This window comes from Pararhizobium antarcticum (assembly GCF_001885585.1).
Lineage (GTDB): Bacteria > Pseudomonadota > Alphaproteobacteria > Rhizobiales > Rhizobiaceae > Pararhizobium > Pararhizobium antarcticum.
Genome location: NZ_LSRP01000001.1, coordinates 171,969 through 229,639, shown reverse-complemented (window position 1 = coordinate 229,639; position 57,671 = coordinate 171,969). Strand labels below are relative to the sequence as shown.

General features: G+C 61.4%; 52 protein-coding genes (2 of these 52 cut by a window edge). 33 read left to right on the top strand and 19 right to left on the bottom strand.

The window, feature by feature from the left end; all coding sequences use genetic code 11:
* A protein-coding gene (locus AX760_RS00990) for a Gfo/Idh/MocA family protein (RefSeq protein WP_071830957.1) crosses the window boundary here: on the bottom strand, positions 1 to 909 show its 5' portion. It extends 192 nt beyond the left edge of the window; 909 of the gene's 1,101 nt are visible here — the first part of the coding sequence; it begins with the start codon at positions 907 to 909; its stop codon lies off the left edge, out of view.
* Between the two features lie 419 nt (positions 910 to 1,328).
* Here AX760_RS00990 and AX760_RS00985 point away from each other — a divergent pair, with 419 nt between their 5' ends.
* Positions 1,329 to 3,044, top strand: coding sequence for a GH32 C-terminal domain-containing protein (locus AX760_RS00985; protein ID WP_087149125.1), 1,716 nt, complete (start codon positions 1,329 to 1,331; stop codon positions 3,042 to 3,044).
* Between the two features lie 8 nt (positions 3,045 to 3,052).
* Here AX760_RS00985 and AX760_RS00980 read toward each other — a convergent pair whose 3' ends face one another.
* Both AX760_RS00980 and AX760_RS00975 read right to left on the bottom strand, forming a co-directional pair.
* Entirely contained in the window at positions 3,053 to 3,811 is a 759-nt protein-coding gene (locus AX760_RS00980; protein ID WP_245294905.1) for an HAD-IIB family hydrolase, read from the bottom strand.
* On the bottom strand, positions 3,808 to 5,145 hold the full coding sequence (locus tag AX760_RS00975) for a glycosyltransferase family 4 protein (RefSeq protein WP_071830954.1): 1,338 nt from the start codon (positions 5,143 to 5,145) through the stop codon (positions 3,808 to 3,810). The genes AX760_RS00980 and AX760_RS00975 overlap by 4 nt, the downstream gene beginning before the upstream one ends.
* 309 nt (positions 5,146 to 5,454) lie before the next feature.
* Here AX760_RS00975 and AX760_RS00970 point away from each other — a divergent pair, with 309 nt between their 5' ends.
* The 16 genes from AX760_RS00970 (at position 5,455) to AX760_RS00895 (ending at position 24,569) form a co-directional block, all read left to right on the top strand.
* A complete protein-coding gene (locus AX760_RS00970; RefSeq protein ID WP_071830953.1) occupies positions 5,455 to 6,273 on the top strand; it encodes an N-formylglutamate amidohydrolase in 819 nt (272 codons plus the stop codon).
* 50 nt (positions 6,274 to 6,323) lie between these two features.
* Positions 6,324 to 8,186: a flavohemoglobin expression-modulating QEGLA motif protein gene (locus AX760_RS00965; RefSeq protein ID WP_342587477.1), complete on the top strand. Its 1,863-nt coding sequence runs from the start codon at positions 6,324 to 6,326 to the stop codon at positions 8,184 to 8,186.
* A gap of 9 nt (positions 8,187 to 8,195) precedes the next feature.
* Positions 8,196 to 9,242, top strand: a complete 1,047-nt coding sequence (locus AX760_RS00960) for a glutathione synthetase (RefSeq protein ID WP_071830951.1) — start codon at positions 8,196 to 8,198, stop codon at positions 9,240 to 9,242.
* Between the two features lie 277 nt (positions 9,243 to 9,519).
* Positions 9,520 to 10,029, top strand: coding sequence for an RNA polymerase sigma factor (locus AX760_RS00955; RefSeq protein WP_071830950.1), 510 nt, complete (start codon positions 9,520 to 9,522; stop codon positions 10,027 to 10,029).
* A 116-nt stretch (positions 10,030 to 10,145) separates the two neighbouring features.
* The gene (locus AX760_RS00950) at positions 10,146 to 11,129 is read left to right on the top strand and encodes a FecR family protein (RefSeq protein ID WP_175551987.1); all 984 of its coding nucleotides are present in this window, start codon (positions 10,146 to 10,148) and stop codon (positions 11,127 to 11,129) included.
* A gap of 118 nt (positions 11,130 to 11,247) precedes the next feature.
* A complete protein-coding gene (locus tag AX760_RS00945) occupies positions 11,248 to 13,548 on the top strand; it encodes a TonB-dependent receptor (protein ID WP_071830948.1) in 2,301 nt (766 codons plus the stop codon).
* Between the two features lie 25 nt (positions 13,549 to 13,573).
* Positions 13,574 to 13,864 carry a DUF2218 domain-containing protein gene (locus AX760_RS00940; protein ID WP_071830947.1) on the top strand — a complete coding sequence of 97 codons (291 nt, stop codon included), beginning with the start codon at positions 13,574 to 13,576 and terminating at the stop codon, positions 13,862 to 13,864.
* Between the two features lie 110 nt (positions 13,865 to 13,974).
* Positions 13,975 to 15,777 carry an IucA/IucC family protein gene (locus AX760_RS00935; protein ID WP_071831038.1) on the top strand — a complete coding sequence of 601 codons (1,803 nt, stop codon included), beginning with the start codon at positions 13,975 to 13,977 and terminating at the stop codon, positions 15,775 to 15,777.
* On the top strand, positions 15,761 to 17,533 hold the full coding sequence (locus AX760_RS00930; protein ID WP_071830946.1) for an IucA/IucC family protein: 1,773 nt from the start codon (positions 15,761 to 15,763) through the stop codon (positions 17,531 to 17,533). The genes AX760_RS00935 and AX760_RS00930 overlap by 17 nt, the downstream gene beginning before the upstream one ends.
* Positions 17,530 to 18,810, top strand: coding sequence for an AMP-binding protein (locus AX760_RS00925; protein WP_071830945.1), 1,281 nt, complete (start codon positions 17,530 to 17,532; stop codon positions 18,808 to 18,810). The genes AX760_RS00930 and AX760_RS00925 overlap by 4 nt, the downstream gene beginning before the upstream one ends.
* Positions 18,807 to 20,120 (top strand): DUF6005 family protein, encoded by a 1,314-nt coding sequence (locus AX760_RS00920; protein ID WP_071830944.1) that lies wholly within the window; start codon positions 18,807 to 18,809, stop codon positions 20,118 to 20,120. Before AX760_RS00925 ends, AX760_RS00920 begins: the two co-directional genes overlap by 4 nt.
* Positions 20,060 to 20,962, top strand: coding sequence for a sugar phosphate isomerase/epimerase family protein (locus AX760_RS00915; protein WP_245294904.1), 903 nt, complete (start codon positions 20,060 to 20,062; stop codon positions 20,960 to 20,962). The genes AX760_RS00920 and AX760_RS00915 overlap by 61 nt, the downstream gene beginning before the upstream one ends.
* Before the next feature lie 14 nt (positions 20,963 to 20,976).
* Entirely contained in the window at positions 20,977 to 21,903 is a 927-nt protein-coding gene (locus tag AX760_RS00910) for a siderophore ABC transporter substrate-binding protein (RefSeq protein WP_071830942.1), read from the top strand.
* On the top strand, positions 21,900 to 22,880 hold the full coding sequence (locus tag AX760_RS00905; protein ID WP_071830941.1) for an ABC transporter permease: 981 nt from the start codon (positions 21,900 to 21,902) through the stop codon (positions 22,878 to 22,880). Before AX760_RS00910 ends, AX760_RS00905 begins: the two co-directional genes overlap by 4 nt.
* Positions 22,873 to 23,814, top strand: a complete 942-nt coding sequence (locus tag AX760_RS00900; protein ID WP_071830940.1) for an iron chelate uptake ABC transporter family permease subunit — start codon at positions 22,873 to 22,875, stop codon at positions 23,812 to 23,814. Before AX760_RS00905 ends, AX760_RS00900 begins: the two co-directional genes overlap by 8 nt.
* Positions 23,811 to 24,569 carry an iron ABC transporter ATP-binding protein gene (locus tag AX760_RS00895; protein ID WP_071830939.1) on the top strand — a complete coding sequence of 253 codons (759 nt, stop codon included), beginning with the start codon at positions 23,811 to 23,813 and terminating at the stop codon, positions 24,567 to 24,569. Before AX760_RS00900 ends, AX760_RS00895 begins: the two co-directional genes overlap by 4 nt.
* Before the next feature lie 94 nt (positions 24,570 to 24,663).
* Here AX760_RS00895 and AX760_RS00890 read toward each other — a convergent pair whose 3' ends face one another.
* Positions 24,664 to 27,864 (bottom strand): efflux RND transporter permease subunit, encoded by a 3,201-nt coding sequence (locus AX760_RS00890; RefSeq protein ID WP_071830938.1) that lies wholly within the window; start codon positions 27,862 to 27,864, stop codon positions 24,664 to 24,666.
* 39 nt (positions 27,865 to 27,903) lie between these two features.
* Positions 27,904 to 29,136 carry an efflux RND transporter periplasmic adaptor subunit gene (locus AX760_RS00885; protein ID WP_071830937.1) on the bottom strand — a complete coding sequence of 411 codons (1,233 nt, stop codon included), beginning with the start codon at positions 29,134 to 29,136 and terminating at the stop codon, positions 27,904 to 27,906.
* A 172-nt stretch (positions 29,137 to 29,308) separates the two neighbouring features.
* On the opposite strand from AX760_RS00885, the gene AX760_RS00880 reads away from it, so the two are divergent.
* On the top strand, positions 29,309 to 29,890 hold the full coding sequence (locus AX760_RS00880) for a TetR/AcrR family transcriptional regulator (protein WP_071830936.1): 582 nt from the start codon (positions 29,309 to 29,311) through the stop codon (positions 29,888 to 29,890).
* A 48-nt stretch (positions 29,891 to 29,938) separates the two neighbouring features.
* Here the strand turns inward: AX760_RS00880 and AX760_RS00875 are convergent, their stop codons facing one another.
* The 6 genes from AX760_RS00875 to hutI all read right to left on the bottom strand — a co-directional run bounded on the left by AX760_RS00875 (position 29,939) and on the right by hutI (position 36,361).
* Positions 29,939 to 30,532 carry a HutD/Ves family protein gene (locus AX760_RS00875; RefSeq protein WP_245294903.1) on the bottom strand — a complete coding sequence of 198 codons (594 nt, stop codon included), beginning with the start codon at positions 30,530 to 30,532 and terminating at the stop codon, positions 29,939 to 29,941.
* Between the two features lie 4 nt (positions 30,533 to 30,536).
* On the bottom strand, positions 30,537 to 32,210 hold the full coding sequence (gene hutU, locus AX760_RS00870) for a urocanate hydratase (protein ID WP_071830935.1): 1,674 nt from the start codon (positions 32,208 to 32,210) through the stop codon (positions 30,537 to 30,539).
* Positions 32,207 to 33,031, bottom strand: coding sequence for an N-formylglutamate deformylase (gene hutG, locus AX760_RS00865; protein ID WP_071830934.1), 825 nt, complete (start codon positions 33,029 to 33,031; stop codon positions 32,207 to 32,209). Before hutG ends, hutU begins: the two co-directional genes overlap by 4 nt.
* A gap of 231 nt (positions 33,032 to 33,262) precedes the next feature.
* Positions 33,263 to 33,427: a hypothetical protein gene (locus tag AX760_RS26970; RefSeq protein ID WP_175551983.1), complete on the bottom strand. Its 165-nt coding sequence runs from the start codon at positions 33,425 to 33,427 to the stop codon at positions 33,263 to 33,265.
* A 98-nt stretch (positions 33,428 to 33,525) separates the two neighbouring features.
* On the bottom strand, positions 33,526 to 35,061 hold the full coding sequence (gene hutH / locus AX760_RS00855; protein ID WP_071830932.1) for a histidine ammonia-lyase: 1,536 nt from the start codon (positions 35,059 to 35,061) through the stop codon (positions 33,526 to 33,528).
* Positions 35,062 to 35,110: 49 nt separating this feature from the next.
* Positions 35,111 to 36,361 carry an imidazolonepropionase gene (gene hutI / locus AX760_RS00850; RefSeq protein WP_071830931.1) on the bottom strand — a complete coding sequence of 417 codons (1,251 nt, stop codon included), beginning with the start codon at positions 36,359 to 36,361 and terminating at the stop codon, positions 35,111 to 35,113.
* A 101-nt stretch (positions 36,362 to 36,462) separates the two neighbouring features.
* Between hutI and AX760_RS00845 the strand changes: the two genes are divergently transcribed.
* Both AX760_RS00845 and hutC read left to right on the top strand, forming a co-directional pair.
* Positions 36,463 to 37,806 (top strand): formimidoylglutamate deiminase, encoded by a 1,344-nt coding sequence (locus AX760_RS00845; RefSeq protein ID WP_071830930.1) that lies wholly within the window; start codon positions 36,463 to 36,465, stop codon positions 37,804 to 37,806.
* Positions 37,807 to 37,903: 97 nt separating this feature from the next.
* Positions 37,904 to 38,668: a histidine utilization transcriptional repressor HutC gene (gene hutC / locus AX760_RS00840; RefSeq protein WP_071830929.1), complete on the top strand. Its 765-nt coding sequence runs from the start codon at positions 37,904 to 37,906 to the stop codon at positions 38,666 to 38,668.
* A gap of 65 nt (positions 38,669 to 38,733) precedes the next feature.
* Here the strand turns inward: hutC and AX760_RS26965 are convergent, their stop codons facing one another.
* The 6 genes from AX760_RS26965 to AX760_RS00815 all read right to left on the bottom strand — a co-directional run bounded on the left by AX760_RS26965 (position 38,734) and on the right by AX760_RS00815 (position 44,520).
* Entirely contained in the window at positions 38,734 to 38,874 is a 141-nt protein-coding gene (locus AX760_RS26965; RefSeq protein WP_175551986.1) for a hypothetical protein, read from the bottom strand.
* Positions 38,875 to 38,921: 47 nt separating this feature from the next.
* Complete coding sequence (locus AX760_RS00835; protein ID WP_342587476.1) at positions 38,922 to 39,083, bottom strand: hypothetical protein; 162 nt, start codon at positions 39,081 to 39,083, stop codon at positions 38,922 to 38,924.
* Positions 39,084 to 39,468: 385 nt separating this feature from the next.
* Complete coding sequence (locus AX760_RS00830; protein WP_071830927.1) at positions 39,469 to 40,041, bottom strand: sarcosine oxidase subunit gamma family protein; 573 nt, start codon at positions 40,039 to 40,041, stop codon at positions 39,469 to 39,471.
* Entirely contained in the window at positions 40,034 to 42,991 is a 2,958-nt protein-coding gene (locus AX760_RS00825) for a sarcosine oxidase subunit alpha family protein (RefSeq protein WP_071830926.1), read from the bottom strand. Before AX760_RS00825 ends, AX760_RS00830 begins: the two co-directional genes overlap by 8 nt.
* Positions 42,988 to 43,260, bottom strand: coding sequence for a sarcosine oxidase subunit delta (locus tag AX760_RS00820; RefSeq protein ID WP_071830925.1), 273 nt, complete (start codon positions 43,258 to 43,260; stop codon positions 42,988 to 42,990). Before AX760_RS00820 ends, AX760_RS00825 begins: the two co-directional genes overlap by 4 nt.
* Before the next feature lie 9 nt (positions 43,261 to 43,269).
* The gene (locus tag AX760_RS00815; RefSeq protein ID WP_071831036.1) at positions 43,270 to 44,520 is read right to left on the bottom strand and encodes a sarcosine oxidase subunit beta family protein; all 1,251 of its coding nucleotides are present in this window, start codon (positions 44,518 to 44,520) and stop codon (positions 43,270 to 43,272) included.
* Positions 44,521 to 44,610: 90 nt separating this feature from the next.
* Between AX760_RS00815 and AX760_RS00810 the strand changes: the two genes are divergently transcribed.
* The gene (locus AX760_RS00810) at positions 44,611 to 45,579 is read left to right on the top strand and encodes a GlxA family transcriptional regulator (protein WP_071830924.1); all 969 of its coding nucleotides are present in this window, start codon (positions 44,611 to 44,613) and stop codon (positions 45,577 to 45,579) included.
* Positions 45,580 to 45,667: 88 nt separating this feature from the next.
* The gene (locus tag AX760_RS00805; protein ID WP_071830923.1) at positions 45,668 to 46,363 is read left to right on the top strand and encodes a helix-turn-helix domain-containing protein; all 696 of its coding nucleotides are present in this window, start codon (positions 45,668 to 45,670) and stop codon (positions 46,361 to 46,363) included.
* Between the two features lie 22 nt (positions 46,364 to 46,385).
* Here the strand turns inward: AX760_RS00805 and AX760_RS00800 are convergent, their stop codons facing one another.
* Both AX760_RS00800 and AX760_RS00795 read right to left on the bottom strand, forming a co-directional pair.
* Positions 46,386 to 46,808, bottom strand: a complete 423-nt coding sequence (locus AX760_RS00800; RefSeq protein ID WP_071830922.1) for a type II toxin-antitoxin system VapC family toxin — start codon at positions 46,806 to 46,808, stop codon at positions 46,386 to 46,388.
* Positions 46,809 to 46,823: 15 nt separating this feature from the next.
* Positions 46,824 to 47,066, bottom strand: a complete 243-nt coding sequence (locus AX760_RS00795; RefSeq protein ID WP_071830921.1) for a type II toxin-antitoxin system Phd/YefM family antitoxin — start codon at positions 47,064 to 47,066, stop codon at positions 46,824 to 46,826.
* Between the two features lie 178 nt (positions 47,067 to 47,244).
* Between AX760_RS00795 and AX760_RS00790 the strand changes: the two genes are divergently transcribed.
* From AX760_RS00790 to AX760_RS00740, 11 genes are all read left to right on the top strand, one after another.
* Positions 47,245 to 48,150, top strand: a complete 906-nt coding sequence (locus tag AX760_RS00790; protein WP_071830920.1) for a class II glutamine amidotransferase — start codon at positions 47,245 to 47,247, stop codon at positions 48,148 to 48,150.
* Positions 48,151 to 48,188: 38 nt separating this feature from the next.
* Positions 48,189 to 48,875, top strand: a complete 687-nt coding sequence (locus AX760_RS00785) for a GltB/FmdC/FwdC-like GXGXG domain-containing protein (RefSeq protein WP_071830919.1) — start codon at positions 48,189 to 48,191, stop codon at positions 48,873 to 48,875.
* 14 nt (positions 48,876 to 48,889) lie between these two features.
* Complete coding sequence (locus AX760_RS00780; RefSeq protein ID WP_071830918.1) at positions 48,890 to 50,218, top strand: FMN-binding glutamate synthase family protein; 1,329 nt, start codon at positions 48,890 to 48,892, stop codon at positions 50,216 to 50,218.
* Between the two features lies 1 nt (position 50,219).
* Positions 50,220 to 50,681 (top strand): OsmC family protein, encoded by a 462-nt coding sequence (locus AX760_RS00775; RefSeq protein ID WP_071830917.1) that lies wholly within the window; start codon positions 50,220 to 50,222, stop codon positions 50,679 to 50,681.
* A 32-nt stretch (positions 50,682 to 50,713) separates the two neighbouring features.
* The gene (gene glnT / locus AX760_RS00770) at positions 50,714 to 52,021 is read left to right on the top strand and encodes a type III glutamate--ammonia ligase (RefSeq protein WP_071830916.1); all 1,308 of its coding nucleotides are present in this window, start codon (positions 50,714 to 50,716) and stop codon (positions 52,019 to 52,021) included.
* Positions 52,022 to 52,181: 160 nt separating this feature from the next.
* Positions 52,182 to 53,066: a formyltetrahydrofolate deformylase gene (gene purU / locus AX760_RS00765; protein ID WP_071830915.1), complete on the top strand. Its 885-nt coding sequence runs from the start codon at positions 52,182 to 52,184 to the stop codon at positions 53,064 to 53,066.
* A gap of 428 nt (positions 53,067 to 53,494) precedes the next feature.
* Positions 53,495 to 54,820, top strand: coding sequence for an ABC transporter substrate-binding protein (locus AX760_RS00760; RefSeq protein WP_071830914.1), 1,326 nt, complete (start codon positions 53,495 to 53,497; stop codon positions 54,818 to 54,820).
* Positions 54,821 to 54,898: 78 nt separating this feature from the next.
* The gene (locus AX760_RS00755; RefSeq protein ID WP_425348796.1) at positions 54,899 to 55,873 is read left to right on the top strand and encodes a carbohydrate ABC transporter permease; all 975 of its coding nucleotides are present in this window, start codon (positions 54,899 to 54,901) and stop codon (positions 55,871 to 55,873) included.
* Positions 55,870 to 56,823, top strand: a complete 954-nt coding sequence (locus AX760_RS00750; protein ID WP_071830913.1) for a carbohydrate ABC transporter permease — start codon at positions 55,870 to 55,872, stop codon at positions 56,821 to 56,823. Before AX760_RS00755 ends, AX760_RS00750 begins: the two co-directional genes overlap by 4 nt.
* On the top strand, positions 56,820 to 57,026 hold the full coding sequence (locus AX760_RS00745) for a hypothetical protein (RefSeq protein ID WP_071830912.1): 207 nt from the start codon (positions 56,820 to 56,822) through the stop codon (positions 57,024 to 57,026). The genes AX760_RS00750 and AX760_RS00745 overlap by 4 nt, the downstream gene beginning before the upstream one ends.
* 3 nt (positions 57,027 to 57,029) lie before the next feature.
* Positions 57,030 to 57,671, top strand: the 5' portion of a protein-coding gene (locus AX760_RS00740; protein WP_071830911.1) for an ABC transporter ATP-binding protein. 456 nt of this gene lie beyond the right edge of the window; 642 of the gene's 1,098 nt are visible here — the first part of the coding sequence; the start codon lies at positions 57,030 to 57,032; the stop codon falls past the right edge of the window.

Sequence of the window (57,671 nt, the reverse complement as noted above, 5' to 3'; positions counted from 1 at the left end):
CACGCCGATCGAGCGATAATTGCCATCCGCATAGGGCTGTATCGTTTCCTGTACTTCGAAGCTTCCGCCCTTTTTCAGAAGTTCGACCTCTCCACCGAAATTGTTCGGATCCGGCACAATCAGCGTGCCTTCGGTGCCGTAGATCTCGAGGGGAACATGCTTGTGGCCGGCGACATCGAAGCTCATGCCGATCTGCACCACAGCGCCATTCACAAAGGCCATCATGCCTGCCACATGGGTCGGCACATGCACCGGGATCTCGTCGCCGTTGCGCGGCTGGCTGGTGATGGTGCGGTGTGTCCGAGGCGTGATCGCGAAACCGGCGACCTGCGCCACCGGGCCGAACAGGTTGACGAGGTCGGTGATGTAATAAGGCCCCATGTCGAGCATCGGGCCGCCACCGACTTCGTAATAGAAGTCCGGGTTCGGGTGCCAGCGTTCATGACCTGGGCACATGAAGGTTGCGGTGCCGCCGACCGGGTGGCCGATCACGCCCTGGTCTATCAGTTGGCGCGCCGTCTGGTGGCTGCCGCCAAGGAAGGTGTCCGGGGCGGCGCCAATGCGCAGGTTTCTGGCTTGCGCGGCCTCGGCCAGCTTTTTGCCCTCGGCGAAAGCGATGCCGAGGGGCTTTTCCGAATAGGTATGCTTGCCGGCATCCAACGCCTGCAGCGCGACCGGCACATGCGCCTTCGGCACGGTGAGGTTGACGATGATCTCGATGTCGGGATCGGCAAGGAGCTGGGCAATGTCTCTTGCCGGCACCTTGAACTCCGTTGCCCGCGCCGCGGCCAGATCACTGTTCAAATCGGCAATGCCGCGAATATCGAGGATCGGGAAAGAGGCCATGGCCTTCAGGTAGGCGCTCGAAATATTGCCGCAGCCGATGATGCCGATGCCGACCTTTTTCACGTATTTCCTCCTGCTCGTGGCGATCGGTACGCCTCCACGCGGCACGATCAAGACATGATGGCACCGGGCTTGAAGCCCGTCCATTGGACAAAGTCCGGAATGCAACTCTTTCAAGTACATTCGCTGAAATTTCATGGGGTGTCGGGTTGGCACCCGTATGGCAACACTTGACTGCACACCCGGCTTGCCGGAGCTTCGGCATGATTTGGACGGCCGGGACCACTTTGCGGCAAAACAATGCCGGTTCGCTGGACCGGCATTGTTGAAATTATCGGGCACGGAGCCATATTCCCTGCCGGGGCGTTTTGGGTGAAGGCAGCACGGTTTTGCCTTTTTCCCGCGATTTGATGGCGCCGTGCGGCGTCTGATTGAAGCAGGTCCGGCCGCTCGACACTTCGCGATGGGATAAGGTGACAGACATGGATCAAACAGCAATAACCGCCAGCACAGCCGACACGGTCCGCACCTTGCTGGTCGATCTGCCGGTGAATGCGACGCTGCATATCTGGCTGAAAGCGGTTTCCGCGGACCGCCAGGGCTCCCTGTCCTTCACCAGTGCCCGCGGCAAGTTTGGCGAGGTGCTGGTTACCAATGCGGACGAAAACGAATTCCGCATTTTTCATGTCTTCGGCGGCGGCGCGATCGAGCTGAGTTACGATACGGCGGAAACCTCTGTGTCGGTGGCGTATTGGTTCACGCCCGCCGATGTGCTGGAAACCGGCATCACCGTCATTCATACAAATCCGGTCAACGCAGCGCCGGATCTGCCCGGTGGCTATCATTTTCGTCCGCCTTTCGGCTGGATGAACGATCCGAACGGTTTCGGTCGCTTCGGCGGGCGCCCGCACCTGTTTTACCAGCATTATTCACACGGGCTGCGCTGGAACACGATGCACTGGGGGCATGCGGTGTCCTCGGACTATCTGCGCTGGCGGCATCTGCCGATCTTTCTGTTTCCCTCTGAAGAAATTGCCGCGCGGCCGGACAAGCGCGGCGGCGCGTTTTCAGGCTCTGCGATCCCGCTGCCCGACGGGCCGGGCATCCGGGTCTTTTTCACCGAGCAGGTTCAGGATCGCCAGCCCGAGCAGCAGATCCAGCTCACTGCGACATCGGGCGACCTGATCATGGCCGGACAGGCCGACGTGATCCTGCCGCATCGACCGGAGAACCAGGGTCTCACCCTCGATTTCCGCGATCCCTATGTCTTCAAGGGCCCGGACGGTCTCTGGAAGATGCTGCTCGGCAGCCAGAGCGACGAAGGCGGCGTCATCCTTCTTTACGAGACCAAGGATCACACGGCGGCCGGCGGATGGACCTATGTGGGCAAGTTGTCGGTGGAGCGCCGCTACAAGACGACAGCGACCGAATGCCCCTGTCTCTTGCCGCTCGATGGCCTGGCGACCGATCCGAAGACGCGCTGGGCGCTGATCTTCGGACTGATGACCAGCGAAGATCCTGACACGAGGCGCAAGAACCTGACCATGGCGGCTGTCGGCTGGTTTGATGGCCGTTCCTTCGTCAAGGAATATGAGCAGGAACTGGATTTCGGCACGGACAACTATGCCTTCCAGGCCTTCATGGATGGCGATACAGCCATCGGCATTGGCTGGCTTGCCAATTGGGCCGATGCCGGACCGACGATCGATTTTCCAACGGCCATGACTTTGCCGCGGCGCATCCTGCTGTCCGGCGGCGTGCTGCGGACGCCACCGATCGGCCCGGCGGAAAGCCTGCGCGGGCAGATGCTCGACCGCACCCGCCTGGCGGCGGGGCAGACAGTCAAGCTGGACAGTGGCGCTGCGGAAATCCTCTTCGAACTCAACGACGCCGGAACGCCTTTCGAGCTGGAGCTTGACCATCCGGATGTGCGGCTCGGTGTGTTCGTCGATGATGTCGGTCTGTGGATCCGTCACGAAGTGGAAGGCGCCGGCGCGTCTCCCGATTACGTCGCCCGCGGTGCCCGACCGAAACGGCTGCGGATTTTTCTCGACTATGGCTCGATCGAGGTTTTTGCCGATGATGGCCGATGGGTGGGCACGAAGCGCATAGACGGCTTCGCCCCGATCCGCTCCGCACGCCTGACTGCGCCATCCGGCAGCGTGGCCAATGCCACGGTCTGGGCCTTGAGATTGTAAGTTATACCTTACATCCCAGCGGCGGGACTGATCACGCCCCAATGCGCGAAGCCTTCGAGGACACCGTCGGCCATCGGCTGTCGCACCGCATGGATATTCGGCCTCTCCTGGCCGATGACGTGCAGTTCCGGAAGTGCATTTCCAACGACGATGCCCCGCACCTGCTCCAGCAGGAACATGCTGGCATCGTTGCCCGTGTCCCCGGCGACAACGACCTCGTCGAGACCGATCCCGACACGCTGACAAAGCCATGTCAGGGCTGCCCCCTTATCGATCCCAAAGGGCAGGATATCGAGGTCACGGGCGCTCGAATAAACGACGCGGACCTTTTCGCCGGCCTTTTGCAATTCCAGCTCGATCGAGGCGACGGTTTGATCCGAAGCATCGTGCAGATACCAGCTTGACTTGTGCGCGTGCTGGAAACGATCGGGCTGGAGGGTGGCCTGCCCTGTCTTTTCGAGGACCGAGCGGATGACCCTCTGCTGAAATGGCTGGCCGAGGGCGCTGGTGTAAAGCGACCCGGTGTGCGGGCTTTGCATGTCGATCAGCATGGTCCCGACGCCGCCGATCAGAAAGTCGGCCGCGGGAAGCGCGGTTTGCGGCAGGAAATCCTGCATGTCCTCGATCAACCTGCCGCTGTTGTAGACGAGCAGCGGCCGGGTGAGCGGATCAAGGCTGGCCCAGGCCTGGGCAAATCGTGCTTCGGCCTGCCGGTCCCCGGCCAGCGTCCCATCAAGATCGGATGAAAAGAGCCTGACCTGTTTCAATCGCCGTCGTTCCATGGTTCCGCCCAATCCTTGTCATCCAGCGCCTGCAGCATCGGCCGTCCTTCGACCACGGCGATGATCTGCTGCGCAATCCCCGTCCATGTGAAGAGGCTGCGGGCCTTGTGCGCGCCCATGCGCGACAGCCGTCCATAGAGACGCTCGTGTCGGAGCGGTTTCATCATCGTGATGCCGAGATCGTATTTGTCGAAGGGATCGGCAAACAGCGCATGGCGACCATAGCTGATGGCGCGGTACAGCCCGCCATGTACGGTGATGATCGTCGGCGTACCGCTCGCCATGGCCTCGATCGCCGTCATGCCGAAGGGTTCGTAACGGCTCGACAGGATGAAGAGATCGGCAGCGCGATAATAGTCGGGCAGGTCTTCGTCGGCGATGAAGCTCGAAAAATCGATCCGGTCCTCAAGGTTCAGTTCGGCGGCCTTTGCTTTCAGTTCGTCGAGGATCACTTTTTCCGCATCGTCCATGCTCTCGCCGCCGACGGCCAGCAACAGGCGTGCCTCCGGTTCGCGCTCGGCCAGAACCCCGAAGGCGTCGATCAGCAGATCGTAGCCCTTGTTCGTCGCCAGTCGTCCAAGCGCCAGCACGACCTTGCCCTCGAAACCGAGCCGCTGGCGCGCCATTTCGCGCGAGGCGGATGAGACGGGAAAGAAGCGGTTGTCGTCATAGCCCGGCGGAACCATGTGCACCCGACTTCTGGCAACGCCATAATCATCGACGAGAACATCAAGCTGCACCGGCGTGGTTGCGATGACGATGTCGCAGCTTCGGTAGATGATCAGTTCGTGCTTGATGCGTTCGGAAAAATTGAATTCCGCTTCGAAGGTGTCGGCTTTTTCCGGATAATCCGTCTCCATCTGCCGCTTCTTCCAGAGGCCGAGCGAATGCGGCGTGTGGATATGCGGGACAGACAGGGCTTCCGACAGGCGTTGACCGGCAACGCCTGCGTCCCAGTAGTGGCTGTTGATGAAAACATAGTGGAGATCATTCTGCTTGATGAAGCGCAGGGCATTCTCGCACCATTCCATCAGCGACTCATGCAGATATTCCTTCGGGATGAAATCCGGGCCGCCGCAGGGGATGCGGACGACCCTGACCCGGTCATCGACCGCGTCAAATTCCGGCTGGTCCTCGAAGCGGCGGGTGTAGACATCGACGGTGTAGCCGAGCTGGGCGAATTTGCGTGCCAGTTCGATGACATAGACGACCTGTCCCCCAGTGTCGGCCGCCCCGAGCGGCGGTATCCCCGCGACGTAACCATGGGTGGAAATCAGGGCGATGCGTGGAAAACGCCCGGGATCAGCGGAAGTGGTCATATCTTCGTTTCCTTGAATCAGCCGGGATTGTCGCGTCCCGGTAGAATTTTGCGGAGAAGCCATTTCGGCGAAATTACATTTCCAACTTAGGGCTGAAGCTCTCTTAGTCCAGTCAATTTTACTGGAAATGCGCAAAATTCAACTTTTGCTTGCCGCAAGCGCTGTTGAGAGACGAGGAACAAACAGTGTGCGCATGCGTTTGTTCGGTCGTTGCGTGCACCATCCCCACATGCTGGGAGCCACGATGGCGACGCTGTCATAGAGCGGAATTAGCCACTGAAGGCGACAGTCCAAAATGGAGGTGATCGAGTGTCAGACCAAAGGGACGTCGAAATATTCCCTGCCTCGGATGATTGGTGGACGACGCAGCGCGGCGCCTCACCTGTTGTCGCAACGGCGATCCACAATGGGCACAATGTGCGTGCCGATCTCCTCCCGCTGATGGCGCTTGCGGATGCAGAGCGCTTGCGCGAAGAGGATCCTTTTACCGAATTTACCATCCGCGATGTCCGCAACAGGATCGTCTTCCACCGCTCCCGCTTCGAGGTCGACCTCAACCGCTCCCGCGACGGCGCCGTTTATCTCCGGCCAGAGCAGGCGTGGGGCCTGAATGTCTGGCGACAGGCGCCGGCTGCTGACCTCGTCGAAGCATCGCTGCGGGTCCATGATGACTACTACACCATGCTCACGTCCTACCTGCGGGGGATCGAGCGCAGCTATGGCCGTTTTGTTTTGCTCGACATTCACAGCTACAATCATCACCGCGACGGCCCCGATGCATTGCCAACCGATAGCGGTGCTGCGCCCGAGATCAATATCGGCACCTCGTCCATCGATCGCGCGCGCTGGGGCGTGGTCGACGCTTTCATGGAAAAACTCGCCAGTTTCGAATTTCGCGGCCGTCGCATGGATGTGCGGGAAAACATCGCCTTTCAGGGCAAGGGCGAGCAGACCCGCTTCATCCACGACATGTTTCCCAAGACCGGCTGCGCGATTGCCGTCGAATTCAAGAAGTTCTTCATGGATGAATGGACGGGAGCGCCAGATGTCGAGGCGCTTGAGGCCATGCGCGCGATGATCGCATCGACGGTTCCGGTGCTCGAAGATGCGCTGGCGGCGATGCGATGATCCATTCGCATCGAAAAGCGCCGCGGCCTGAGGCGACGGAGCCAGACTGGATGGCGGAGGTCCTGGCCTGCATTGAAACAGGCAAATCCGTGCGCAAGGAATTTGGCGATGGTGGCCGGCTGCACATCGACCGGCCGTTGCCTTTCCTCTGCGTCTTTGTCGAGGCCGGCAAGCGTGAGGCGGGCAGCGCGCTGGGAGTGGGGGACCATGTCGTCGCCCGCGATATCGCATCGGCCAATGCGGTTTATCTGCTTGCACCGGATATCGCGACGGCCCGACCGATCATCAATGCTGTCGGTCGGGCGCTTCAGAAACGGTTCGGCACCTTCCTTTTGCTGGAGATCGGCGAACTGGCGGACGACGCGCTCTTGACCGATGATGCGCCGTATCTCCCACCTTTCGAAGTCAAGGTCTTTCACACGGGTGATGCTCAAACGACCCTGGCGGCCAATGTGCTGGTCGAAGCGGTGCAAGACGTGAAGGCGAAGTTTCGCACCCCTGTTGTACAGCAGGGCGCGGCTGTCGAGGCGCCTGCGCAGGATTTTGCGTTTGCGGATACCGGCTATCCTTCGATCAGCCTGCGCTTTGCGCCGATCTATCGGCAGCCGGGGTCTGACAACGTCTATCCGGACCTTCGCGAACAGCTTGTTGCCAATATCTTCGATGCCGGACTTCAGGCTTTTGCAGCTTTTATCCGCGACATTGATGGCCTCAAACTCACCACCCACCGGCAGCTCGGACGCAAAGCCTTCGTCGATGCCGTCAGCCGCGCCGATCGCAGCATCGACGACATTGCCTCCAGCTTCGATTTCCTGCTGGCGGTAACGCCGATCAATGCTGATGCTGCCTGGGCGGAATTCAAGGCGGGCGGCTTTCGCACAGCCCCCCGGTTTCTCTATCGGCCTCTAACCGTCGATATCGAGGCGGAAAAACGCAAGCTTTTCACCATCGCCTTCGATCGTTTCGAGGACCCCGTCCTTTACGCCCTCTACCGGGAAAAACAGCAGGAGCTGGATCTTCAACTCTCGATGCTGGCCGCGCGCGAGACGCCGCGTTTCATCGAGCTGGGAAGGGCACTCTATGGTCCTGTCGAACCATCGCTGGTGGACGTGGCCACCCGGATCCTGACCGCCACCGCAGACAGCCTGGCATCGGCAACAGAACCGGAGATGGCCGATTGTTTCGTTCTCGACAGGCGCGCGCGGGCGATGATTGCCGGATACCAGGGGCAATATCCCGGCTTTGAGGCGACTGTCGAGCTCCGGGGCGACCTTCCCTCCGGGCTGATGGTCTCTGGAAACCGTCTTCTCGTTTCCCGCAGCACGCTGATGGATCGCCGGCGCGTCGAGCCGCTGCTCAGCCATGAGGTTGGCGTCCATCTGCTTACCTATTTCAACGGATCGGCACAGGGGCTGCGGCTTTTCCGATCCGGGCTTGCCGGTTACGAGGGCATGCAGGAGGGACTGGCTGTCTTTGCCGAGTATCTGAGCGGCGGCATGACGGTTGAGCGGTTGCGGTTGATCGCGGCCCGTGTTGTCGGCTGCGCCATGATGCTCGACAGCGCGCCGTTCGAACGCACGTTTGCCAGCCTGACCGACGCTTATGGTCTGGACCCGGACGATGCGTTCAACCTGGTGCTGCGCCTCTATCGCGGCGGGGGGCTGGCCAAGGATGCGATCTATCTTCGCGGTCTCTTGCAGTTGCTCGACCATTTGAAGGCCGGCGGCGCGCTGGATCCGTTCTGGATGGGCAAGATTTCCGCGTCGCATTTCCATGTGATGCAGGAATTGAGCGCGCGGGGTCTTCTCCAGGCGCCGGTCGTGCGCCCGGACTTTCTTTCCCATCCCCATGCCCAGACCCGCCTCGATCTTGCGCGTCAAGGGATTTCCCCTCTCGACATGATCAATCCCTAGGAGCACACCATGCGTATCGCATTTTTCGTCAATTCGATCGATCTGGAAGCGCCGCATTATACGACGACGGCTCTGGCTCTGGCAGCGCTCGAGCGCGGTCACAAGATCTGCTACCTCACGCCCGGCGATTTTGTCCTGCGCCCGGATGACAGCCTGATGGTGCGTGCGCTGACGCTGCCCAAGTCGAAATACAAGAAGGCGGAGGCATTTCATTCCGACCTTCAGGGCAAGGACACGACGATCGAGACCATCGATGTGCGTGATGTCGATGTGCTGTTCCTTCGCAGCGATCCCTCGCTCGATGCCGACGACCGGCCTTGGGCAGCTCATGTCGGATCGATTTTCGGACGACTTGCCGCCGAGCGCGGCGTCATTGTTCTCAACGATCCGGCTGGCCTTGCCCTGGCGCAGAACAAACTCTACTTTCAGGACTTTCCGGAGGTCATTCGCCCGACGACGCTGATCTCCAAAAGCATCGAGGAAATCCGGAGCTTCATCAGCGAGCACCGGAAAGGCGTTATCCTTAAGCCGCTGCAGGGATCCGGTGGCAAGAACGTCTTCAAGATCGCCTCACCGGACGATGCGAACCTCAACCAGATTTTCGAGGCTGTCAGTGGCGAGGGCTATCTGATCGCGCAGGCCTATCTGACGGAGGCCAAGGCCGGCGATATCCGCCTGTTCCTGATGAATGGCCGCCCGCTTGAGGTCAAGGGCGCCTATGCTGCGTTCCGCCGTGTTCCGGCGTCCGGCGAGGTTCGCTCCAACATGCACGCGAACGGTTCGGCTGAAGCCGTCGAGATCACCCCGGCTATTCTCGCGGTCGCCGAAATGGTGCGCCCGAAGCTGATCGAGGACGGCATGTTCATGGTCGGCCTCGATATCGTCGGAGACAAGATCCTGGAGATCAACGTCTTCACACCGGGCGGTCTGCCGGACATCGCTGAGCTCTACAATGTCGATTTCACCGTCGCCGTCATCGAGGCGCTGGAGACCAAGGTCGCGATCCGCAAGGCGAACGGCAGCAGCATTTCGAACCGGGCGCTGGCAACTCTTTAGACCGGCGCCGGCTCGGCTGCTATTTGCGGGGAATTTCGCCGGCGCGGCGTGCCGTCGATAAATCGCAAACAAAGGTGATAATTCCAGACAAGTTTACAAACCTTGTGATATAGGTCCGCGGCATCGTGCCCCGAGGTAGGGTTTTCGGCACGGTCGCGGGCGCTGTGCATCAGTTTGTCGGCGGGATCGGCAACCGGAAACCGAAAGGAACGCGGCAATGACAGTGGCGGTGCGATCGGTTCTTGAAAACCCGCTTTTGTAACGGAAGCTGCAGGCCATGGCAGACGCCGAAATCCGTACCAGTCTCTATATCGCCAACCGCAAGGCGCTGATCGAATATGCGACGCGTATTCTCGGCTCGCGGGAAACCGCCGAGGATATCGTGCAGGAGGCGTTCCTGCGGTTCGCCCCGGCCAATACCGCCTTCGGCTCCGCCAGGCAAACCTTGGGTTACCTCTACCGTATTGTCCGCAATCTTTCCTTTGATGCATTGAAACGGCGCAGGATCGAAGCGCGGGAGCAGAGCGACGATCCGCCCTTCTGGTCCATCCCGGGCGAGGAACGCAGTCCGGAACAGATCCTCTTGTTGAGCGACGAACTCCGGCAGGTCTCGCTCGTTCTTTCCGAACTTCCCGTTGATGTCAGGGTCGCGCTCGAGATGCACCGCTTCGGAGACTATACCCTGGACGAGATCGCCGAGCGGCTGGATGTATCCGTCGCCACCGCGCATCGGCACGTCCGCACTGCCATGATGCGGATTGCGGAAAGGCTTACTGTGGACACTTGACGGGATGACGACGGTTTTGTGAAAAAAAACCACAGGCAAATCGTCTTTGTCATAGAACGGATAATTCGGCTTGAAATGTGCCTTTTGGCATGAGGATTTGCCGGTGCAGGTGTGAATTGAGCCGAGAAAACGAAATTCCCGTCGTCATTCTGGAAGAGGCCATGGACTGGTTTCTGCAGTTGAAGGCAAGCCCGAACTGTCCCGATATCGACGGTGAATTCCAGCAATGGATCGGCCGCTCCCCGTCGCATGGGCGCGCCTGGAGCCATGCACTGAAGACCTGGCAGCTTTTGGGCGAGGTACCTCCCGTGCATCAGCAGTTGTGGCCAGCGGTTCCAGTGGCCGGACCATCGCCAATCCGCAGACGGCGCGGTTTCCGGCGTGCCACGATCGCCGGTGCCGCGCTTTGCGTCAGCCTACTTGCCGTCTTTGCTATGCCGTCAGTGCTGGTCTGGTGGCAGGCGGACCACAGGACCGGAACCGGTGAAAGCCGGATCGTGACGCTTGAGGACGGCACTGTCGTCCAGCTCGGCGGCGGTAGCGCCATAAAGACCGATGTGTCCACGGCCGGGCGACAGGTTACCTTGCTGGCCGGCGAGGCCTATTTCGACGTCGTGCATGATCCGAAGCGGCCGTTCTCGGTGTATGCCGGCGGCGTCCGGGTTCTCGTGCTCGGCACGGCCTTCGATGTCCAGCTGACGGGTGGCGAAACCACAGTCGAACTGGCGCGCGGCCGCGTCGCCATTTCCTACGACGAGGGTGCGCGCAAGGGGAATTTCGAACTTTCGCCGGGCGAGATGGCGGTGGTCGACCACGCCAGCGGCGCTGTCGCACGCGATACGATCGCGCCGGAGGATATTGCCGCCTGGCGACAGGGGCGGATGTTCGTCAATGATGTGACGATCGCCGATGTTGTCGAGCGTTTGCAGCGCTATCATACGGCGTGGATCAGCGTTCCCGATCCAAGGCTTGCCGCGCGGCGGGTGACTGGTCTCTACGATCTCTCAGACCCGGATCGCGCGTTGAAGGCTCTGGTGCAGCCCTATGGCGGCAGGGTCCGGGACGTCACGGAGTACGGCCGCGTACTCACGCAATTTTAACAGGATAAAAATACTCAAGAAAAATTAGATCCGGGTGAAAAAAAATCCGGAGCCCGTCGTCTTTGGTCGGAAGCGCATGCCGGGGGCACTGCGTCTGCTTAACCGAGACGGGGGTAAAATGATTTCGCCGCGACGCCGTACAGGCCATGTTTCTTTTCAATCGGCCAGTGCGCGCACCCATGCCTTGCGCCTGCTTGCCACAACGGCAATTGTCGGTTTTTCATCCCTTGCGCTCGATGCGCTGAATCCTGCTTTTGCGCAGGACACCATGGGGCGTGTGAGCGCCAGCCGTGAATTCGATATCCCGGCGCAGTCTTTGGCTGGCGCGCTCAATGCGTTCGGCCGGCAGTCCGGCCTGCAGGTGACGCTGTCGGCCGATACCGCGCGCGGTGCGCGCTCCAGTGCGGTCAGTGGCTCGCTGCCGCCGGCCCAGGCGCTCGCCAGCCTTCTTGCCGGCACCGGAATTCCCTACGAAATTTCTGGTGGTACGGCCGTGATCGGCAGGGCCGGTGCTGCCGATGGCGGTGCTGCCGGAAATGTGGCGGCGGATGGCGCGACGGTTCTGGACCAGATTTCCGTCTATGGTGACGGCGTCGCCGGCATTGGCGGCGTGACCATCACCGCAGACGACCTGGCGGAAAAGAACCCGGCAAACCTTGCGGACGTCTTTGCTGGTGAACCCGGTGTTACCGTCGGCAGTTCGCTGCCGATGTCGCAGAAGGTCTATGTGCACGGCATCGAGGAAACGAACCTGGCTGTGACCATCGACGGCAGCCGCCAGAACAACAAGGTGTTCCACCACAGTGGCACGAACCTGATCGATCCCGGTCTTCTGAAGGCCGTCGGCGTCGATGCCGGCATTGCGCCGGCCGATGCCGGCCCGGGCGCGCTTGGCGGCGCCATCGCCTACGAGACAAAGGATGCGCGCGATTTTCTCGACGCTGACGGTTTCGGCGGTTTCATCGCCTCGGACTATGACTTCAACAGCGAAACCTTCACCACCGGCCTTTCGGCCTATGGCATGAAGGAAGGCTTTGAGGTGCTCGGCTATTTCAAGTTCGGCAAGGGCGACGATTTCAGCGGCGGCAACGGCCAGGCGGTACAGGGCACGGGCACCGACCTCCTGAGCGGCATCGGCAAGGTCGCCTATGAGTTCGAGAGCGGCGACCGCATCTCGCTCAGCCACGATCGCGTTCACGACGCTGCGCCACGCCCTTACCGCGCCAATGCAGGCTTCGTCGATACCGGCCGTCCCTGGGAGCCGATCGTGCGCGACTACACGCTGGATCGCCAGAACACCGTCTTCACCTATACCGACAGTACGCCGGAAGGCTGGTGGGATCCGAAGCTCGTGCTCGCCTACAGCAAGACCGCGCTGGAGGTTCCGGTCTTCCCGCAGCCGACATATCTGGCAGTCGGTACAACGGACAGTTTCAACGGCAAGTTCGAAAACAAGTTTGCCTTCGATATCGGCAGCATCACTGCCGGCATCGATTTCTATAGCGACGAGGCCGAGCTTGAAGGTGGGGCCGATGCCAGCCGGGAAAAGGCGTCGAATGTCGGCATCTATGCCCAGGCCCGCCTGGAGCCATGGGAACGGACACGCCTTTCCTTTGGTGTGCGCGGCGATCAGCAGTGGTTCACGGGAACGACGGACGAAGAATGGGACGACGCCGGCTTCAGCGGCAATCTTTCGGGCGAATACGACCTGATCGAGGATCTGCTGACCGCCAAGGCCGGCTACTCGCATGTCTGGGCTGGCGTACCGCTTGCCGAAAACTTCATCATGAACCCGAACTGGGACTATGGTTCGGGGCCTCAATCGGGCAGCGCCGACAATTACGCGCTCGGTCTAGAGGCGAAATACAACGGTTTCTCGATCGAAGGCAGTGTGTTCCGCACGGATCTCGATGATGCGCGCGCTGCGCGCTATGCGATTCTGCGCGGCATCGAAAACCACGATGTCCGCTCCCAGGGGTTCGAGATCGGTGCCGGCTATGACTGGGTCGATGGCTACGTTAAGGTGAAGTACGCCAATATCGACGTAACGATCGACGGCGTGCCGGCGGATTCCGACACGGGCACCTATCTGGCCGCGCCGGCTGGACAGTTCATCACGCTTGCTGCCGCCCATACCTTCACGGACTGGGGCGTGACCGTTGGCGGCGATGTCGAATTCGCGCTCGACTATGACGATGTTTCGCCGGGCAGTCTGCCGTTCGATGGCTACGAGGTTGTCAATACCTATGTCGAATACAAGCCGATCAGCCATCCGAACCTGACGCTGCGCGCAGCACTCAACAACGTCTTCGACGAGACCTATTCCGACCGGGCCACCTATGGCCAGGAATTCGGCACGGTCACGCCGCTCTATGAACCGGGTCGCTCGTTCATGCTGAGCGCGCGCGCCACTTTTTGACACCGCGGTCCTGACAGGAGTTTCCATGCTTGAGGCATCCACCCGCTTTGCAACGGAGAATGGCGGGAAATATCTCGCCCAGCTGTGCAAGCACTTCGCCCACAAGATCGCGGTGGAACAGGCCGAAGGGCAGGGGCAACTGCGGTTCTCCTGCGGCACCGGCTATCTCGAGGCCGACCCGGATGCCCTGCGCATCCGGGTCGAGGCTCCGGACGAGGCGCAACTGGCGGAAACGAAATCTGTGATCGAAAGCCACCTGCTGCGCTTTGCCTTCCGCGAGCCTGCCGATCCCCTGCAGTGGCACAGCGCGGGATAAGCCTGCATTGAAGCCCGGGCAAAGGCCCGCTTCGACAACAGAATTCAAGGTGTCCTTCATGATCGGAGGACGGCCGTGGCGCGACCAGCAGTCGCGTGCCGAGGATGGACATGACACAAACGTCTAGGCAAGCAGCGGAAAAAGCAACGTTCCAGAGTTTTGCAAACTGCTATCTGCGGGAGGTCAATCCCGGTGTTGCAGCAAGGCACAGGACTGCTCGGGGACCGGGCGTCGATTGTATCGAATGGTCGCTGCCCAGCCAGCACATGTTGCTGCGCGCGGAGATCGTTTCTCCTTCCTCGTGTGGACCGATTCAGTTCGGTCGCATCTGGGGCCGCGGCACTTCTGATCCCATCTGGAGGAATATCGAGCGCCTGTCGGCTCTGCACAGCCTCGTCCACGAGACCTACCAGGATAATCGCCGCACCATGGAGAATGCTGGCAGCGACAGGATGCGCGGCTTCGAACTCGAATTGCTGATGCGTGTTCTCGACAGCTACCAGCAGACCGCGCTCTATCTCGACAAGGCCCGCGAACGGCCCGTTCAGGCCGATGATTTCCTTGCGGCGGAGCAATCGCTGGTGTTTGGACACTGGCTGCATCCGACACCGAAAAGCCGGCAGGGCATGACCTTCTGGCAGCAGGAACGCTACGCCCCGGAATTGGGCGGCGCCTTCAAGCTGCATTATTTCGCGGCGAGAGCCGATCATGTACGCCATGCGTCCGCACGGGCCCTCACTGCCCCGGACATTGTCGCCGCAATGGCGGCTTCCGGCGGGGACATGCCTACTGCCCGCGCCGGCGAAGTGCTGCTGCCGATGCATCCGCTTCAGGCAGAGGCGCTCTTGCTCGATCCTGACATCCAGGCCCTGCAGCGCGACGGTATCCTGCGGCATCTCGGCCCGTCCGGTCCGTGTTTTACGGCGACCTCTTCGGTGCGCACCGTCTACAATGCAGAGCAGGATTGGATGCTGAAGTTTTCGCTTCCGGTGCGCATCACCAATTCGGTTCGCCTCAACCGCCGCCATGAACTCGACGCCGGCGTGGCCATGGCAAAGCTCGTCGACCGGATTGGTTTTGCCGAACGCTCCGCCTCTTTCCGGATCATTCAGGACCCGGCCTATCTTACCGTCGAAATTCCCGGTCGTGCGGAAAGCGGCTTCGAGACGATCCTGCGGGAAAACCTGTTTGCGGGTTCGCGCGGGGCCGGCGTCGTTACCATGGCGGCGCTGACCGCCGATCCGATGCCGGGCGAAACCTCCCGGCTCATGCGCTTGATCTGCGGTCTCGCCGCGAGCAGCGGGCAGAGCCTACAGACCGTGGCTCTGGACTGGTTCCAGCGCTATCTGGAGCGGGCCGTCGAGCCGCTGATCCGCTTTTTCGACGATTTCGGCGTGGCGCTGGAAGCGCATCAGCAAAACAGCCTGATCGATATCTTGGGCGGTTATCCCCGCTTCAGCTACTATCGCGACAATCAGGGGTTCTATCTCTCCGAGCGGTACCGCAGCCTGCTCGCGGCCCATGTACCGGAGACGGAAACCATCGGCTCGCTCTATTTTGCCGAAAGCGAGATCCGCGAGCGGTTCAGCTACTACCTGATCGTCAATCAGGTTTTCTCCGTGATCAGCCGCATGGGGCATGACGGTCTGTGCGACGAGGGCGCGCTTTTGTGCCTCCTGCGCGCGCATCTGGAAGGCTGCGCGCTGACCATGGCGGGGGCCGGCCGCGATTTCGCCCGCCATGTCCTGGATCAGCCGACGATCACCTCCAAGGCCAATCTGACGACCCGGCTGTTTGATGTCGACGAACTGCAATCGGACGCGGGCGCGAGCCTCTACCGGCCGATTGCCAACCCGCTGAGAAGCCCTTCCCTATTGGCAATGACGAGGACGAGCCATGCCATTGCCTCGTGACCTGCCACAAAGGCCCGATGAACGGGTGCTGCGCCAACTGATGGAATCCTTGATCTTCGAGGGCATCGTGCCGGTTCGGCAAAGTGCTGCAGACGGATACTTCCTGTTCGACTGGTCGCATGATCGGCGGCCGGAGAACCGGCCGGGGCAGGGTGGGGCGCGCGTCGATTTCCGCTGCCGTGGCAAGATCGGGGTGTTCGGTCGTCCCAGACTGATTGCCGGTTCTGTTGCGATGAGGACGTGTAATAGCGGCTGGACCGTTGCCACGCTCGAGGCCGTCGTTGCCGGCCTGCCGGGTCCGGCAGTCAATCGCGAACGGCTGCTGGGCGAAATGCAGCAGACGATCGCATTCTGCCGACAGAATGAGGAAACGACGATGGTTCGGGATCGTCGCGAAATGTCGCTGGCGGAAATGGAGGGCGCGCTGGATGAGGGGCACCCCTACCACCCCTGCTTCAAGGCAAGGACAGGGTTTTCGACGGCAGATCACCAGGCTTATGGGCCGGAATCGGGTAAGTCTTTCCAACTCGTCTGGCTTGCGGTCGCGCGCCGTCATGTCCGGCAGGCACTGCCCTGCCATGAGGCGGATTTCTGGCTTTCAGAGCTTGGTCCGCAGGTCTGGGATACGCTGCAGCGGAAACGGGATGCGCTGGGACTGACGGCCGACGACTTCGGCCTCGTCCCACTGCATCCATGGCAATGGACCAATCTCGGCCCGTCCCTTCTCCTGCCGTGGATCGACGCCGGTGAGGCCCATTTTCTGGGCGCGCTTGGCGATTGCTACACCGCGACGCAATCGATCCGGACCTTGATGAACGCCAGCCGGCCGATGGCGGCCAATGTCAAACTGCCGATGAACCTCGTCAACACCTCGTCCCGGCGCATTCTGGAGCCGCATTCGGTCTGTACCGCGCCGGTGATCTCCGCATGGATCAGTGGGATCGTTGCCGACGACAGTCTGTTCAATACGCGTTATCCGCTGACGATCCTGCGCGAGTATGCCGGTATCATCGCCGATGGCGAAGGCGATCTGACCGGCCAGATCGGCGCCATCTGGCGAGACAGCGCGCAGGCGACGCTCGGTCCGGGCGAAGCCATCGTGCCGTTCAATGCTCTGATGATGATGGAGGCCGACGGTCGGCCCTTTGCCGACGACTGGATCCTTCGCCATGGATTGATGCCCTGGCTGAACCGGCTGATCGACATCGCCGTGCTGCCGGTCTGGCATCTCCTGGTGTGCCACGGCATTGCGGTCGAGGCGCATGGGCAGAACATGCTCCTGGTCCACCGCGACGGCTGGCCTGTCCGGCTGGTTCTCCGCGACTTCCACGAAAGCATCGAGTTTTCGCCGGCGTTCCTGCGCGCGCCTGATCGCATGCCGGACTTTTCCTCGCTGCACGCCGATTACCGCAAGGCCGAGCCGGATCAGTATTACTGGACGGACAATCTCGATTCGCTGCGCGAACTCGTCATGGATACGCTCTTCGTCTACAATATGAGCGAGATCTCCCATCTGCTGGAACAGGTCTACAGCCTGCCGGAAGATCGCTTCTGGCAGCGGGTCGAGGCCTGCCTTGCCGGCTATGCGACAGAGAACGGCATGGGCTGCCGGCAGAGCCTTCTTGGCCATACGAGCCCCCAGACACTCACCGAATCCCTGATGACGCGGAAACTTTTCGCGCAACAGCCGGAATACCACCACCGCGTGCCCAATGCTCTCGCGCGCGATCAGGCCGAACTGAGGAGAAAGCCATGATCCGGATCGATGACCGGCTTTACGAGCGCGCCTATTTCGAGGAGGCCGCGGCGCGTTCTGTTGACGCAGGGCTGATCGATGGACGCGGACGCTACGCCGTCTGCTTTGCCGAAACGGCCGATTGGCTGTCGCTGTTCTTCGCCATCCGCAAGGAGGGCGCCAGTGTGCTGCCGATCCATCCCGGCACACCGCTGCCGGCCGCCCGCAAGCTCGCCGTCAGGGCCGGCTGCGAGCGATTGTTCTACAATAGCCTGACACCGGAAATCCTGCAGCCCGACGCGCCGTCAGATGGGGAAGGCCAGTTGCTGCAGATGAGTTCCGGGACGACAGGGGCGCCGAAATGCGTGGCGCGCAGCTGGTCGGAAATCGACCGCGAAGTCGAAAGTTATGTCCGGACGTTCCGCGAACCGGAAGAGATGACGCCGGTGATCGCCTGCCCGACGACCCATTCCTATGGCCTGATCTGCGGCATTCTCGTTGCGCTCAAGCGCGGCCAGACACCTGTGATCGTCAACACCGCCAATCCGAAATATCTCCTGGGCAAGCTGCGCGAGGTCGAGCGGCCGCTGCTCTATTCGTCGCCTGCCGTGCTTCATACGCTGGCCCGGTTGATGCCGGCCGGCGAGCAGATCCATGCGGTCATGACGTCCGGCACGCTTTTGCCCGATCCGTGGTTTTCGCGGATCCGCGCGGCGAGCCGTTTCATGTTCCAGCAATATGGGTGCTCGGAATCCGGCTGCATCGCCATCAATCCGGATGTCGCCGCAGCCGGGGATATGGGCCTTGTGCTTCCGCATCTGCGCGCCACGGCCGGGCGAAACCTCGAGCATGCCGGCGAGATCGTCGTTGCAGCCGATGCTGAGAGCGGGACCGGTGCGGCGATCCACACCCGTGACCTCGGTTATCTCCGGGGAGACGGCATGCTCGTCTTCGTCTCGCGCATGGACGACATGATCAATGTCTCCGGCCTCAACGTCTATCCGAAGGATGTGGAGGACGCTGTCATGGCCATGCCTGGCGTCACCGACGCCGTTGCCTTTCGCAAGAGCGACCCATTTGCCGGCGAGCGTGTCGGCCTGCTCTTCAGCGCTGACGAAACCATCGCGCCACAGGCGTTGCGCAGCTGGTGCATCGGCAATCTCGCCGGTCATCAGGTGCCCATGGAAATCCTGCAGGTGAAGGTTGTACCGAGGCAGGCCAACGGCAAGATCAGCCGACGCGAGGTGGCTGCGCGCCATGCCGCCCGTGAATTTCTGCCGGTGGAGGCTGCCGAATGACCCGCGACGAGATCATGGCGGCCGTGCAGACGATCCTGTCGGAGCAGATGATGCACCCGCATCTCGAAGGTTTTGGACCGCTGGCACGGCTCAACGAGGACCTCTATCTCGATTCCGTGCTGATCCTGCAGATCTTCCTCAATCTGGAGCTGGAATACGGCCTGGCGATGCCGGAAAAGGCGATCAGCCAGCAGGATGTTGTGACGGTCGAGGACCTTGCCGGCCTGTTCGACCCGGAGGCTGTCGATCCCGCGTCTGCTGTGCAGACGGTCCCCGCATTTGTCGGCGAGGGCGTACACGGCGAAGCGGCCTATGACATCAAGGTGCATTGTTTCGTCAGCTGCGTCTGCGAGGCGGTGAAGCGCGCCGGGCTCGACCACCGGCCATTCTACTTTGGCGTCTGGGACGCGAAATTCGCCGTCACCGACCGGTGGCAGCTACGGTATCACGCAGCCGACATCAGCCAGGAATTCTTCCGTGGCTGGTTCGAGCGGCTTTACGCTGTGAGCGTGCGGGAATGGTACGATCCGGCCATGACCAAGATTGAAAACCTCGCCGTGTTGCTCGACCTTGTCGAGACCAGGCCGGAGACCGGCTATGTCATGGTGATGCTCGACATGTTCCATCTGCCGGAACGCGAGAACAAGTTCAACCAGAACCCGTTCCCCCATTACCTGATGCTGGCGAAGACAGAGGACCCGCAAAACTGGTTCGTGCTCGATCCGGACTATCGCTGGCAGGGCGATATCGCCCGCGACAAGGTCATCCATGCCATCCTGCAGCCGACGGTCGGCGGTGGCTATGTGTTCGATCGGGCCGAGGCACGCGCGCCGCAGGACGAGGATCTGCGCGCCTATTTCGACGCCTGCTTCGTTTCGGATCGAAACCCGCTGCTCGACAGCCTGCGCGAGATCGTCGCGGCGCATGTCGAGGAACGCGATGGCACGCGCCTTGCGGATCTCGATCTGGCGCTGCGGGAACTGCCGGTGATCACCATCCGCAAATATGCCTACGAACACGGTTTCGCGTTTTTCTGGCGCGCCTTGAAGCTGCCGGCTGCGGAATTCGATGTCTGGTGCGATGACATCGAGGCGCTCGTCAACGCATTGAAGGCGTTGCAATATGCGGCCATGAAGCTCGCCCAGACCGGTGATCGCGCTTTCCTGCCGCCGGTTCTTGCGCATCTGGATCAATGCGACCGTCTCGAAACCAGGGTCAAGGGAAAACTGGCGGAGATTTTCGCGCTCTGGTGCGAGCAGCAGTTTCCGGCCGCTATGGAGCAGCCGCAGTCGAGAAGGGCCGCGCGATGAAGGTCTCGCTCTGCACGATCACGTTTCGCCACCATCTGATTTCGATTTCCGAAATCGCCAGTTTCGCGCGAGCCAACGATTTCCAGGGCATCGAGCTCTGGGCCGCGCATGGGCGCAACATGGCCCAGATGCCCGAGCGCAACGCTGACTGGCTGGCGAGCCTTGGCCTGTCCGTGCCCATGGTCAGCGACTATCTGCCTGTGGACGCCGATCGGCTGACGCGGGAGCGCCAGACAAAAGAGGTCTGCGGCATGGCGCGGCGCTGGCGGGCGGGCAAGATCCGCACCTTTGCCGGCAATCGCGGCAGCGCCATGATTGCGGCGGATGAGCGGCGGTCCATTGCCGCCCGCCTGCGGGCAATGTGCGACATGGCTGCCGATTTTGGCGTTGATCTGCTGGTCGAGACCCATCCGAACACGCTGGCCGATACGGCGGCCTCGACGCTGGATCTGATCGACGCCGTCGATCATCCGGCGTTTGCGATCAATTTCGATACGCTGCACGTCTGGGAGGGCGGGGACGATCCCGTTGCCGTTCATCGCATGATGAAGCCGCATATTCGCCACTACCATCTGAAGAATATTCGCGCCCGCTCCGATCTTGTCGTCTTCGAGCCCGCCAATGTCTATGCCGCTGCCGGCCGTCGCGATGGCATGACACCGCTCTTCCAGGGCGCCGTCGATTACATGCGGTTTCTTGCCGAGATTGCCGACCAGCCGGAGACGGAGGTCTCGCTGGAATGGTTCGGTCCCGACTGCATGGATGTGCTGCGCACCGACAGGCGGGAAATTGCAGAATTCGTGGAGCGCCGCACGCCACAGCGCCTGTCCATCAATTTCTAGGAACCCTTTGCCTTATGACCAGCCTCTTCTCCTTTTCAACTCTCCGATACCTTTCCGTCACGGTCGGCCTTGCTCTCTCTGCGTTTCCAAACATCGCCCAGGCGATTGACGTCGCAACAGCAACCGGTGTCGTTGCCGTGGACGCACAGCCGGCGCGGATCGCCGTGTTCGATATTGCGGCGCTGGATACGCTGGACAGTCTCGGTATCCGGCCGGCCGGGATACCCTCCAATCTCTATTTGCCGGCCCTGGCGCATCTGAAGGAGACCGGAACCGCCGTCGGTGATATCTTCGAGCCCGATCTGGAAGCCCTGAGCGAACTCGCACCGGACCTGATCATCGTCGGCGGGCGCTCGTCGACGCAGGTCGCAGCGACCACGCAGGTGGCGCCGACCATCGACATGACCATGGATGGCGACGATCTTCTGGCGCAGGCCAAAGAGCGGCTGTCGGCCTATGGCGCTCTTTTTGGACGGGACAAGGAAGCCCTTGCCGCCGGTGCAAAACTCGACGCCACCGTCAAAGCTGCCCGCGCCGCGATCAAGGGCAAGGGTACTGCTTTGATCGTCATGACCAACGGGCCGAAGATTTCGGCCTATGGTCCCGGCTCGCGTTTCGGCTGGGTGCATTCGGCGCTCGACCTTCCGGCGGCCGTTCCGGATGTCGAGGCTGCAACCCATGGCAAAGCGGTGTCCTTCGAATTCATCCGCAAGGCCAATCCGGACTGGCTTCTGGTGCTGGACCGGGCGGCGGCGATCGGCGCCGACGATCAGAACGCCAGGACGACACTCGACAATGAACTGGTGGCCGAGACGACGGCCTGGAAGAAGGGGCAGGTAATCTACCTTCCGGCCGGGGATTTCTACATTGCCGCCGGTGGCGTGCAGGCCATGAGCCGCGTTTTCATGGCGATTGCAGCTGCCTATTCCCAAGCGCCATGATTGACCGCAAGCCCCGCTGGACGAATTGGACGATCGGCCTTGCTGTCGGTCTCGGCAGTGCCTTGCTGTTTTGTCTCAGCCTTGCTGTGGGGGCTGATGACCTCGTTTTTGCGCGGCTCTTCGACGACCCCGCGACAGTGCAGCTTTTCCTCGCCAGCCGATTGCCGCGCACGCTTGCGGCGATGCTGACCGGGGCGGGTCTGGCGATTGCCGGCCTGATCATGCAGACGCTTGCCCGAAACCGCTTTGTCGAGCCGGCCACGGCGGGCACGGCACAAAGTGCCGCGCTCGGCATTCTCATCGCCACGCTGCTGTTCCCCGCCGCGACGCTGGCGACCAAGACGCTGATTGCCAGCGTTGCAGCCCTCACCGGAACCTCGGTGTTCCTGATGACCGCGCATCGCCTGCCGCCGACGCAGCCCTATCTCGTGCCGCTGTTCGGCCTTGTCTATGGCGGCGTCATCGGTGCGATCGTCACCTTTGTCGGATGGCAGGCAGACCTCTTGCAGTTCCTCGACATCTGGACCAGCGGCGAATTTTCCGGCGTCGTGCGCGGGCGCTACGAACTGCTCTGGGGTGCGGCGGCGATGATCGTGCTTGCCTGGTGGGTGGCCGACCGGCTGACGGTGGTTTCGCTTGGCCGCGAGATCAGCGTCGGTCTCGGTTTGAGCTATCAGCGGACATTGCAGCTGGGCCTTGTCATCGTCTCCGTCATTGCGGCGCTGACCGTCGTCATTGTCGGCATCATTCCTTTTGTCGGTCTGGTCGTGCCGAATGTCGTCTCGCGCATCATGGGCGACAATTTGCGCGGAACGATCCCCTGGGTGGCCGGCTGCGGTGCCTTTCTGGTTCTAGGCTGCGATCTTCTTGGTCGGCTGCTGCGCTATCCCTACGAAATCCCGGTCGCGACCGTCATGGGCGTGGTCGGCGGGCTTTTGTTTCTCCGGTTGATGTTCATGCGGTCCGCCCATGGCTGATCGTCGACTGCTGTTGCTTCTAACCCTCGCGCTCCTGTCGGTGCTTTTCTTCATGCTGGCCGGTCTGCGTGGCAACATCGCCTTCGTGCTGGGTTTGCGGGGCCTGAAGCTGCTGGCCCTCTTGCAGGTCGCCTTGTCGATTGCCGTCTCGACAGTGCTGTTCCAGACGGTGACGGCCAACCGCATCCTGACGCCTTCGATCATGGGCCTTGACGCACTCTATGTCTTCGGCCAGACGGCGCTGGTCTTTCTGCTGGGGGGGCTCGGTTATGCCAGCCTGAACGGCGGCTTCAAGTTCGGCATGGAAATCGTACTGATGGTCGCCCTTGCCATGGCCCTGTTGTGGCCAATGCTGAAGCTTCGGATGGACATGGGGCTGATGCTGTTGATGGGAGTGACGCTCGGCATTCTGTTTCGCAGCCTGCAGGCTCTGCTGGCCCGCATGCTGGACCCGAATGCCTTTGCTGTCGTGCAGGGCGCAAGCTTTGCAAACTTCAACGCGCTGCGCACCGACCTGACCCTGCTGGGCGCGATCATGACTCTTGTCGCGGTCGCTTTCTGTTGGCGCGCACGCCACCGTCTCGACGTCATTGCGCTTGGCCGTGATGCGGCGACCGGCCTTGGCGTACACTGGACGCGCAGTGCGGCCGGTCTTCTTCTGCTCGTTTCCATCCTCGTTGCCGTTTCAACGGCGCTTGTCGGGCCTGTCGCCTTTTTCGGCCTGCTGGTCGTGGCGCTCGCGGAGCGCGTCGTGAAGACCCAGCGGCATGCCGTTCTTCTGCCTGCTGCCGTCCTCGTTGCCATCACCGTTCTCGTGGGCGGACAGGCTGTCCTGCAGCACGCTCTGGGCGGCGCATCGACGCTTGGTGTCGTCATCGAATTTGTCGGTGGCCTGGTGTTCCTGATCCTACTTGTGCAGGGGGCACGAAAATGATCCTGATCGAGAATGTTTCCCTGTCCTATCGCGATGTGCCGATCCTGCGCGGCATCGACCTGGCCCTGCCGAAGGGTGGGATCACGGCGCTGGTCGGTCCCAACGGTGCCGGCAAATCCAGCCTCCTGTCGCTTGTCGCGCGGCTGCAACCGCTGCAGACAGGGTGCATCTCGGTGGATGGAATGCCGGTGGATACGACACCCAGCCGGACGCTGGCGCAGCGGCTTGCCATCCTGCGGCAGGACGGCATTGTCGCCAGCCGGCTGACGGTACGCGAACTGATCGGTTTCGGCCGGTTTCCGCATCATCAGGGGCGCCCGGGCGCGCTCGACCTTGCGCTGGTTGACGCCGCGCTCGATCAATTCGATCTGGCGGCCTTGTCCGATCGCTTCATCGATACACTCTCGGGCGGCCAGCGGCAGCGGGCGCTGGTTGCGATGACCTTTTGCCAGGGCACCGATTATCTGCTGCTCGACGAACCGCTCAACAATCTCGACATGTTCCATGCCAGACAATTGATGCGGTCGCTGCGCCGGATCGCCGACGAGGCGGCAAGGACGGCGATCATCGTCCTGCACGATATCAATCAGGCCGCAGCCTATGCCGACCGGATCGTTGCCATGCGCGATGGCCGCGTGATCGTCGATGGTCCGCCGGCGGCGGTTCTGACGGAGGAAAACATGGAAGCAGTGTTCGGCTACCGGATCCGGATCGAGCAGATCGCCGGAAAGCCATTCCTGATGCATCACCTTTAGCGCAGCTTTTCGCAAAGGCATTCACGCCCGGAAGCCGGCTGCAAAATGGACCTCCGCCGGCGTCGCGGCGGAGGTCGCTCGGTCTCGTCGGGCGCTACTCGGCCGGCGCGTGGGCCGCCAGAGCAGTGGAGTGGACTGGTTCCGCCGCGCCGCTCTTGCGCAGGGGTTTGTTGCCGGTCATCGCCCGCACCAGCACATAGAAGACCGGCGTCAGGAACAGGCCGAACAGTGTCACGCCGATCATGCCGGAGAACACCGCGACGCCCATGGCGTGGCGCATTTCCGCACCCGCGCCGGTCGATATCACCAGCGGCACGACGCCCATGATAAACGCCATCGATGTCATCAGGATCGGCCGCAGGCGCAGGCGGCTTGCGGTGATGACGGCGTCGAAGGGCTTGGCACCTTCGAATTCCAGCTCACGGGCAAACTCGACGATCAGGATGGCGTTTTTCGCCGAGAGGCCGACAAGAACGATCAGACCGATCTGGGTGAAGACGTTGTTGTCTCCCCCTGTCAGCCAGACGCCGAAGAGCGCGGCGAGAATGCCAAGCGGCACGATCATGACGATCGACAAGGGCAGCGACAGGCTTTCATACTGGGCGGCCAGCACGAGGAAAACCAGGAGGATCGACAGCGGGAAGATCAGCAGGCCGGAATTGCCGGCGATGATCTCCTGATAGGTCAGTTCCGTCCATTCGAAGCTGATGCCGGCCGGCAGCGTGTCGGCTGCGATCTGCTCGACAATGGCGCGCGCCTGTCCCGACGATACGCCGGGGGCCGCATTGCCGTTGATGTCGGCCGAGAGGAAGCCGTTGTAGCGCATGGCGCGTTCGGGGCCGGCGCTGGAGGTGACGTTGAGCAGGGCCGACAGCGGGATCATCTCGCCTGATGTCGAGCGGACTTCGAGCTTGCCGATGTCCTCCGCCTGCGCCCGGTATGCAGCATCCGCCTGGACGCGCACGGAATAGGTCCGGCCGAACTTGTTGAAGTCGTTGACATAGACCGAGCCGAGATAGATCTGCAACGTATTGAAGATGTCCGGCAGGGGCACGTTCAGCTGACGCGCCTTGGCGCGGTCGACGTCGGCGTAGAGTTGCGGAACGTTGACCTGATAGCTGGAGAACATGCCGACGAGTTCCGGCGTCGCATAGGCCTTGGCGAGGAAAGCCTTCACGGCCCCGTCGAGCGCCTCGTAACCGAGGCCGTTGCGGTCTTCGATCTGCAGCTTGAAACCGCCGATCGCGCCGAGCCCCTGCACCGGTGGCGGCGGGAAGATGGCGCTGAAACTTTCCTGGATCACGCCGAGTTCCTGGTTGAGCCGTCCGGCAATGGCACCGGCCGAAAGATCCGGCGTGGTGCGTTCCTCGAAGGGTTTGAGCGACAGGAAGACGATGCCGGCATTCGACGAGTTGGTGAAGCCGTTGATCGACAGGCCCGGAAAGGCGATGGCGCTTTCGACGCCGGGTACCTTGAGGGCGATATCGCTGATGCGGCGGATCACGTCTTCCGTTCGATCCAGCGAGGCGCCGTCCGGCAGCTGCGTGAACCCGACGAGATACTGCTTGTCCTGCGGCGGCACGAAACCGCCGGGCACCGCCTTGAACAGGAAAACGGTCGAGCCAATCAGCACGAGATAGATCGCCATCATCAGCGTCTTGCGCGAAATGACGCGCCGCACGCCGCCGCTATAGGCATTCGATCCACGGGTGAACACGGCATTGAACCCCCGGAACAGCCAGCCGAACAGGCCGTTCATCACCCGCGTCAGGCGGTCCTTCGGTGCGTCATGGGACTGTAGCAGGAGCGCTGCCAATGCCGGTGACAGGGTCAGCGAGTTAAAGGCCGAGATGACGGTCGAGATGGCGATGGTCAGTGCGAACTGCTTGTAGAACTGGCCGGTGAGGCCGGAGATGAAGGCAAGCGGCACGAAGACGGCGACCAGCACCAGCGCAATCGCGATGATCGGGCCGGAGACTTCGGTCATCGCCTTGTAGGTCGCTTCGCGCGGAGCAAGCCCGTTTTCGATGTTGCGCTCGACGTTTTCGACCACGACGATCGCGTCGTCGACAACGATGCCGATGGCCAGGACAAGTCCGAAGAGGCTGAGCGCATTGATCGAGAAGCCGAACATCTGCATCACGGCGAAGGTGCCGACGATCGACACCGGAACGGCGATCAGCGGAATGATCGAGGCGCGCCAGGTCTGCAGGAACAGGATGACGACGATGACAACGAGGACGATGGCTTCCAGTAGCGTATCGACCACGGCCTCGATCGAAGCGCGCACGAACTGCGTGGTGTCGTAGACGATCTCGTAGGAAACGTCCTGCGGCATGGTCGTCTTGATTTCGTCCATCACCTTGCGGACCTGATCGGCGATCTCGATGGCGTTCGAGCCCGGCGCCTGGAAAACCGGAATGGCGACGGCCTGCTTGTTGTTGAGCAGCGAGCGCAGCGAATATTCGGCCGAGCCAAGTTCGATACGCGAGACGTCCCTCAGCCGGGTGATGGCGCCGGAGGCACTGGTCTTGATGATGATCTCGCCGAATTCCTCTTCGCTCTGCAGGCGGCCCTGCGCATTGACGGAGAGCTGCAGGTCGACGCCCTCAAGATTGGGCGAGGAGCCGATGACGCCGGCGGCGGCCTGGATGTTCTGGGCGCGGATTTCATTGACGATGTCGGAGGCCGAAAGGCCCAGCTGCGCCATCTTCTGGGGATCGAGCCAGATGCGCATGGAATAGTCGCCGGAACCGAACAATTGCACCTGTCCGACGCCGTCGATGCGGGCCAGCCGGTCCTTGACGTTGATCAGCGCATAGTTGCGCAGATAGGTCATGTCGTACCGACCCTCGGGAGAGGTCAGGTGCACCACCATCATCAGGTCTGGCGAGCTCTTGATGGTCGTCACGCCGAGGCGTCGGACTTCTTCCGGAAGGCGCGGTTCTGCCTGGCTGACACGGTTCTGGACAAGCTGCTGCGCCTGGTCGGGATCGGTGCCGAGCTTGAAGGTGACGGTCAGCGTCATCAGGCCGTCTGTGGTCGCCTGGCTGCTCATGTAGAGCATGCCCTCGACGCCGTTGATCGCTTCCTCAAGCGGCGTCGCCACCGTCTCCGCGATAACCTTGGGGTTGGCGCCCGGATAGTTGGCGCGAATAACGATCGAGGGGGGCACGACGTCCGGATATTCGGAAATCGGCATGACAGTCAGCGAAATCAGGCCGCCGATGAAGATCATGAAGGATAAGACGCCCGCAAAAACGGGGCGATCGATGAAAAATTTGGAGATGTTCATATCTCGACCCGCCTTTTCGCGTGGTTTGAAGAAGACGGCCTAGTTTCCGGCCGTTTCGGCAATCGATGCCTGAAGCTCGGTGCTGGTGCCTGTTGTCATCGACACCATTTCAGGTGCGACGAGGGAGCCTGGCCGGATGCGCTGCAGGCCATTGACGACAATGCGTTCCTTGGCCTGGAGGCCGCTGGTGACGATGCGCAGGCCGTCGGATTTCGCGCCGAGCGAAATCTCGCGATACTCGGTGGTATTGTCCGGCTTCACGACCATCACGAATTTCTTGTTCTGGTCCGTGCCGATCGAGCGCTCATGCACCAGAACGGCATCGGTGGCTTTTGCCTGGCCCATGCTGAGACGCGCGAACTGACCGGGCAGAAGGTTGCCATCGGCATTGTCGAATGTCGCGCGTACCCGGATGGTGCCACTTTTCGGATCAACGCTGTTGTCGATCAGTTGCAGGCTGCCCTTGACGGAGCTGGCGCCTGCCACGTCCATCCGGACCGGTATGCGATCGAGGAAGTTGCGGGCGTTGAGGCCTTCCGGAAGTTCTGCAAGCACACCGGCAACAACGTCCTCGTCCGCCTCGAAGCTGGCATAAATCGGGCTGAGCGAAACAAGCTGTGTCAGGACCGGGGAGGAGGGGCCAGAGGCAATCAGATTGCCCGGCGTCACCTCGATTTTGCCGATGCGGCCGGTGATCGGTGCGCGAATCTGCGTGTAGCCGAGGTTGAGCAGTGCCGATTGCAACACGGCGCGGGCCGCTTCGAGGTCAGCCTGCGCTCCGGCCTGCCCATTGATGCGCTGGTCGTAGTCGCTCTGCGAGACGGCGGCGGATTCGAGAAGCTGCTTTCCACGCTTCAGCTCGGTCCGGGCCAGCGACGCACGCGCCTCTGCAGCAGCCACGGCCGCGTGGGCGCGGGCCGCTTCCGCCTCAAACGGCGCAGGATCGATCGTGACCAGAAGGTCGCCTTTCCGGACGATGGCGCCTTCCTTGAAATGCACTTCCTGGATGGCGCCGGCGACGCGGGAGCGCAGTTCGACATGGTCGACCGCTTCGAGGCGGCCGGAGAATTCGCTCCATTGGGTGATCGGCTTTGCTTCGACGATCGCAACCGATACCGGCACGGCCGGCGGAGCCGCTGCGGTTTCCGCTGCTGCATTGCCGTTGCCTGCGGGTGTGCCGGTAAGGTCGAAGACCAGGGCAGGCGCAAGGATGGCAACAGTCAGTGCCAGGCCTGTGGTCAAGAGCTTCCGTCTGATGTTTGCAAGAGACATCGGGATCTATCCTTGTTTCTGACGCTATTGTCTGGGTACGGTGCGCTTTGCACGGGGGTGGCATGCAGGCGCATTGACGTTCAGTACCGGTCGGTATAGAAATAAGATCGGGGGTGCATTGTTGTCAATAGAATTTTATACCGATCGGTATAAAATAGGGAGGATGTGAAAAATGGGACGGCCCAGAGAGTTCGATGTCGATGAAGCCCTGCAGACGGCGATGGAGCTGTTCTGGCGAAAAGGCTACGAAGGCACGTCTCTGACGGATCTGACAGAGGGAATGGGTATTACCCGCCCCAGCCTCTACGGCTTTTTCGGCAACAAGGAAGAGTTGTTTCTGAAGGCTCTGGATCGCTACGAGCAGAACCAGATGGTGTTTTTTCGCGAGGCTCTTGAGGATCCCAAGGCGCGCTCTGTCGCCGAACGCGTCCTGAAGGGCTATGCCGATTTACAGACGTCCGAGTGCAATCCGAACGGTTGTCTCGGCATCAATGGTGCCTTGGCCTGCAGCGAGGCAGCCGCTGAAATCCAGAAATGCCTGATTGAAAGCCGGCGTCGCGTCGAGCAGGCTCTGGCAGACCGCTTCGAACGCGCCGATCGCGAGGGCGATTTTCCAGATGCCTGTTCGCCAATTGATCTTGCCCGGTACATCATGACGGTGACGCAGGGCACGGCGGTTCAGGCGGCGTCGGGAGCCGATCGTGCCGCCTTGTACAAGGTCATAGACATGGCCCTGCAGTGCTGGCCGAAATAGATTGCTGTTTGTCGTCGAGGAAGCCGACGCGACGACTTTGACGGGACCTCAGACCGCTCTCAGCCGGATGATGCAGATCTCAGCATGCCCTTTCGCATCGACCGTCACCCTGTGGCCGATCAGGGCGCAATCCAGCCTTTCGAGAGGGTCCGTTCTGCCGCTTCCGACGTCGAGCAAGACCGGCGATAGCGCAAGCAAGAGCATGGTATGATCACCGCTTTGCAGGTCCAGCCGGCCATCAATGGTCAGCCGCTCCACGTGATGTGTCCAGCGTCCGCGACGGGTCATGACATTGAGGTCGGTGATTGGACCAGCGGCCAGCCTTGCCGTCGTCGCCCTGTCTGCGGCAAAGGCGAATGGCTGCGAAGCGGTGGTCAGGCTGACCGGTGGCTGATCGCCGATTGCAAGGTCCATGCCCTTGCCTTCGAGGAGGAGCAGCGTGCGATCGATGTCCGGAAAGGTCGAAAACGGCCCGTCCATGGAAACGACGGCCATGCTGATCCGCCAGTCGAAACCGGCTAAATCGCTCTCTTCGGGAAAAACGGCGACTTCGGTGGTGAAGCCGCCGCCGTTCTTCCAGGGCATGGTCCGGTAGTCCCTGTGTCGCAGGATATGCACGGACCCGTTCGTGGTCGCGACCATCACCTCAGTTGCTCAGAATGCCCGGCAGGCGCAGACCTTTTTCCCGGGCACAATCGAGTGCAATGTCGTAGCCGGCATCGGCATGGCGCATGACGCCGGTCGCCGGATCGTTCCAGAGGACGCGGTCGAGGCGGCGGGCTGCATCGTCGGTGCCATCGGCGCAGATGACGACACCGGAATGCTGCGAGAAACCCATGCCGACGCCGCCGCCGTGGTGCAGCGAGACCCAGGTGGCGCCGGATGCGGTGTTGAGCAGGGCGTTGAGCAGCGGCCAGTCGGAAACGGCATCGGAGCCGTCTTTCATCGCTTCGGTCTCGCGGTTGGGCGAGGCGACGGAGCCTGAATCGAGATGGTCGCGGCCGATGACCACCGGGGCCGACAATTCGCCGCTCCGGACCATTTCGTTGAAGGCGAGGCCAAGCCGGTGGCGATCGCCTAGGCCGACCCAGCAGATGCGTGCCGGCAGGCCCTGGAAGGCGATGCGTTCGGCGGCCATGTCGAGCCAGTTGTGCAGGTGTTTGTTGCCGGGCGTCAGTTCCTTGACCTTGGCGTCCGTCTTGCGGATATCTTCCGGATCGCCCGAGAGGGCAGCCCAGCGGAACGGACCGATGCCGCGGCAGAACAGCGGCCGGATATAGGCGGGCACAAAACCGGGAAAGGCGAAGGCGTTTTCGAGGCCTTCATCCTTCGCCACCTGGCGGATGTTATTGCCATAGTCGAAGGTCGGGATGCCCCTGTCCTGGAAGGCGATCATCGCCTCGACATGCTCGCGCATCGAAGCGCGTGCAGCCTTTTCCACGGCCTTCGGGTCGCTTTCGCGCTTTTCCTTCCACTCCGCCATGGTCCAGCCCTTCGGCAGGTAGCCGTTAACAGGGTCGTGGGCGGAGGTCTGGTCGGTGACCATGTCGGGGCGGATGCCGCGACGGACCATTTCCGGCAGGATGTCGGCGCAGTTGCCGAGCAGGCCGACCGACTTGGCCTCGCCGGCCGCGGTCCAGCGCTCGATCATCTCCATGGCTTCGTCCAGCGTTTCGGCGCGCGCATCGACATAACGGGTGCGCAGGCGAAAATCGATGGACTCGGGGTTGCACTCAACGGCGAGGCAGCAGGCGCCGGCCATGACGGCCGCCAGCGGCTGGGCGCCACCCATCCCGCCGAGGCCGCCGGTCAGGACCCATTTGCCCGTGAGGTTGCCATTGTAATGCTGGCGGCCGGCTTCGACGAAGGTTTCGTAGGTGCCCTGCACGATGCCCTGGCTGCCGATGTAGATCCACGAACCGGCGGTCATCTGGCCGTACATCGCAAGACCCTTCTTATCCAGTTCGTTGAAATGATCCCAGGTCGCCCAATGGGGCACGAGGTTGGAATTGGCGATCAGAACGCGCGGTGCATCCTTGTGGGTGCGGAAGACACCGACCGGCTTGCCGGACTGCACCATCAGCGTCTCGTCTTCGTTGAGATCGCGCAACGTCTCGACGATCTTGTCGAAATCGGCCCAGGTGCGGGCTGCACGACCGATGCCGCCATAGACGACCAGTTCGTGCGGATTTTCAGCGACTTCCGGATCGAGATTGTTCATCAGCATGCGAAGCGGTGCTTCGGTCATCCAGGATTTCGCCGAGAGTTCCGTGCCGCGTGCGGCGCGCACGTCGCGGATGTTGTGACGAGGATTGGTCATTGGGGTCCCCTTGTGGTGTGAGCCAGTGTCAGCGCCGATGTCTCGATGCGCGTGAGAATGTCTTTGAGGTGGATGCGAAGTCCGGCCGCCTTGGCTTCGTCATAGGTGAAGGGCGGCGTCTCGGAGGTGAGATGGGTGGATTGCGCCAGTTCCATCTGGATGGCGTGAACGCCGGTTTCAGGCCGGCCGTAATGGCGCGTCGTCCAGCCACCCTTGAAGCGTCCGTTCAGAATGCTGCTATAGCCGCCAGCCTGGGACACCAGATCGAAGGTCGCAGCCTCGATCGTCGGATCGCAGGTTCTGCCGCTGTCGGTGCCGATGTTGAAATTCGGCAGCTTGCCCTCGAAGAGAAAAGGGATGCGCGAGCGGATCGAATGGCAATCATAGAGCACGGCAATGCCGTGAATGGCTTTGACCCGCGCGATCTCCGCTGCAAGGGCTGCATGGTACGGCGCATGAAAATCGGCAAGCCGGGCGGTGGTATCGGCGTTTGTCGGCTCGTCGCCGGGGTTCCAGATCGGCACGCCGTCGAAATCGGTTGCCGGAATAAGCCCGGTCGTGTTCTGGCCGGGATAGAGGCTGAGACCATCCGGATCGCGATTGGCGTCGATCACGTAGCGATGGAACGTGGCGCGCACCGTTGTCACATCGGGCAGCAGTCCGGCATAGAGATGGTGGATGTGCCAGTCGGTATCGGCGAGGATTCGGCCGTTGTCGTTGAGGCGGTCCCGGATGGCAGCCGGGACTTCGGTCCCTGTGTGCGGGAAGCCGAGGATGACGGGGGATGTGCCTTGGGTGATTTCGGCGATGGTGCCCGTCATTGAAATACCCTTTCGGTGGCTTGCGAAAGGTATCCAACTCCTCCGTCATTCCAGTGCTCGTCACAGGAATCCAGTGCGCCCAAGTCTTTGGGCGCGGAGAACTCTTCCAGTTGCGAAAGGACATCGTTCACGGCGCAGACGCGCCGTGGCTGGATTCCTGTGACAAGTACAGGAATGACGGGTGTGGCTCGGTTTCGTCCAAAAAATGGAAAGATTGGCAGCCTGCTCATATCAACCCTCCAGAACCGGCAGGATGCCAGCGGAAACTGCAGCATTCAGCCCACCCGAACCAACGAGTTCACTTGCTGCCTTAAGATCGGTCGCCATGTAACGGTCCACCTCGAGCGTCGGTACCACGGCGCGGATCGCGGCAAAGCCCCCCTCATCGCCTCGCATGCGCTCGGCACTTCTCCCCGTTGGGGAGAAGAGGGAGCGTGCCGTCGCTTTCGGTCGGTACCCGTCTGAACTTGGGCAGGGGTGCTTGGCGATCATCCTCAAGCCTCCAGAACCGGCAGAATGCCTGTCGACACCGCATCGTTCAGCCTGCCGGACGCAACCAGGTCGCTCGCCGCCTTGAGGTCGGTCGCCATGTAGCGGTCGACCTCCAGTGTCGGGACAACGGCGCGGATCGCGGCGATCGCCTTGTTCAATTCTGGACTTGTGGTGAGTGGCGTACGGAAATCGATGCCTTGCGCGGCTGTCAGCGCCTCGATTCCGATGATGGCAAAGAGGTTGTCGGTCATCTGCAGCAGGCGGCGGGCGCCGTGGCAGGCCATGGAGACATGGTCTTCCTGGTTTGCCGAGGTCGGGGTGGAATCGACCGATGCCGGGTGCGACATTTGCTTGTTTTCCGACATGAGCGCAGCGGAGGTGACTTCGGCGATCATCAGGCCGGAGTTGAGGCCGGGTGTCTTGGCGAGGAAGGCCGGGAGCCCGTAGGATAGAGCGGGGTCGACCAGAAGCGCGATGCGGCGCTGTGCGATCGCGCCGATTTCGCAGACGGCAAGGGCAATCTGGTCGGCGGCAAAGGCAACCGGTTCGGCGTGAAAATTGCCGCCGGAGACGACGGAATTGTCGGACAGGACCAGCGGATTGTCGGTGACGGCATTGGCCTCGATTTCCAGCGTTCGGGCAACCGAGCGCAGCAGATCGAGGCAGGCGCCGTCGACCTGCGGCTGGCAGCGGATGCAATAGGGGTCCTGAACGCGTTCGTCGCCATCGATATGGCTTTCGCGGATCACCGATCCCTGGAGCAGGCCGCGAAGCGCTGCGGCCGCGTCGATCTGGCCCTTGTGGCCGCGCAGCGTGTGGATATCCGGATGAAACGGTGCCGACGAGCCCATGGCCGCATCGGTCGACAGCGCGCCGGTGATCAGCGCCGACTGCGCGGCGCGGTGGGCGCGAAACAGCCCGGCGAGCGCCAGCGCGGTGGAAACCTGCGTACCGTTGATCAGCGCTAAACCTTCCTTGGCGGCCAGCACGACCGGGGTTAGCCCAGCGCGTGATAAGGCAGTTACGCCATCCAGCTGTTCGCCGTTGAATACGGCCTCGCCTTCACCCATCATAACAGCAGCCATATGCGCAAGCGGCGCCAGATCGCCGGAGGCGCCGACGGAGCCCTTTTCGGGAATGACCGGGATGATGCCTTTGTCGAGCATGCCCTCGATCAGGCGGACGAGTTCGATCCGCACACCGGATGCGCCACGGCCGAGCGAGACAAGCTTCAGAGCCATGATCAGCCGGACGATGTTTTCGGCCAGCGGCTGGCCGACGCCGCAGCAATGCGACAGGATCAGGTTACGCTGCAGGGTGGCGACATCGGCGGCGTCGATCCGGATGCTCGCCAGTTTGCCGAAGCCGGTGTTGATGCCGTAGACCGGCGCGTTGCCGGCAGCGATCTCGGCGATGCGGGCGGCGGCCTTTTCGATACCCTTGTCGAAGGACGGATCGAGCCGGGCGGGCTCGCCGGTCCAGTAGATGGTTTCGAGTGTCGAAAGCGGGACTGAGCCCGGCTGAAGAATTAGGGTCATTGCGAAGTCCTCACCAATGCGCGGAGCAAGGCTCACGCGTCTTCAAATTTCAATGTCCGTTGCGGACGCGCGCATGCAGCGGGTTGAAGCCCATGCGGTAAACGAGTTCGGCCGGTCGCTCGATGTTCCAGATGGCGAAATCGGCCCATTTTCCCGGTTCGAGCGTTCCCACCTCATCGACCAGACCGAGTGCCCGTGCCGCCTCCCGGGTAACGCCGGCAATGCACTCGTCGACCGTCATGCCAAACAGGGTCGCGGCCATGTTCATGGTCAAAAGCAGCGAGGTCAGCGGCGAGGTGCCGGGATTGTTGTCGGTGGCAATCGCCATGCGAACGCCGGCCTTGCGGAACTGGTCGATCGGAGGCTTCTTGGTTTCCCGAATGAAATAGAACGCACCGGGAAGGATGACCGCGACGGTGCCACTCTTTGCCATGGCTTGCGCGCCGGCCGCGTCGGTATATTCGAGATGATCGGCGGACAGCGCGCCGTATTCGGCGGCAAGGGCTGCGCCATGCAGATTGGACAACTGGTCGGCATGCAGCTTGACCGGCAGGCCAAGGGCCTTGGCGGCATCGAAGACCAGCCGCATTTCATCCGTCGAAAAGGCAATGCCCTCGCAGAAACCGTCGACAGCATCGGCCAGACCTTCGGCCGCGATGGCAGGCAGCATCTCGTCGACGATCTTGGCGATATAGCCGGTCTTGTCGCCCTTGAATTCCGGTGGCAGCGCATGGGCGCCGAGGAAGGTGGTGCGAATGGCGACGTCACGCTCGTCGCCGAGCCTGCGGGCGGCGCGCAGGGCCTTGGCTTCGTTTTCAAGATCGAGACCATAACCGGACTTGATTTCGACGGTGGTGACGCCTTCGGCGATCAGTGCATCGAGCCGGGGAAGAGACTGGGCGACAAGCGCGTCTTCGCTGGCTTCGCGCAGCGAACGGACGGAAGAGACGATACCGCCGCCGGCGCGGGCGATGTCTTCATAACTGGCGCCGGCAAGCCGCATCTCGAATTCACTGGCGCGGTCGCCGGCATGGACAAGATGGGTGTGGCAATCGATCAGGCCGGGCGTGATCCAGCGGCCCTCGCAGTCGATGATTTCCGCAGCGTCGTGAACGGGGAAAGGCAGCTTTTCTGCCGAGCCGGCATAAAGGATACGACCGTCCAAAACGGCGAGAACGCCGTCTGGGACAAGGCCGAGACCGGGCAGTTTAGGGTTCAGCGTGGCAAGCCGGGCATTGCGCCAGAGCCTGTCGCAGGCGGTTGTATGGGCTGACCCGGTTTTCGATTTTGTGGAAGACATCGATGATTGCGCCTTTCCTTTTCGTGCTATTATGTATAGACATAAAGGCAATAAGCGCAAGTGATTTTTTTGACGGTGCAACACTCAGGAGGGGATGAGCCTTGGCCAGCATTCATGTGAAATCAGCTCTGACGCCGGCGGGTTGGCGAAGGGATGTGCGGCTCGTGATCACGGGCGGCCAGATTTCCGCCCTCGAATCGGGTGTTGCGGCGCAGGCGGGAGACGAGCGCCATGACGTTCTGGTTCCCGGCATGCCGAACCTGCACAGCCATGCCTTCCAGCGCGGCATGGCGGGACTTGCGGAAGTGCGTGGCCCGGGGGACGACAGTTTCTGGAGCTGGCGCACCGTCATGTACCGCTTCGCTCTGTCGATGACGCCGGATCATGTCGAGGCCGTCGCCGGCCAGCTTTACATGGAAATGCTCGAGGCCGGTTTTACCCGCGTCGGCGAGTTTCACTACCTGCACCATGATATCGATGGCCGGCCCTATGCCGATGTGTCCGAGATGGCGCAGCGGATCGCGGCGGCGGCCGCCTTGACCGGCATGGGCCTGACGCTGCTTCCTGTCTTTTATGCCCATTCGACATTTGGCGGAGCGGCGCCCAGCGAGGGGCAACGCCGTTTCATCAATGACCCCGAGCGTTTTTCCCGGTTGCTCGAAGGCTGCGACAGTGTGGTTCGCGGTTTGCCGGGCGGACAGGTCGGTGTGGCCCCGCACAGCCTGCGGGCGGTGACGCCGGATGAACTGGCTGCTGTTGTCGCAATGTCCGAGGATCGGCCGATCCATATGCATGTGGCCGAGCAGGTCAGGGAAGTCGAGGATTGCATCGCCTGGTCGGGAAAGCGGCCGGTCGAATGGCTTTTGGACAATGCCAGCCTCGATGATCGCTGGTGCCTGATCCATGCGACGCACATGACCGATGACGAGACCCGCCGCATGGTGCGGTCCGGTGCCGTGGCCGGTCTCTGCCCGATAACGGAGGCCAATCTGGGCGATGGCACGTTCAACGCCAAAGTGTTCGCAGATGCCGGCGGAAGGTTCGGGATCGGCTCGGACTCCAACATTCTGATCGGCATTCCCGACGAGTTGCGACAACTCGAATATTCACAGCGCCTGCTGCATCGCTCGCGCAATGTCCTGAGCGAACCGGGGCGCTCCACCGGTCGCGCTCTGTTCGATGGCGCGGTTGATGGCGGTGGCAGGGCGCTCGGCTCTCCAGTCGGCATCGCCATTGGCCAGCGGGCGGATTTCGTCTGTCTGCGGCAGCCGGATATCGGCAGCCTCTTGGACGACGCCGTGCTGGATTCATGGATTTTTGCCAATGGAACGCAGCCTGACTGCGTCTGGGTCGCCGGCGTCAAGCAGGTCGAGCATGGTAGGCACATCAGGCATTCCGAGATCGCATCGCGGTTTCGCGGCGTCATGGCGGCGCTTCTGGCCTGATCGGTCATGTTCCGGTAGGGGTGTGGCTTCGGTGAAGCCGACAGCAAGCATGTTGACGGCGCATCGACCGGCGAATGGAAGTGAGACCGTGGTAAAATTGCGCGACGATGCGGAGGAGAACAACGCAACCGGAGCTGTCGGGCCGGCAGCCGATCTGTCGCTGCACCAGCGCATCCTTGGCGATATCGAGGATCGCATTCTGTCTGGCGAATGGGCGCCCGGGTTCCGCATTCCGTTCGAGGTCGATCTCGCGGCACAGTACAGATGTTCGCGCATGACCGTGAACAAGGCGCTGACGCAACTCGCGAAAACCGGGCTGATCGAGCGGCGGCGGAAATCCGGCAGCTATGTGACGCAGCCGCGGGCGCAATCGGCGGTGCTGGAAATCCGTGACATCAAGCTCGAGGTCCAGTCCCTGGGGCTTGCCTATGGCTATAAACTGGTTGCAAAGAGCCGGCGGCGGAGCACGGCTGAGGACCGCCGACACCTCGGGCTAACGCTTCCGACGCCCGTGCTCGCCCTGGAATGCATTCATTTTGCCGGTGGCAGGCCATTTTGCGCCGAGCAGCGGCTGATCAATCTGGCGGCGGTGCCGGATGCCGCTTCGGAGCGCTTCGAGGAAGAGGCACCGGGGCCATGGCTGCTGAAGAGGGTTCCCTGGAGCGCTGCGGAACATACGATCCGGGCGGTCTCAGCTGACGATAGGATTGCTATGGCCTTGGGTATTGTCGTTGGAGCGGCCTGTTTGACCGTCGAGCGCCGCACCTGGAGCAATGGCGCCTATGTCACCCATGTGCGGTTGATCTACCCCGGCGAGAGGCATGTGCTTGTTGCCAATTTCACGCCATCTCAGCCGAAGTAAACCCGAGGACACCCAAGGCCGGGCAAAGTGGCGGGATCCCGCCACCTGCCGGTATCGGCCTGCGCCTATTTCTTGGGCTTTGCCCCTGAAAGCTTGGGAACTTCCTTGTTCAGTGTCGCGGCGAAGGGCGCTGCAGTCTTTGCAGCTTCCTTGTCCTTTTTCGGCTTTCTGACTTCCTTGTTGCTCTTTGCTTGCCCCTTGGCCATGGTCGTGTCCTTCCTCGGTGGATGATTGGGGCTGACGGCTTCTATGCCTACCCCTTGGCGTCTTCGAGATTGTCTTCCGTTGTTACCCGTTCGTAGGTTTCGCCTTCGCTGCGGACGCGATACTGCGGCGAACCATCCCGAACAGGCAGTGTCGCGAGAATGCGAAAAATCGTTTCGTCGCGCAATGACAAACCGACGGTACTTTTCATGCGGACCTTCTGACCAACAGAAAAACGGTGCAGGCGGGATTGGGAAGGAACCCGGGGTGGGATGGGGCTCGAAGCCATGGGCAGTCTCCTTGGATGAAAAAGCGTGGTTTTAGAAACCGGAGTTGACCCCGCTTGGTCATATCCGCTTTTTGAAGGAGCGTTTGCCGGTTCGGGAACTGTCAGTCCATCCGTCGTCACGTGCTGCCGGGCGACCCGCGAAATTGATCGGGTGGCGCCGGATAGATGTCCCGTCTCCAGGCATGAAACCCGCAAGAGAACGATCGGAAATTTGGATTGAGCAGCCAAGCCTTGGCCAAAGAGCGACTGAGATGCAAGCGTAGCCTCAATTGCGGTTTAAATGAGGCCGCAGCAGCGCCGTTGCGGGTCACACAGGGGGGCGTGCGTCCACGCCGAATTCGAGGCTCATCTCGATGAGTTCGTCCCAGAGACTTTCGGCAAAGCCGCGCAGGACGAGAATTTCGAAAGCGTGCTCACCGGTGCGGGTGATCAGCGCGGAAATATGGCCGATCAGGGTCATGGCCGATCGTCCGGCCGGGAATTCGCACAGGTTCAGGTCGACGGCGGTGCCCTTGGCCAGAACGGCTTCTACATCCGTGCCGCTGATGGCGATCCGGACGCGCCCGTGGGCCTGATCGGCCATAGACCCCTGTCCGGACAGGCGCGCTTTCCTTTCCGCCATGTCGACGGTCGAAAGCACTGCATCGCCGACCACGAACCATTGCCCGGGTCCGACCGGGCGCACAGACTGCGCCTTGCCATCTCCAAGCGAAGCAACCAGCGCCGTAACGTCGCCCGTGGCGCGGCCTGCCAGAACCTGCAGCACATGACCTTCCGGCAGCGCTTCAAGCGTGATCCGCTTTTCAGGCATTGACGTCCCGAAGGCGCCGGATCTTGCCCCGGCAAGGGCGGCACGGTGAAGGAGGACAAAATCAACCATGGAGCTTTCCGTTTTCCGGATCGAAGAAGACCGGGCTGCACAGCACGGCCTTGGTGTATTCGTTTTTCAGATCGTTCCAGACGGTGACCTGTTCGCCGTATCGCTGCGGCCCCCGCCGGACCAGCGCCAGACCGATGGTCGAGCCGAGGTTCGGCGAGTAGCAGCTGGAACTCACATAGCCCTGATCGTTCTGGAGCGTCGGTGTCGCACCCTCGGTCAGGATGTGCGCGCCGGTTTTGAACGTCGTCTTGGGATCAACAGGCTTGACGCCGACCAGCGACAGCCGGTCCGGATCGAGCATGCCTTCCCGTGACAGCATCGCCTTGCCGATGAAATCGGGCTTGGTGACTGAAACCATTTTCGCAAACCCCAGATCGGAGGGAATGACGGTGCCGTTGATCTCGGAATGCGTCACGTGGCCCTTTTCGATGCGCATGACGCCGAGCGCTTCGACACCGTAGGGGCAGATGCCGTGTTCGGCACCCGCGTCCATGATGGCGTCGGCAACGGCTTCGCCATAGCCCGCGGGGACCGCAAGTTCATAGGCCAGTTCGCCGGAAAACGAGATGCGGAACAGTCGAGCGGAAAGCCTGCCGCCGAACAGCGAGACTTCCCTTGCGCCGAGGAACGGAAAAGCCGCGTCCGATATATCTTCATCGACGATGGTCTGCAGGATTGCCCGCGACTTCGGGCCGGCCACGGCGATCTGCGCCCACTGGTCGGTCGAAGAGGCGAACTGCACATCGAGACCGGGCCACAGCGCCTGCGCGCAGAATTCCAGATGGTTCATGACGCCGGCGGCATAGGCTGTCGTCGTGGTCATGAAGAAATGGTTTTCGCTGAGCCGGCTGGTGGTGCCATCGTCGTAGATCACACCGTCTTCGCGCAGCATCAGCCCGTAGCGCGCCTTGCCGACCGGCAGCTTCAGGAAGGCGTTGCAGTAGACGCGGTTGAGGAATTCCGCAGCATCGCGTCCGAAGATCTCGATTTTACCGAGCGTCGAGACGTCGCAGATGCCGGCATTTTTCCGGACGTTCAGGACTTCGCGATCGACACTTTCGCGCCAGGTCGTTTCGCCCGCCTTCGGGAACCATGAGGATCGGTACCAGAGCCCGGTCTCGACGAAGATGGCGCCGTTTTTCTTTGCCCAATCGTGCAGTGGCGATTTGCGCACGGGCTGGAAATGCCTGCCCTTGGAGGCGCCGGTCAGCGCGCCAAAGGAGAGCGGCGTGTAGAATGGACGAAAGGTCGTCGTCCCCACAGCTGCGGGCGAGACCTTGCGCGCTTCGGCCAGAATGCCGATGGCGTTCATGTTGGAGAGCTTGCCCTGATCGGTCGCCATGCCGTTTGTCGTGTAGCGCTTGGCCAGTTCGACATGGCCATAGCCTTCGCCAACCGCGGAGACGAGATCCCTGACGTGCACGTCATTCTGGTAATCGACGAAGGCCTTGCCTTTCGAGCCGCGCACGAACCAGAGCGGCTTGACAGGCTCGGTCCTGTCGGCGACGGCCGCAAAGGCTCTATCGGCGTTGGCAAAGCCGAGGTCGGTGACCAGGCGGCGGGCTTTTTCGGCGCCGTCTGCAAGGCAGGCTTCCAGCGTTTCCAGTCCGGCGGCGGAACCGGCTATGCTCAGCCCGTCCTGTATTTCGGGCGCAAGAAAGGCGGATTTCGCGTCGGACCAGGCCGGCCGCGCGCCACGATGGCAGGCAAGGTGGATGATCGGGCTCCAGCCGCCGGACATGGCGAGCGCATCGGCCTTGATAACCTCTAACGTTCCGGCCTGGGCAATCGTGACGCCGGAGAGCGCCTTGCCGCCTTTGGCATCCATAACCACGCCGCCGGAAATGACACGGGCCTTGCCGTCCCAGGTTTTCGGTGCATCCGCGCGGCTGTCGACGATGGCTGCGACATCGAGGCCGCGCGCTTCGAGATCGGCCGCCGTCCGGTAGCCCGACGCGCCATTGGTGAAGATCACGGTCTGTCGCCCGGGCGCGACGGCCTGCCGGTTCAGATAACTGCGCATCGCTCCTGACATCATCACGCCGGGAATGTCGTTGCCGCCAAAGACCATGGGCCGCTCCTCCGCACCGGAGGCGAGAATGGCCTTCTTGGCGGCAAAGCGCCAAAGCCGTTCCATCGGGCGGTTGGCATCGATCGTGCCGACATGCTTCTGGACCCGCTCGATACCACCAAAGACATTGCCGTCATACCAGCCGAAGACGGTGGTGCGGGTCAGCAATCGGACATTCGGCAGGCTTTCCAGTTCTGCGAGCGTTCGGGAAAGCAGTTCCGCCGGGGTCTGGGTGGCGATCGGTGCTGTCTCCGACAGAAGCGATCCGCCGAACTCGAAACCTTCGTCGGCGAGAATGACGCGGGCGCCGGCACGACCAGCCGTCAAGGCGGCGGCAAGGCCTGCAGGGCCGGAGCCGATGACCAGAAGGTCGCAATGCGCCCAGCACTTCTCGTAGCTATCAGGATCGGCCTCATAGGTGGCGCGGCCAAGGCCGGCCGCCTTGCGGATGATCGGCTCGTAGACTTTTTCCCAGAAGGCCGCCGGCCACATGAAGGTCTTGTAGTAGAAGCCGGCGCCGAGGAAGGGGGCCAGCAGGCTGTTGACGGCACCCAGATCGAAATCGATGGAGGGCCAGCGGTTCTGGCTTTTTGCGATGAGGCCCTGATACAATTCGGCGACGGTGGCGCGGGTGTTGGGCTCCGTGCGTCCGCCGTCCCCGATCGTCAGCAAGGCATTGGGCTCGGCGGCACCAGCAGTCAGGATGCCGCGCGGCCGGTGATACTTGAAGGACCGGCCGACGAGTTGGCGGCCATTGGCGAGCAGGGCGGAGGCGACGGTGTCACCGGCAAGCCCTTGCATCGGCTTACCATCGAAAGTGAAGTCGAGCGGCTTGCTGCGGTCCAGGCGGCCACCGCTGGGCAGGCGGAAAGAACTCATGCGGTCTCTCCCGTCGCGGCCGCATCAACGGCCGAGTAGATGGCGTGGGTCACGGTGTCGCGCTCGACGATCAGCCAGCGGCGGCAGCCGGACGTGTGGTGCCAGTGTTCCCTGTGCCGTCCGCGCGGATTGTCACGCAGATAGACATAGGCATGCCAGGCATCCGCGCCGGCATCCGGTTCGGGGCGCGTGATGCCGGCATCGCCGCGAACGGTGAATTCTTCCTTGGGGCGCGGCCCGCAATGGGGGCAGGCGATCAGGCTGGCCATGTCAGGTCCTCAATGCAGATTGGGTTGGGCGCCAACGCCCTTTTCGTCGATCATCCGGCCGCGCGCGAAACGGTCGAGGCGGAAGGCGCGCCCGGTCTCGTGCGGCTCGTTTTTCGCGATCAGATGGGCGTAGCAGAAACCGGAGGCGGGCGTGGCCTTGAAGCCGCCATAACACCAGCCGGCGTTCAGGTAGAGATTGTCGATGGGGGTGCGGTCGATGATCGGCGAGCCGTCCATGCTCATGTCCATGATGCCGCCCCAGGAGCGCAGCACGCGCACCCGCGAGAGTGCAGGGATCATCGCGACGCCGGCCTCGGCGACATGCTCGACCGTCGCCAGATTGCCGCGCTGGGCATAGGAGTTATAGCCGTCGATATCGCCGCCAAAGACAAGCCCGCCCTTGTCGGACTGCGAGACATAGAAATGCCCGGCGCCAAAAGTCACGACATTGTCGATGAACGGTTTCAGTCCTTCCGAGACGAAGGCCTGCAGAACATGGCTTTCGATCGGCAGCTTCATGTCGACCATGTCGGCAACGGTGGTCGAATTGCCTGCGGCCGCCATGGCCAGCTTGCCGCAGCCGATGAAGCCCTGGCTGGTTTCGACGCCCGAGATGCGGCCGTTTTCGCGGCGGATGCCGGTGACTTCGCAATTCTGGATGATATCGACGCCACGCATGTCGGCGCCGCGCGCATAGCCCCAGGCGACCGCATCATGGCGCACCGTGCCGCCGCGCTTTTGCATCAGGGCGCCCTGGATGGGGAAGCGGGCATTGTCGAAATCGAGGAAGGGCAGCATCTGCCGCACGGTATTGCGATCGAGCAGATCGGCATCGACACCGTGCAGCCGCATGGCATTGCCGCGCCGCGTGTAGGCGTCGCGCTGGGCGTCGGAATGATAGAGGTTGAGCACGCCGCGCTGGGAGACCATGGCGTTGAAATTGAAGTCCTGCTCCAGGCCTTCCCAGAGCTTCATCGACAGTTCGTAGAAGGGGTTGTTGCCTTCGAGCAGGTAGTTGGAACGGATGATCGTCGTGTTGCGACCGACATTGCCGGAGCCGACATAGCCTTTTTCCAGCACGGCGACATTGGTGATGCCGAACTCCTTGGCGAGATAATAAGCCGTTGCCAGCCCGTGCCCGCCGCCGCCGATGATGATGACATCATAATGGGTCTTCGGGACCGGACTGCGCCACGCAGGTTGCCAGGTCCTGTTGCCTCGCAGCGCGTTGAGAAAGACGGAAAAGGCAGAATAGCGCATGATCGGATCACCGTGAAAGCAGATCGCCATCATGACAGGCCTGCAAATTGGCACTTGCAGAAAGGGGACGAATTAAAGCATGAATGAGACATGCTGAAAGAAGACCGGGCAAACGTCCAGAAGATCGGTTTCATCCTCCTGCCGGGGTTTGCGCTGATGTCCTATGCTTCGGCCGTCGAGCCCCTGCGTGCTGCCAATTTGCTGGCCGGACGCGATATCTATTTACTGTCCAACCATGTCGCCGAGGGTGATAAAGCCCTGACATCATCGTCTATCCCCGTGCCAGCCGAGCCGTTGCCGGGGCGGGGCGCCGATCTCAACATGGTGTTCGTCTGCGCCGGCGGTACGCCGGTCGATTGGGAGGTGCCTGCCGTGCTTGCCTGCCTTCGCCAGTTGGCCCGGGATGGTGTCCGCATCGGCGGCATTTCCGGCGGTCCCTATGTGATGGCTGCAGCCGGCTTGCTGAGGGATCGTGACTTCACCCTTCACTGGCAGCACGCGCCGGCCTTGATGGAGGCGTTTCCCGCGCTTTTGCCGCGGCAGGCGCGCTATGTGCTCGACGGCAATCGCATCACCTGCGGTGGCGGCGTCGCGCCGCTCGATATGATGCACGCGCTGATCGCGGAACGCATGGGCTCTGATTTTGCGCGCCGGGTCAGTGACTGGTATCTGCATACCCATGTCGAAAGCTCGAGCGCGCCGCAGCGCGCGTCGCTGGCCGAGCGCTATCGTGTCAACCATCCGGGCCTGCTGGCTGTTCTGGAAAAGATGGAAACGACGATCGAGGCGCCTCTGGATCGACAGGCGATGGCGGCCCTTGCCGGTGTCTCGCCGCGCCATCTCGACCGGTTGTTTGCCAGCCATATGCAGTCATCCTTCCTGATCGAATACCGCAAGATCCGGCTCGATCATGCCCGTCGTCTGCTGCAACAAAGCCCGCTCTCGATCTCAGAAATCGCCTTTGCCACAGGCTTTTCCAGCGCCGGACATTTTTCCCGCAGCTACCACACAACTTTTGGAAACGCGCCGCGTGACAGCCGCCAGGGCCAAGCCGGATAGCGCATGTGGATAATTTCTTGACGGTTGAGAAAATTTCACTCTCAGGATAATCTTTTTCTCAACTCAAAGAAGAAAGGGCACAGCCGGCATGGCGAAAGGCAAGGCGAAAGAGATTGATATCGGCCGCACGACCGATGATGAGCGGCCAGCCCTGAAGGCGGCTTTCCTGCAGGACCCGCACGCGCTGCGCGAACCCAAGGAAAACAATCTTGAAATCGCCATCGGCCATGAGGTTCGTGCCTTCCGCAAGAAGCTTGGCATCACCGTCACGGATCTGGCAACGGCGACCGGCATTTCGCTCGGCATGCTGTCGAAGATCGAAAACGGCAATATTTCGCCGTCGCTGACAACGCTACAGTCCCTGTCGCGGGCGCTCGGCGTGCCGGTCACTGCGTTTTTCCGGCGTTATGAGGAGCCGCGCAACGCTGTCTTCGTCAAAGCTGGCGAGGGGGTGGAGCTCGAACGGCGCGGGACGCGTGCCGGCCACCAGTACAAGCTGCTCGGCCATATCGACAACAACACGGCCGGCGTCGTCGTCGAACCCTATCTCATTACGCTCAGCGCCAATTCCGATACGTTTCCTGCATTTCAGCATGAAGGCATGGAGTTCCTTTATATGCTGGAAGGCGAGGTGGTCTATCGCCATGGCGACCGGCTCTTCAGCATGGCGCCCGGCGACAGCCTGTTCTTCGATGCCGACGCCCGCCATGGTCCGGAAGAACTGGTGAAACTGCCGATCCGCTATCTGTCGATCATTTCCTATCCGCAGAAGCAGGGAATGTAAGTCGCGGCGGGGCCGACACTCTCTATAGCAGCATCGTTGCCGCACCGATTTCCGGTCCCGCAGCCGCCAATCGCTGATCGAGCGTGCACAGCGTTGCTCCGTGCTCCAAGGCAATCGTCACGTGCAATGCGTCGCCGGCCCTCAGGTTCAACGAAAAACGATCGGCAAGCCTTGCAGCTGCACGAAAATGAAAAGCCGAAATGCTGAAGACATCGAAGGATTCCGAGATGAGCCGACTAAACCCAGCCAGCGACCTGTTCCGCTGATCGAGCGCCAACTGGCCGGTGCGCATTTTGATGGACAGGGCAGACGAAAATTCTGTGATCGTCCAATCGCTGATCGCAAGCTCCCCAGGGGATTGTTCGGAAAGCCATATTTGTATGTCTGAAGACCGAGCCTCCGCCGTCAGAGCTGCGACAAGCACGGACGTGTCGATGTACAACATACCCCGCGTCCCGCCTTAGTAGCGATCGCTGTCGCGCATCGCGCGAATGAACGCACCGGCGCTTTCTGCCTGGGGGGTAATGCCGTCTGTCACCGACGTCAGCCAGTCGATCTCCACCGGCTTGCGGGGCGATGAAATCGCGCTCAGTTGCGCCACAGGCTTTCCGCGTCGGAGAATCTGAACGGTTTCGCCAGCTTCGACCTGTGTCACGAGTTCGCTCAAATGAGACTTCGCATCGGCAAGGTTCAGCGTCTTCATGTCGGCCTCCTGACCATCTCGTTGGTCATATAGCATTCGGCCGCCTGACGCGCAACCAAGACAGAGGTGGCGTGAGGTCAAAAATGTTGCTTTAAAAGAAAATAAGTTTCTTCACAGTTGAAAATTCAAAACACAGCTGCTATCCCTCTTTCATCGATGAAACGAAGGATCTTCCCCCATGTGCGGAATTGTCGGATTGTTTTTGAAGGACAAGAGCCTGGAGCCGAAACTCGGCGACATGCTGTCCGATATGCTGGTCACCATGACCGACCGTGGCCCTGACAGCGCCGGCATTGCCATTTATGGTACGCCGTCAGTGGGGCGTGCGAAGTTGACGGTCCAGTCGGCCAAGCCGGCTGCGGATTTTGCCGGGCTGGAAGCGCTGCTGAAGCCGGTTGACGCCAGCGTCACGGTCGAGCTGAAAAGCACGCATGCCGTTATCGAGGCAAGTTCCGCACTGGCAACCGCTGTTCGCGAATTGCTTGCGCAGGAGCGCCCGGATATTCGCGTCATGGGCTCGGGCGACAGTGTCGAGATCTACAAGGAAGTCGGCCTGCCCAGGGATGTCGTGTCCCGCTTCGGCATCCGTGCGATGGGCGGAACCCATGGCATTGGCCACACGCGCATGGCCACGGAATCGGCGGTGACCACGCTCGGCGCCCATCCGTTTTCGACCGGTGCGGACCAGTGCCTGGTGCATAACGGCTCGCTGTCCAATCACAACAACCTGCGCCGCGAACTGGTGCGCGAAGGCATGACCTTCGAGACGCAGAATGACTCGGAAGTCGCGGCCGCCTATCTCACGGCCGAAATGGCCAAGGGCAAGGACCTCGGCCAGGCGCTGACCGGCGCGCTCGACGATCTCGATGGCTTTTTCACCTTCGTCGTCGGCACCAAGTCCGGTTTCGGCGTGGTCCGCGATCCGATCGCCTGCAAGCCGGCCGTCATGGCCGAAACCGACCAGTATATTGCCTTCGGATCCGAATACCGGGCGCTCGTCAACCTGCCGGGTATCGAGGGCGCGCGTGTCTGGGAGCCGGAGCCGGCGACCGTCTATTTCTGGGATCATGAAAAGGCCGCCTGAACGTGAATGTCAGTTTACAACGAGAAAGTCTGGATGCGATGCGCGTTTTCGACCTTGCCACAACACCATTGCGCGAATTGAACAGCGCACTTCACACCCTTGCCCCCGGCACCAACGATACGAATTTCGAGGTGGTCAATCCGCGCGGCAGCCATTCCGTTGCCGTCGGTATCGACCAGCCCGTGGTCGTCGAGGTGCATGGCAGCGTCGGCTATTACTGCGCCGGCATGAATGATGGCGGCACCGTTACCGTGCACGGCTCGGCCGGTCCGGGCGTTGCGGAAAACATGATGTCCGGCACTGTGGTTATCGAGGGGGATGCCAGCCAGTATGCAGGTGCAACGGGTCGCGGTGGCCTTTTGGTCATCAAGGGCAATGCAGCCTCGCGCTGCGGGATTTCGATGAAGGGCATCGATATCGTCGTCCAGGGCAATATCGGCCATATGTCCGCCTTCATGGGACAATCCGGCCATCTCGTCGTGCTCGGCAACGCCGGCGAAGCACTTGGCGATTCCATCTACGAGGCCAAGCTTTTCGTGCGCGGCGAGGTCAAGAGCCTCGGCGCGGACTGCATCGAGAAAGAGATGAAGCCGAAGCACCTGAAGCTGCTTGCAGACCTTCTGGAAAAGGCCGGTATTGCCGACGCCAGGCCGGAAGAATTCAAGCGCTACGGGTCTGCCCGCAAGCTCTACAATTTCAACATCGACAACGCCGAAGCGTATTAAGGCAGGGACATTCCATGAGCTATCAGAACCCCTATACCCCGCCGCGCAAGTCCGCCACGTTCGATGACTATACGATGGCCGAAATCCGCCGTGCGGCGGCAACCGGCATCTATGATATTCGCGGTGGCGGCACCAAGCGCAAGGTTCCGCATTTCGATGATCTGCTGTTCCTGGGCGCGTCGATCTCGCGTTATCCGCTCGAAGGCTACCGCGAGAAATGTGACACGAGCGTCGTGCTTGGAACGCGCTTTGCCAAGAAGCCGATTGTCCTGAAGACACCGATCACGATTGCCGGCATGAGCTTCGGCGCGCTGTCCGGCAATGCCAAGGAGGCGCTTGGCCGGGGTGCGACGATCGCCGGAACGTCGACCACCACGGGCGATGGCGGCATGACGGACGAAGAGCGCGGACATTCCGAAATGCTCGTCTATCAGTATCTGCCGTCGCGCTACGGCATGAACCCGAAAGACTTGCGTCGTGCGGATGCAATCGAGATCGTCATCGGTCAGGGCGCTAAGCCCGGTGGTGGCGGCATGCTGCTTGGCCAGAAAATTTCCGATCGCGTCGCTCATATGCGCAACCTGCCGAAAGGCATCGACCAGCGCTCGGCCTGCCGTCATCCGGACTGGACTGGCCCGGACGATCTGGAAATCAAGATCCTCGAGCTGCGGGAAATCACCGACTGGCAAAAGCCGATCTATATCAAGGTCGGCGGTTCGCGGCCGTACTACGACACGGCACTTGCCGTGAAGGCCGGTGCCGATGTGGTCGTGCTCGACGGCATGCAGGGCGGAACGGCGGCAACGCAGGACGTCTTTATCGAGAATGTCGGCTTGCCGACACTCGCCTGCATTCGACCGGCCGTCCAGGCGCTGCAGGATCTCGGTATGCATCGCAAGGTGCAACTGATCATCTCCGGCGGTGTCCGCTCAGGTGCCGACGTCGCCAAGGCCTTAGCGCTTGGTGCCGATGCAGTCGCGATCGGCACGGCGGCCCTCGTTGCCATCGGCGACAACGATCCGCATTGGGAAGAAGAATATCAGAAGCTGGGAACAACGGCAGGTGCCTATGACGACTGGCACGAGGGCAAGGATCCGGCCGGCATCACGACGCAGGATCCGGAGCTTGCCAAGCGTCTCGATCCGGTTGCGGCCGGTCGCCGCCTGGCCAACTATCTCAAGGTGATGACGCTGGAGGCGCAGACGATCGCGCGCGCCTGCGGCAAGAACCATCTCCACAATCTGGAGCCGGAAGACCTCGTCGCTCTTACCCTTGAAGCCTCCGCGATGGCGCAGGTGCCGCTCGCCGGGACCAGCTGGATCCCTGGAAAAGGCGGCTTCTGACATGGCCCATTACACCGCCACCATCGTCTGGGAACGCGGCGATAGCGAGGTCTTCACCGACAATCGCTACAGCCGCGGCCATTCCTGGTCGTTTGATGGCGGTGTCAGCATTCGCGCCTCGTCATCACCGCATGTCGTGCCGCGCTATTCCGACCCGGCAGGGGTCGATCCGGAAGAGGCCTTCGTCGCCAGTCTTTCGTCCTGCCACATGATGAGCTTCCTCTATCTCGCGGCAAAGCGGGGACTGGTGGTCAATCGCTATGACGACACGGCCGAAGGCGCGATGGAAAAGAACGCGTCGGGCCATTTCTGGGTCAGCCGGGTAACGCTGCGGCCCCGCATCGCTTGGGAGGGCGATGTGCCGGAAAGGTCTGTCGTCGATGCCTTGCACCATCAGGCGCATGAGGAATGCTTCATCGCCAATTCGGTGCGCACCGAGGTTCGGTGCGAGCCGCATGATTAAAGGCCAGAGAGCCTTCACACAGGGGAACTTGCATGACAACGGAACTCGCAAGCTGGGCCAAGGAGCGCGGCGTAAAATACTTCATGATCAGCTATACGGACCTGTTCGGTGCGCAGCGCGCCAAGCTCGTGCCGACGCAGGCGATCGCCGACATGCAGGCGGATGGCGCTGGCTTTGCCGGTTTCGCGACCTGGCTGGACCTGACGCCGGCGCACCCTGATTTGTTTGCCCTGCCGGATGCCTCCTCCGCCATCCAGTTGCCCTGGAAGAAAGACGTCGCCTGGGTTGCAGCCGATTGTGTCATGGATGACAAACCGGTCGAGCAGGCGCCGCGCGTTCTGCTGAAAAGACTGGTCGCCGAAGCCGCCGAGCAGGGGCTTCGCGTCAAGACCGGCGTCGAGCCGGAATTTTTCCTGATTTCGCCGGATGGTTCGGTGATCTCGGACGAATACGACACGGCGGAAAAACCCTGCTACGACCAGCAGGCGGTGATGCGGCGTTATGATGTTATCGCCGAGATCTGCGATGCGATGCTCGAACTCGGCTGGAAGCCGTACCAGAACGACCATGAGGACGCGAATGGCCAGTTCGAGATGAACTGGGAGTATGACGACGCGCTACAGACGGCCGACAAACACTCTTTCTTCAAGTTCATGGTCAAGTCCATTGCCGAAAAGCATGGTTTGCGGGCGACGTTCATGCCCAAGCCTTTCAAGGGCCTGACCGGCAATGGTTGCCACGCCCATATTTCTGTCTGGGATCTCGAAGGCAAGACCAATGCATTTGCCGACAAGGCCATGCCGTTTGGTCTTTCGGCCAAGGGCCGCACCTTCCTCGGCGGCATCATGAAGCACGCCTCTGCGCTGGCCGCCGTCACCAACCCGACCGTCAATTCCTACAAGCGGATCAATGCGCCGCGGACGATCTCGGGTGCGACATGGGCGCCGAATTCGGTGACCTGGACCGGCAACAACCGGACCCACATGGTGCGCGTGCCCGGGCCCGGCCGTTTCGAACTGCGTCTGCCCGATGGCGCGGTCAATCCCTATCTGCTGCAGGCGATCATCATCGCTGCCGGTCTTTCGGGGCTTCGCACCAATGCCGATCCCGGTCCGCACCATGATATCGACATGTACAAGGACGGGCATACCATCAAGGATGCGCCGAAACTGCCGCTCAACCTTCTGGACGCCTTGCGCGAATACGACAAGGATGAGGAACTGAAGGCCGTGCTCGGGCATGAATTCTCCGCGTCCTATCTGAAGCTCAAACATCTCGAGTGGAACACGTACGCGTCCCAGTTTACCGAGTGGGAGCGACAGACGACGCTCGATATCTGAGCGTTGCGGCACGTTCGAAGTTCAGAAGAGACGCCATGGCCTGTTCCTGCTATCCGATGTCGCGAAACGGATGGCCGGGCAGGCCAGCGGCGCGATAGCTTCCGTTTACGATGCTGGCCGGTGGTGCCAGCCAATACCTCGAGCCAAGAGACTGACACCGATGAAAAGCTACGTACTCACCGTTTCCTGCAAATCCACGCGTGGCATCGTCGCTGCGATCACCGGTTACCTCGCGGAAGAAGGTTGCTACATCACCGACAGTTCCCAGTTCGACGATATGGAGACCGGTCTGTTCTTCATGCGCCTGACCTTCATCAGCCAGGAAGGTACTTCGCTGGAGACGCTGGAAAAAGGGTTTGAAGCCGTCAAGGTGCGCTTCGGCATGGAGTCTGCCATTCGCGACAGCGAACACCGGATGAAGGTGCTGCTGATGGTGTCGCGCTTCGGCCACTGCCTCAACGACCTTCTCTATCGCTGGAAGATCGGCGCGCTGCCGATCGAGATCGTCGGTGTCGTCTCCAACCATTTCGAATACCAGAAGGTCGTCGTCAACCACGATATTCCCTTCCACCATATCCCGGTGACGAAGGCCAACAAGGCGCAGGCAGAAGCCCGCATCATGGATGTGGTCGAACAGACCGGCACGGAACTGATCGTGCTCGCCCGTTATATGCAGATCCTGTCGGACTCGATGTGCCAGAAAATGTCCGGCAAGATCATCAACATCCACCACTCGTTCCTGCCGTCGTTCAAGGGCGCCAACCCCTACAAGCAGGCCTATGAGCGCGGCGTCAAGCTGATCGGTGCAACGGCGCATTACGTCACGGCCGATCTCGACGAGGGTCCGATCATCGAGCAGGATATCGCCCGCATCACCCATGCGCAGTCGGCCGAGGATTACGTCTCGATCGGGCGCGATGTCGAGAGCCAGGTTCTGGCCCGCGCGGTGCACGCCCATATCCACAATCGCACCTTCATCAACGGCAATCGCACCGTTGTCTTTCCGGCAAGCCCGGGCTCTTACGCTTCGGAACGCATGGGCTGATCCGGCGTTTTCCAACACCGGCCAGCGCTGAACGACCTGATCTCCGAACGCCAACCGCGTTCGGGGATTTTTTGTTTCGCGACTGCGCAATGCAACAGCCCGCCTGAACTAATTGTTTAGCCGATGTTATTTTTTACCCAGAGATTTTCGGCGTCCATCCCCTTAACCGTATGGGTGCAGTGCAGCAACGATTGCCTCTTGCCATGTTGAGTAAAATCAATATCACTAAACATATTGCTCAACACGGCGGAAACGCAGATGGCGGGCGAAGGGCGGGGAGCTCGGTAAAATCTATGATGTTTGATGGCGGCCCCGGCGGATGGCAGTCGCGCAGCCTTGCGCCCTTTTGAACCAGGGCCAAGTCCCGCGCGGAGAATGGGAATTCCCGAGACCGGCGTGGTGCCTGTCTCTGTATCTGGGAGGAATACATGCGGAAAATGACCAAGGCCCTTTTGGGGGCAACAACGGCGCTGACGCTTTCGACCGTGGCGCCAAGCGCATCGCAGGCAGCCGAGCTCACCTTGTGCTGGGCGGCATGGGATCCGGCAAATGCACTGGTCGAGCTTTCCAAGGATTTCACGGCGCAATCGGGCACCGACATGAAATTCGAGTTCGTGCCATGGCCGAACTTCGCCGATCGCATTCTCAATGAACTCAATGCCGGCGGCAAGCTCTGCGATCTTCTGATCGGCGACAGCCAGTGGCTCGGCGGTTCCGCCGAGAACGGGTATTACGTCAAGCTCAACGATTTCTTCGACAAGGAAGGAATCAAGATGAGCGATTTCGCCCAGGCGGCGGTCAACGCCTATTCGACCTGGCCGAAGGGCACGCCGAACTATTGGGCATTGCCGGCCATGGGTGACGCCAATGCCTGGTTCTATCGCAAGGACTGGTTCGCCAAGCCGGAAATCCAGGCCGAATTCAAGGCTGCGACCGGCCGTGACCTGGTGCCGCCGACGACCTGGCCGGAACTGCTGGAAACGGCGAAGTTCTTCAACGGCAAGGACATCGACGGCAAGAAGGTCTATGGCGCGGCGATCTTCACGGAGCGCGCTTCAGAAGGCATTACCATGGGCGCAACGCAGGCGCTTTATGCCAATGGTTTCAAGTATGAGATGACACCCGGCAAGTACGACATGGAAGGCGCCGTCAACTCCGCCGATGCCATCAAGGGGCTAGAGGAATACAAGGAACTCTACAAGTGCTGCACGCCGCCGGGTTATACCGACGCCTATATGGGTGAGACGCTCGATGCGTTCAAATCCGGCCAGGCGGCAATGGCGATGAACTGGTTTGCGTTCTTCCCCGGCCTCGTCAAGGACGAGAATGTCGGCGGCGACAAGATCGGCTTCTTCAACAATCCAAAGGGCACGACGAATGCGTCGACGCTGGGCGGGCAGGGGATTTCTGTCGTTGCCAACACCGACAACATGGATGGTGCGCTTGCCTATATCAAATGGTTCGCGCAGCCCGACGTGCAGAAGAAGTGGTGGTCGCTCGGCGGTTATGCCGTGCACAATGCGGTGTTGAACGATCCGTCCTTCAAGGATAGCCAGCCGTTTGCGGCCGACTTCCTCGTCGCCATGAACCAGGTGCAGGACTTCTGGCAGGAACCGTCCTACGCCATCCTGCTGCAGGCAACACAGAAACGCCTGCATGACTATGTCGTGGCCGACCAGGGCACGGCCAAGGAAGCCCTCGACGGGCTGGTCAAGGACTGGACCGAAGTCTTCGAAGACGACGGGAAACTCTGACATCCTCCCGGAATGGTCGCCCGGCTTCAGGGCTGGGCGGCCGCTTCCCGATGTGGTGCCGTTTCTTCATTCCAGGTGATGCCCGTGACCGATAACAATACAACCCTTCTGGACAAAGCTGCGGAGAAGGCCGTGCGGGCAACGCCCGTGCCGCTTGTCTACCGTGTCCGCGGCCTGTCCGATCGCTCGATCGCCTGGCTCTTCATCCTGCCGACGATCGTGCTGCTTCTCGCCATCAACATCTTTCCGCTGATCTGGGCGGTCTATCTGTCCTTCACGAATTTCCGGGCAAACCGCCCGAATGCCGAGATCGAGGGTGTTGGTTTCAGCAATTACCAGCGGGTGCTGACGGATCCGGATATCTGGCAGGCCATGCAGACGACGGCGCATTTCGTTTTCTGGACGATCCTGCTGCAGATGCTGATCGGCTTTGCGCTCGCCTACCTGATCGACCGCAAGTTTCGCGGCCATGCCTTCTGGACGACCGTCATCCTCATTCCGATGATGCTGTCGCCGGCGGTGGTCGGCAATTTCTGGCGGTTTCTCTACCAGCCGCAGATCGGCCTGTTTAACTATGTCTATGCCTTCTTTACTGGCGTGGAACCCTCGTCCTTCCAGATGCTCGGCTCCGTGACGCTGTCCCCCTGGGCGATCATCATCGTCGATACCTGGATGTGGACGCCCTATGTGATGCTGATCTGCCTGGCCGGGCTGCGCTCCATACCGGACTATATCTACGAGGCGGCGGAAGTGGACCGGGCGTCTGCCTGGCGGCAGTTCTGGTCGATCACCGTGCCGATGGCGCTGCCCTTCATCATGCTTGCGGTTCTCTTCCGGGCAATCGAGAATTTCAAGATGTTCGACATGGTCGTGCTTCTGACCGGCGGCGGACCGGGGTCGACGACCGAAGTCGCCTCGATCACCCTGAAGCGCGAGGCGTTTGAAAGCTGGCGCACCGGCCGGGCCTCGGCTTTCGCCATCATCCTTTTCGTTGCCGTCTTCGGGCTTGCCAACATCTATGTCAAAGCGCTGAACAGGGTGAAACAACGATGAGCACCGCAAACACCGCCCATTCCGTCGTCGAACCGAGCCAGACAAGCAAGCGCATCGCCGGTGCGATCATCATTCTCTACGCGATCATCACCATGGTGCCGCTCGCCTGGATTTTCCTGACCAGCTTCAAGTCGCCACCGGATTCGATCAGCTATCCGCCGAAGGTCGTCTTTCAGCCGACGCTGGAAGGGTATTGCAATCTCTTCACGACGCGGACCCGCCAGACACCGGAGTATATCCAGTCGCTCGGTGCGCCGGTCTCGACCTGCGACGAGATCACCCGAAACCGCAACATGGTGATCGCGGGACCGTCCAATTACTGGCCGCGGTTCCAGAATTCGCTGATCATCGCCTTCGGTTCGACCTTTCTTGCGGTTTTCCTCGGCACGCTTTCGGCCTATGGTTTCTCGCGCTTCAAGGTGCCGCTGGCCGACGATATCCTGTTCTTCATCCTGTCGACGCGCATGATGCCGCCGATTGCCGTGGCGATCCCGATCTACCTCATGTATCGCGAGCTTGGCCTGTCCGACACGGCGCTCGGCATGATCCTGCTCTATACCGCGGTCAACGTTTCGCTCGCCGTCTGGCTGCTCAAGGGCTTCATCGACGAAATCCCCAGGGAATACGAGGAAGCGGCGATGATCGACGGCTACACGCGGCTGCAGGCTTTCCGCAAGGTGGTTTTGCCGCAGGCGACGACCGGTATCGCAGCAACGGCGATCTTCTGCCTGATCTTCGCCTGGAACGAATATGCCTTCGCGGTTCTTTTGACCTCGGGTTCGGCGCAGACGGCCCCGCCCTTCATTCCGACGATCATCGGCGAGGGCGGGCAGGACTGGCCGGCGGTGGCTGCGGGAACGACGATCTTCCTCGTGCCGATCCTTGTCTTCACTATTCTCCTGCGCAAGCAGCTCCTGCGCGGCATCACCTTCGGAGCGGTTCGCAAATGACCAACGAGACCACCCCTCCCGCCAAGCCCAAACGTCCCTTCTTCCTTCGGCGCGGACCGATGGAGAACATCGCCACGGCCCTGATTGCCGTCGGCTTCCTGATGCTGTTCCAGCCGTTTGCGCTGGTTCTCTACACCTATTCGCTGGTCACGCTTCTTGCGGGGACCGTGATGTTCATCATTGTCTCGAAATTTCCGGAGTGAGCCATGGCCGAGATCAGGGTAGACAATCTGCGGAAAGCCTTCGGCGAGTTCGTCGCGGTGCAGGATTCGAGCTTCACGGTTGCCGATGGCGAATTCCTGGCGCTTCTCGGGCCGTCGGGCTGCGGCAAGACGACGACGCTACGGATGATCGCCGGGCTGGAACTGCCGACCAGCGGCCAGATCTTTCTTGATGGCGAGGATGTCAGCTTCAACAGGGCCAGCGCCCGCGACATCGCCTTCGTGTTCCAGCTTTTTGCCCTCTACCCGCATATGAATGTGCGCAAGAATATCGGTTTTCCGCTGCTGAGCCAGGGCGTGTCGAAGGCGGAGATCAGGACGCGGGTCGAGGAAACGGCAAAGCTGCTGCAGATCGGTCACATCCTCGACAAGTCCGTCTCAGGCCTTGCCGGCGGTGACCGCCAGCGGGTGGCGCTGGGCCGGGCGATCGTGCGACGGCCGAAGTGCTTCTTGATGGACGAGCCGCTCGGTACGCTCGATGCGGAGTTCCGGGAGGTCATGGTCCATGAATTGCGCGAGTTGCACAACCGCATCCATGCGACGACGGTCTACGTCACCCATGACCAGCACGAGGCGATGGCGATGGCCGACAAGATCGCCGTCATGAACCATGGCATCATCGAGCAG

Coding starts and splice junctions, on each gene's coding strand:
- AX760_RS00985 (WP_087149125.1), top strand. CDS start 1,329: ATGGATCAAACAGCAATAACCGCCAGCACAGCCGACACGGTCCGCACC.
- AX760_RS00975 (WP_071830954.1), bottom strand. CDS start 5,145: ATGACCACTTCCGCTGATCCCGGGCGTTTTCCACGCATCGCCCTGATT.
- AX760_RS00965 (WP_342587477.1), top strand. CDS start 6,324: ATGGCGGAGGTCCTGGCCTGCATTGAAACAGGCAAATCCGTGCGCAAG.
- AX760_RS00960 (WP_071830951.1), top strand. CDS start 8,196: ATGCGTATCGCATTTTTCGTCAATTCGATCGATCTGGAAGCGCCGCAT.
- AX760_RS00955 (WP_071830950.1), top strand. CDS start 9,520: ATGGCAGACGCCGAAATCCGTACCAGTCTCTATATCGCCAACCGCAAG.
- AX760_RS00945 (WP_071830948.1), top strand. CDS start 11,248: ATGATTTCGCCGCGACGCCGTACAGGCCATGTTTCTTTTCAATCGGCC.
- AX760_RS00940 (WP_071830947.1), top strand. CDS start 13,574: ATGCTTGAGGCATCCACCCGCTTTGCAACGGAGAATGGCGGGAAATAT.
- AX760_RS00935 (WP_071831038.1), top strand. CDS start 13,975: ATGACACAAACGTCTAGGCAAGCAGCGGAAAAAGCAACGTTCCAGAGT.
- AX760_RS00930 (WP_071830946.1), top strand. CDS start 15,761: ATGCCATTGCCTCGTGACCTGCCACAAAGGCCCGATGAACGGGTGCTG.
- AX760_RS00925 (WP_071830945.1), top strand. CDS start 17,530: ATGATCCGGATCGATGACCGGCTTTACGAGCGCGCCTATTTCGAGGAG.
- AX760_RS00920 (WP_071830944.1), top strand. CDS start 18,807: ATGACCCGCGACGAGATCATGGCGGCCGTGCAGACGATCCTGTCGGAG.
- AX760_RS00910 (WP_071830942.1), top strand. CDS start 20,977: ATGACCAGCCTCTTCTCCTTTTCAACTCTCCGATACCTTTCCGTCACG.
- AX760_RS00905 (WP_071830941.1), top strand. CDS start 21,900: ATGATTGACCGCAAGCCCCGCTGGACGAATTGGACGATCGGCCTTGCT.
- AX760_RS00900 (WP_071830940.1), top strand. CDS start 22,873: ATGGCTGATCGTCGACTGCTGTTGCTTCTAACCCTCGCGCTCCTGTCG.
- AX760_RS00895 (WP_071830939.1), top strand. CDS start 23,811: ATGATCCTGATCGAGAATGTTTCCCTGTCCTATCGCGATGTGCCGATC.
- AX760_RS00890 (WP_071830938.1), bottom strand. CDS start 27,864: ATGAACATCTCCAAATTTTTCATCGATCGCCCCGTTTTTGCGGGCGTC.
- AX760_RS00885 (WP_071830937.1), bottom strand. CDS start 29,136: ATGTCTCTTGCAAACATCAGACGGAAGCTCTTGACCACAGGCCTGGCA.
- AX760_RS00880 (WP_071830936.1), top strand. CDS start 29,309: ATGGGACGGCCCAGAGAGTTCGATGTCGATGAAGCCCTGCAGACGGCG.
- AX760_RS00875 (WP_245294903.1), bottom strand. CDS start 30,532: ATGGTCGCGACCACGAACGGGTCCGTGCATATCCTGCGACACAGGGAC.
- hutU (WP_071830935.1), bottom strand. CDS start 32,210: ATGACCAATCCTCGTCACAACATCCGCGACGTGCGCGCCGCACGCGGC.
- hutG (WP_071830934.1), bottom strand. CDS start 33,031: ATGACGGGCACCATCGCCGAAATCACCCAAGGCACATCCCCCGTCATC.
- AX760_RS26970 (WP_175551983.1), bottom strand. CDS start 33,427: ATGCGAGGCGATGAGGGGGGCTTTGCCGCGATCCGCGCCGTGGTACCG.
- hutH (WP_071830932.1), bottom strand. CDS start 35,061: ATGACCCTAATTCTTCAGCCGGGCTCAGTCCCGCTTTCGACACTCGAA.
- hutI (WP_071830931.1), bottom strand. CDS start 36,361: ATGTCTTCCACAAAATCGAAAACCGGGTCAGCCCATACAACCGCCTGC.
- AX760_RS26965 (WP_175551986.1), bottom strand. CDS start 38,874: ATGGCCAAGGGGCAAGCAAAGAGCAACAAGGAAGTCAGAAAGCCGAAA.
- AX760_RS00835 (WP_342587476.1), bottom strand. CDS start 39,083: ATGAAAAGTACCGTCGGTTTGTCATTGCGCGACGAAACGATTTTTCGC.
- AX760_RS00830 (WP_071830927.1), bottom strand. CDS start 40,041: ATGGTTGATTTTGTCCTCCTTCACCGTGCCGCCCTTGCCGGGGCAAGA.
- AX760_RS00825 (WP_071830926.1), bottom strand. CDS start 42,991: ATGAGTTCTTTCCGCCTGCCCAGCGGTGGCCGCCTGGACCGCAGCAAG.
- AX760_RS00820 (WP_071830925.1), bottom strand. CDS start 43,260: ATGGCCAGCCTGATCGCCTGCCCCCATTGCGGGCCGCGCCCCAAGGAA.
- AX760_RS00815 (WP_071831036.1), bottom strand. CDS start 44,520: ATGCGCTATTCTGCCTTTTCCGTCTTTCTCAACGCGCTGCGAGGCAAC.
- AX760_RS00810 (WP_071830924.1), top strand. CDS start 44,611: ATGCTGAAAGAAGACCGGGCAAACGTCCAGAAGATCGGTTTCATCCTC.
- AX760_RS00805 (WP_071830923.1), top strand. CDS start 45,668: ATGGCGAAAGGCAAGGCGAAAGAGATTGATATCGGCCGCACGACCGAT.
- AX760_RS00800 (WP_071830922.1), bottom strand. CDS start 46,808: ATGTTGTACATCGACACGTCCGTGCTTGTCGCAGCTCTGACGGCGGAG.
- AX760_RS00795 (WP_071830921.1), bottom strand. CDS start 47,066: ATGAAGACGCTGAACCTTGCCGATGCGAAGTCTCATTTGAGCGAACTC.
- AX760_RS00790 (WP_071830920.1), top strand. CDS start 47,245: ATGTGCGGAATTGTCGGATTGTTTTTGAAGGACAAGAGCCTGGAGCCG.
- AX760_RS00785 (WP_071830919.1), top strand. CDS start 48,189: ATGCGCGTTTTCGACCTTGCCACAACACCATTGCGCGAATTGAACAGC.
- AX760_RS00780 (WP_071830918.1), top strand. CDS start 48,890: ATGAGCTATCAGAACCCCTATACCCCGCCGCGCAAGTCCGCCACGTTC.
- AX760_RS00775 (WP_071830917.1), top strand. CDS start 50,220: ATGGCCCATTACACCGCCACCATCGTCTGGGAACGCGGCGATAGCGAG.
- glnT (WP_071830916.1), top strand. CDS start 50,714: ATGACAACGGAACTCGCAAGCTGGGCCAAGGAGCGCGGCGTAAAATAC.
- purU (WP_071830915.1), top strand. CDS start 52,182: ATGAAAAGCTACGTACTCACCGTTTCCTGCAAATCCACGCGTGGCATC.
- AX760_RS00760 (WP_071830914.1), top strand. CDS start 53,495: ATGCGGAAAATGACCAAGGCCCTTTTGGGGGCAACAACGGCGCTGACG.
- AX760_RS00755 (WP_425348796.1), top strand. CDS start 54,899: ATGCCCGTGACCGATAACAATACAACCCTTCTGGACAAAGCTGCGGAG.
- AX760_RS00750 (WP_071830913.1), top strand. CDS start 55,870: ATGAGCACCGCAAACACCGCCCATTCCGTCGTCGAACCGAGCCAGACA.
- AX760_RS00745 (WP_071830912.1), top strand. CDS start 56,820: ATGACCAACGAGACCACCCCTCCCGCCAAGCCCAAACGTCCCTTCTTC.